The organism is Pseudomonas sp. R1-43-08, from assembly GCF_003852255.1.
GTDB lineage: Bacteria > Pseudomonadota > Gammaproteobacteria > Pseudomonadales > Pseudomonadaceae > Aquipseudomonas.
This window is the reverse complement of the sequence record NZ_CP027734.1, coordinates 2,865,368-2,919,110: the sequence shown is the minus strand read 5'-3', so window position 1 is coordinate 2,919,110 and position 53,743 is coordinate 2,865,368. Positions and strand designations below refer to the sequence as shown.

58 protein-coding genes, 1 tRNA gene and 7 pseudogenes (1 of these 66 only partly in view) are annotated in these 53,743 nt (G+C 59.7%); 33 read left to right on the top strand and 33 right to left on the bottom strand.

Going from position 1 to position 53,743, the window contains the following annotated elements:
• Positions 1–109: 109 nt before the first annotated feature.
• Positions 110–799: a hypothetical protein gene (locus C4J87_RS13310; protein WP_256679868.1), complete on the top strand. Its 690-nt coding sequence runs from the start codon at positions 110–112 to the stop codon at positions 797–799.
• Between the two features lie 68 nt (positions 800–867).
• Here C4J87_RS13310 and C4J87_RS13305 read toward each other — a convergent pair.
• Positions 868–1,241: pseudogene (locus C4J87_RS13305) on the bottom strand (NmrA family NAD(P)-binding protein); the annotation flags it as partial.
• Positions 1,242–1,336: 95 nt separating this feature from the next.
• Between C4J87_RS13305 and C4J87_RS13300 the strand changes: the two are divergent.
• Together C4J87_RS13300 and C4J87_RS13295 are read left to right on the top strand one after the other, a co-directional pair.
• A pseudogene (locus tag C4J87_RS13300) lies at positions 1,337–1,585 on the top strand (winged helix-turn-helix transcriptional regulator); the annotation flags it as partial.
• 150 nt (positions 1,586–1,735) lie between these two features.
• Positions 1,736–2,788 carry a D-isomer specific 2-hydroxyacid dehydrogenase family protein gene (locus tag C4J87_RS13295; RefSeq protein WP_124367160.1) on the top strand — a complete coding sequence of 351 codons (1,053 nt, stop codon included), beginning with the start codon at positions 1,736–1,738 and terminating at the stop codon, positions 2,786–2,788.
• A gap of 98 nt (positions 2,789–2,886) precedes the next feature.
• Here the strand turns inward: C4J87_RS13295 and C4J87_RS13290 are convergent, their stop codons facing one another.
• Both C4J87_RS13290 and C4J87_RS26535 read right to left on the bottom strand, forming a co-directional pair.
• Entirely contained in the window at positions 2,887–3,063 is a 177-nt protein-coding gene (locus C4J87_RS13290) for a DUF3606 domain-containing protein (protein ID WP_124367159.1), read from the bottom strand.
• Positions 3,064–3,421: 358 nt separating this feature from the next.
• Positions 3,422–3,577: pseudogene (locus C4J87_RS26535) on the bottom strand (integrase); the annotation flags it as partial.
• A 43-nt stretch (positions 3,578–3,620) separates the two neighbouring features.
• Here C4J87_RS26535 and C4J87_RS13280 point away from each other — a divergent pair.
• Both C4J87_RS13280 and C4J87_RS26390 read left to right on the top strand, forming a co-directional pair.
• Positions 3,621–3,896, top strand: coding sequence for a hypothetical protein (locus C4J87_RS13280; protein WP_124367158.1), 276 nt, complete (start codon positions 3,621–3,623; stop codon positions 3,894–3,896).
• A gap of 75 nt (positions 3,897–3,971) precedes the next feature.
• Positions 3,972–4,211 (top strand): annotated as a pseudogene (locus C4J87_RS26390) (hypothetical protein); the annotation flags it as partial.
• Between the two features lie 9 nt (positions 4,212–4,220).
• Here C4J87_RS26390 and C4J87_RS13270 read toward each other — a convergent pair.
• Positions 4,221–4,586 carry a hypothetical protein gene (locus C4J87_RS13270; protein ID WP_124367157.1) on the bottom strand — a complete coding sequence of 122 codons (366 nt, stop codon included), beginning with the start codon at positions 4,584–4,586 and terminating at the stop codon, positions 4,221–4,223.
• A gap of 106 nt (positions 4,587–4,692) precedes the next feature.
• Positions 4,693–5,139, bottom strand: coding sequence for a lipoprotein (locus C4J87_RS13265; RefSeq protein ID WP_124367156.1), 447 nt, complete (start codon positions 5,137–5,139; stop codon positions 4,693–4,695).
• A 118-nt stretch (positions 5,140–5,257) separates the two neighbouring features.
• Here C4J87_RS13265 and C4J87_RS13260 point away from each other — a divergent pair, with 118 nt between their 5' ends.
• Complete coding sequence (locus C4J87_RS13260; RefSeq protein ID WP_124362994.1) at positions 5,258–5,512, top strand: hypothetical protein; 255 nt, start codon at positions 5,258–5,260, stop codon at positions 5,510–5,512.
• Between the two features lie 26 nt (positions 5,513–5,538).
• Here the strand turns inward: C4J87_RS13260 and C4J87_RS13255 are convergent, their stop codons facing one another.
• Positions 5,539–5,940 (bottom strand): hypothetical protein, encoded by a 402-nt coding sequence (locus tag C4J87_RS13255; RefSeq protein WP_124367155.1) that lies wholly within the window; start codon positions 5,938–5,940, stop codon positions 5,539–5,541.
• A gap of 80 nt (positions 5,941–6,020) precedes the next feature.
• Here C4J87_RS13255 and C4J87_RS13250 point away from each other — a divergent pair.
• A pseudogene (locus C4J87_RS13250) lies at positions 6,021–6,260 on the top strand (hypothetical protein); the annotation flags it as partial.
• Between the two features lie 341 nt (positions 6,261–6,601).
• Here C4J87_RS13250 and C4J87_RS13245 read toward each other — a convergent pair.
• Together C4J87_RS13245 and C4J87_RS13240 are read right to left on the bottom strand one after the other, a co-directional pair.
• Positions 6,602–6,688: transfer RNA gene (locus C4J87_RS13245), tRNA-Leu, on the bottom strand.
• 151 nt (positions 6,689–6,839) lie between these two features.
• Positions 6,840–7,367, bottom strand: coding sequence for a DinB family protein (locus C4J87_RS13240; protein WP_124367154.1), 528 nt, complete (start codon positions 7,365–7,367; stop codon positions 6,840–6,842).
• A gap of 125 nt (positions 7,368–7,492) precedes the next feature.
• Between C4J87_RS13240 and C4J87_RS13235 the strand changes: the two genes are divergently transcribed.
• A complete protein-coding gene (locus C4J87_RS13235; RefSeq protein ID WP_124367153.1) occupies positions 7,493–8,191 on the top strand; it encodes a tellurite resistance TerB family protein in 699 nt (232 codons plus the stop codon).
• A gap of 25 nt (positions 8,192–8,216) precedes the next feature.
• On the opposite strand, the gene C4J87_RS13230 is transcribed toward C4J87_RS13235, so the two are convergent.
• Positions 8,217–8,828, bottom strand: a complete 612-nt coding sequence (locus C4J87_RS13230; protein WP_124367152.1) for a LysE family transporter — start codon at positions 8,826–8,828, stop codon at positions 8,217–8,219.
• 67 nt (positions 8,829–8,895) lie between these two features.
• Positions 8,896–10,179, bottom strand: a complete 1,284-nt coding sequence (locus C4J87_RS13225) for an arsenic transporter (protein WP_124367151.1) — start codon at positions 10,177–10,179, stop codon at positions 8,896–8,898.
• Positions 10,180–10,570: 391 nt separating this feature from the next.
• Between C4J87_RS13225 and C4J87_RS13215 the strand changes: the two genes are divergently transcribed.
• The 4 genes from C4J87_RS13215 (at position 10,571) to C4J87_RS13200 (ending at position 12,387) form a co-directional block, all read left to right on the top strand.
• Positions 10,571–10,786: a hypothetical protein gene (locus tag C4J87_RS13215; protein ID WP_046068240.1), complete on the top strand. Its 216-nt coding sequence runs from the start codon at positions 10,571–10,573 to the stop codon at positions 10,784–10,786.
• Between the two features lie 71 nt (positions 10,787–10,857).
• Entirely contained in the window at positions 10,858–11,553 is a 696-nt protein-coding gene (locus C4J87_RS13210; RefSeq protein WP_124367150.1) for an AzlC family ABC transporter permease, read from the top strand.
• Entirely contained in the window at positions 11,550–11,861 is a 312-nt protein-coding gene (locus C4J87_RS13205) for an AzlD domain-containing protein (RefSeq protein ID WP_124362985.1), read from the top strand. The genes C4J87_RS13210 and C4J87_RS13205 overlap by 4 nt, the downstream gene beginning before the upstream one ends.
• A gap of 172 nt (positions 11,862–12,033) precedes the next feature.
• Entirely contained in the window at positions 12,034–12,387 is a 354-nt protein-coding gene (locus C4J87_RS13200) for a hypothetical protein (RefSeq protein ID WP_124367149.1), read from the top strand.
• 121 nt (positions 12,388–12,508) lie between these two features.
• On the opposite strand, the gene C4J87_RS13195 is transcribed toward C4J87_RS13200, so the two are convergent.
• The 10 genes and pseudogenes from C4J87_RS13195 to C4J87_RS13155 all read right to left on the bottom strand — a co-directional run bounded on the left by C4J87_RS13195 (position 12,509) and on the right by C4J87_RS13155 (position 21,141).
• Positions 12,509–13,213 carry a YoaK family protein gene (locus tag C4J87_RS13195; protein WP_124367148.1) on the bottom strand — a complete coding sequence of 235 codons (705 nt, stop codon included), beginning with the start codon at positions 13,211–13,213 and terminating at the stop codon, positions 12,509–12,511.
• Between the two features lie 64 nt (positions 13,214–13,277).
• On the bottom strand, positions 13,278–14,912 hold the full coding sequence (locus C4J87_RS13190; protein ID WP_124367147.1) for an ATP-binding cassette domain-containing protein: 1,635 nt from the start codon (positions 14,910–14,912) through the stop codon (positions 13,278–13,280).
• Positions 14,913–15,037: 125 nt separating this feature from the next.
• Entirely contained in the window at positions 15,038–16,087 is a 1,050-nt protein-coding gene (locus C4J87_RS13185; protein ID WP_124367146.1) for a DNA topoisomerase IB, read from the bottom strand.
• Between the two features lie 75 nt (positions 16,088–16,162).
• Positions 16,163–17,242: a molybdenum ABC transporter ATP-binding protein gene (gene modC / locus C4J87_RS13180; protein ID WP_124367145.1), complete on the bottom strand. Its 1,080-nt coding sequence runs from the start codon at positions 17,240–17,242 to the stop codon at positions 16,163–16,165.
• Positions 17,243–17,247: 5 nt separating this feature from the next.
• Positions 17,248–17,928, bottom strand: coding sequence for a molybdate ABC transporter permease subunit (gene modB / locus C4J87_RS13175; RefSeq protein WP_124367144.1), 681 nt, complete (start codon positions 17,926–17,928; stop codon positions 17,248–17,250).
• Positions 17,929–18,681, bottom strand: a complete 753-nt coding sequence (modA, locus tag C4J87_RS13170; protein WP_124367143.1) for a molybdate ABC transporter substrate-binding protein — start codon at positions 18,679–18,681, stop codon at positions 17,929–17,931. It abuts the gene before it with no gap.
• 104 nt (positions 18,682–18,785) lie between these two features.
• Positions 18,786–19,844 carry a nitronate monooxygenase family protein gene (locus C4J87_RS13165; RefSeq protein WP_124367142.1) on the bottom strand — a complete coding sequence of 353 codons (1,059 nt, stop codon included), beginning with the start codon at positions 19,842–19,844 and terminating at the stop codon, positions 18,786–18,788.
• A gap of 133 nt (positions 19,845–19,977) precedes the next feature.
• A pseudogene (gene alkB, locus C4J87_RS13160) lies at positions 19,978–20,642 on the bottom strand (DNA oxidative demethylase AlkB).
• Between the two features lie 3 nt (positions 20,643–20,645).
• The gene (locus C4J87_RS26130) at positions 20,646–20,813 is read right to left on the bottom strand and encodes a hypothetical protein (protein ID WP_164487660.1); all 168 of its coding nucleotides are present in this window, start codon (positions 20,811–20,813) and stop codon (positions 20,646–20,648) included.
• Positions 20,814–20,838: 25 nt separating this feature from the next.
• The gene (locus tag C4J87_RS13155) at positions 20,839–21,141 is read right to left on the bottom strand and encodes a DUF1883 domain-containing protein (RefSeq protein WP_124362975.1); all 303 of its coding nucleotides are present in this window, start codon (positions 21,139–21,141) and stop codon (positions 20,839–20,841) included.
• Positions 21,142–21,354: 213 nt separating this feature from the next.
• On the opposite strand from C4J87_RS13155, the gene C4J87_RS13150 reads away from it, so the two are divergent.
• The 4 genes from C4J87_RS13150 to C4J87_RS13135 all read left to right on the top strand — a co-directional run bounded on the left by C4J87_RS13150 (position 21,355) and on the right by C4J87_RS13135 (position 23,755).
• Complete coding sequence (locus C4J87_RS13150) at positions 21,355–21,705, top strand: hypothetical protein (RefSeq protein WP_034119649.1); 351 nt, start codon at positions 21,355–21,357, stop codon at positions 21,703–21,705.
• A 188-nt stretch (positions 21,706–21,893) separates the two neighbouring features.
• The gene (locus C4J87_RS13145; RefSeq protein ID WP_124367141.1) at positions 21,894–22,541 is read left to right on the top strand and encodes a c-type cytochrome; all 648 of its coding nucleotides are present in this window, start codon (positions 21,894–21,896) and stop codon (positions 22,539–22,541) included.
• Positions 22,538–23,449, top strand: coding sequence for a c-type cytochrome (locus tag C4J87_RS13140; protein ID WP_124367140.1), 912 nt, complete (start codon positions 22,538–22,540; stop codon positions 23,447–23,449). Before C4J87_RS13145 ends, C4J87_RS13140 begins: the two co-directional genes overlap by 4 nt.
• 75 nt (positions 23,450–23,524) lie before the next feature.
• Complete coding sequence (locus C4J87_RS13135; protein WP_124367139.1) at positions 23,525–23,755, top strand: hypothetical protein; 231 nt, start codon at positions 23,525–23,527, stop codon at positions 23,753–23,755.
• Positions 23,756–23,764: 9 nt separating this feature from the next.
• On the opposite strand, the gene C4J87_RS13130 is transcribed toward C4J87_RS13135, so the two are convergent.
• Together C4J87_RS13130 and C4J87_RS13125 are read right to left on the bottom strand one after the other, a co-directional pair.
• Complete coding sequence (locus tag C4J87_RS13130; protein ID WP_124362970.1) at positions 23,765–24,046, bottom strand: hypothetical protein; 282 nt, start codon at positions 24,044–24,046, stop codon at positions 23,765–23,767.
• Between the two features lie 143 nt (positions 24,047–24,189).
• Positions 24,190–24,375 carry a hypothetical protein gene (locus C4J87_RS13125; protein ID WP_124367138.1) on the bottom strand — a complete coding sequence of 62 codons (186 nt, stop codon included), beginning with the start codon at positions 24,373–24,375 and terminating at the stop codon, positions 24,190–24,192.
• Positions 24,376–24,674: 299 nt separating this feature from the next.
• On the opposite strand from C4J87_RS13125, the gene galU reads away from it, so the two are divergent.
• A complete protein-coding gene (gene galU / locus C4J87_RS13120) occupies positions 24,675–25,514 on the top strand; it encodes a UTP--glucose-1-phosphate uridylyltransferase GalU (RefSeq protein ID WP_003173830.1) in 840 nt (279 codons plus the stop codon).
• A gap of 106 nt (positions 25,515–25,620) precedes the next feature.
• The gene (gene gorA / locus C4J87_RS13115) at positions 25,621–26,979 is read left to right on the top strand and encodes a glutathione-disulfide reductase (protein ID WP_124367137.1); all 1,359 of its coding nucleotides are present in this window, start codon (positions 25,621–25,623) and stop codon (positions 26,977–26,979) included.
• Here the strand turns inward: gorA and C4J87_RS13110 are convergent, their stop codons facing one another.
• Positions 26,980–27,987: a DNA-binding protein gene (locus C4J87_RS13110; RefSeq protein ID WP_124367136.1), complete on the bottom strand. Its 1,008-nt coding sequence runs from the start codon at positions 27,985–27,987 to the stop codon at positions 26,980–26,982.
• A 171-nt stretch (positions 27,988–28,158) separates the two neighbouring features.
• On the opposite strand from C4J87_RS13110, the gene C4J87_RS13105 reads away from it, so the two are divergent.
• The 3 genes from C4J87_RS13105 (at position 28,159) to ahpF (ending at position 31,479) form a co-directional block, all read left to right on the top strand.
• Positions 28,159–29,091, top strand: coding sequence for a site-specific integrase (locus C4J87_RS13105; protein ID WP_124367135.1), 933 nt, complete (start codon positions 28,159–28,161; stop codon positions 29,089–29,091).
• Positions 29,092–29,224: 133 nt separating this feature from the next.
• Positions 29,225–29,788, top strand: coding sequence for an alkyl hydroperoxide reductase subunit C (ahpC, locus tag C4J87_RS13100; RefSeq protein ID WP_003191303.1), 564 nt, complete (start codon positions 29,225–29,227; stop codon positions 29,786–29,788).
• 125 nt (positions 29,789–29,913) lie between these two features.
• The gene (ahpF, locus tag C4J87_RS13095; protein ID WP_124367134.1) at positions 29,914–31,479 is read left to right on the top strand and encodes an alkyl hydroperoxide reductase subunit F; all 1,566 of its coding nucleotides are present in this window, start codon (positions 29,914–29,916) and stop codon (positions 31,477–31,479) included.
• A 49-nt stretch (positions 31,480–31,528) separates the two neighbouring features.
• On the opposite strand, the gene gloA is transcribed toward ahpF, so the two are convergent.
• The gene (gene gloA / locus C4J87_RS13090) at positions 31,529–32,050 is read right to left on the bottom strand and encodes a lactoylglutathione lyase (RefSeq protein WP_124362964.1); all 522 of its coding nucleotides are present in this window, start codon (positions 32,048–32,050) and stop codon (positions 31,529–31,531) included.
• A gap of 178 nt (positions 32,051–32,228) precedes the next feature.
• Between gloA and C4J87_RS13085 the strand changes: the two genes are divergently transcribed.
• Complete coding sequence (locus tag C4J87_RS13085; protein WP_124368968.1) at positions 32,229–32,765, top strand: DUF4946 domain-containing protein; 537 nt, start codon at positions 32,229–32,231, stop codon at positions 32,763–32,765.
• 100 nt (positions 32,766–32,865) lie between these two features.
• Here the strand turns inward: C4J87_RS13085 and C4J87_RS13080 are convergent, their stop codons facing one another.
• Together C4J87_RS13080 and C4J87_RS13075 are read right to left on the bottom strand one after the other, a co-directional pair.
• On the bottom strand, positions 32,866–33,231 hold the full coding sequence (locus C4J87_RS13080; protein WP_124367133.1) for a histone-like nucleoid-structuring protein, MvaT/MvaU family: 366 nt from the start codon (positions 33,229–33,231) through the stop codon (positions 32,866–32,868).
• Between the two features lie 192 nt (positions 33,232–33,423).
• Positions 33,424–34,965 (bottom strand): EAL domain-containing protein, encoded by a 1,542-nt coding sequence (locus C4J87_RS13075; protein WP_124367132.1) that lies wholly within the window; start codon positions 34,963–34,965, stop codon positions 33,424–33,426.
• A 394-nt stretch (positions 34,966–35,359) separates the two neighbouring features.
• Between C4J87_RS13075 and hppD the strand changes: the two genes are divergently transcribed.
• On the top strand, positions 35,360–36,436 hold the full coding sequence (gene hppD / locus C4J87_RS13070) for a 4-hydroxyphenylpyruvate dioxygenase (RefSeq protein ID WP_124367131.1): 1,077 nt from the start codon (positions 35,360–35,362) through the stop codon (positions 36,434–36,436).
• Between the two features lie 53 nt (positions 36,437–36,489).
• On the opposite strand, the gene rarD is transcribed toward hppD, so the two are convergent.
• From rarD to C4J87_RS13055, 3 genes are all read right to left on the bottom strand, one after another.
• On the bottom strand, positions 36,490–37,371 hold the full coding sequence (gene rarD, locus C4J87_RS13065) for an EamA family transporter RarD (protein ID WP_124367130.1): 882 nt from the start codon (positions 37,369–37,371) through the stop codon (positions 36,490–36,492).
• Between the two features lie 159 nt (positions 37,372–37,530).
• Positions 37,531–38,538 carry an aldo/keto reductase gene (locus tag C4J87_RS13060; RefSeq protein ID WP_124367129.1) on the bottom strand — a complete coding sequence of 336 codons (1,008 nt, stop codon included), beginning with the start codon at positions 38,536–38,538 and terminating at the stop codon, positions 37,531–37,533.
• Between the two features lie 81 nt (positions 38,539–38,619).
• Positions 38,620–39,522, bottom strand: coding sequence for a LysR family transcriptional regulator (locus C4J87_RS13055; RefSeq protein ID WP_124367128.1), 903 nt, complete (start codon positions 39,520–39,522; stop codon positions 38,620–38,622).
• A 99-nt stretch (positions 39,523–39,621) separates the two neighbouring features.
• Here C4J87_RS13055 and C4J87_RS13050 point away from each other — a divergent pair, with 99 nt between their 5' ends.
• Positions 39,622–40,326, top strand: a complete 705-nt coding sequence (locus C4J87_RS13050) for an SDR family oxidoreductase (RefSeq protein ID WP_124367127.1) — start codon at positions 39,622–39,624, stop codon at positions 40,324–40,326.
• A 21-nt stretch (positions 40,327–40,347) separates the two neighbouring features.
• On the opposite strand, the gene C4J87_RS13045 is transcribed toward C4J87_RS13050, so the two are convergent.
• Positions 40,348–41,658, bottom strand: coding sequence for an MFS transporter (locus C4J87_RS13045; protein ID WP_124367126.1), 1,311 nt, complete (start codon positions 41,656–41,658; stop codon positions 40,348–40,350).
• Positions 41,659–41,819: 161 nt separating this feature from the next.
• Here C4J87_RS13045 and C4J87_RS13040 point away from each other — a divergent pair, with 161 nt between their 5' ends.
• From C4J87_RS13040 to C4J87_RS13030, 3 genes and pseudogenes are all read left to right on the top strand, one after another.
• On the top strand, positions 41,820–42,920 hold the full coding sequence (locus tag C4J87_RS13040; RefSeq protein ID WP_124367125.1) for a sugar diacid recognition domain-containing protein: 1,101 nt from the start codon (positions 41,820–41,822) through the stop codon (positions 42,918–42,920).
• A gap of 97 nt (positions 42,921–43,017) precedes the next feature.
• Positions 43,018–44,160 carry a glycerate kinase gene (locus C4J87_RS13035; RefSeq protein WP_124367124.1) on the top strand — a complete coding sequence of 381 codons (1,143 nt, stop codon included), beginning with the start codon at positions 43,018–43,020 and terminating at the stop codon, positions 44,158–44,160.
• A 242-nt stretch (positions 44,161–44,402) separates the two neighbouring features.
• Positions 44,403–44,911, top strand: a pseudogene (locus C4J87_RS13030) (GNAT family N-acetyltransferase).
• Here the strand turns inward: C4J87_RS13030 and C4J87_RS13025 are convergent.
• Positions 44,908–45,600 (bottom strand): aspartate/glutamate racemase family protein, encoded by a 693-nt coding sequence (locus C4J87_RS13025; RefSeq protein ID WP_124367123.1) that lies wholly within the window; start codon positions 45,598–45,600, stop codon positions 44,908–44,910. The pseudogene C4J87_RS13030 and the gene C4J87_RS13025 sit on opposite strands and share 4 nt — an antisense overlap.
• Before the next feature lie 255 nt (positions 45,601–45,855).
• Here C4J87_RS13025 and C4J87_RS13020 point away from each other — a divergent pair, with 255 nt between their 5' ends.
• The 5 genes from C4J87_RS13020 (at position 45,856) to C4J87_RS13000 (ending at position 51,295) form a co-directional block, all read left to right on the top strand.
• On the top strand, positions 45,856–48,078 hold the full coding sequence (locus C4J87_RS13020) for a cytochrome P450 (protein ID WP_124367122.1): 2,223 nt from the start codon (positions 45,856–45,858) through the stop codon (positions 48,076–48,078).
• A complete protein-coding gene (locus C4J87_RS13015) occupies positions 48,075–48,872 on the top strand; it encodes a trans-aconitate 2-methyltransferase (RefSeq protein ID WP_124367121.1) in 798 nt (265 codons plus the stop codon). The genes C4J87_RS13020 and C4J87_RS13015 overlap by 4 nt, the downstream gene beginning before the upstream one ends.
• A 40-nt stretch (positions 48,873–48,912) precedes the next feature.
• Positions 48,913–49,455, top strand: coding sequence for an isopentenyl-diphosphate Delta-isomerase (idi, locus tag C4J87_RS13010; RefSeq protein ID WP_124367120.1), 543 nt, complete (start codon positions 48,913–48,915; stop codon positions 49,453–49,455).
• Between the two features lie 112 nt (positions 49,456–49,567).
• Positions 49,568–50,062, top strand: a complete 495-nt coding sequence (locus tag C4J87_RS13005) for a hypothetical protein (protein ID WP_124367119.1) — start codon at positions 49,568–49,570, stop codon at positions 50,060–50,062.
• Positions 50,063–50,623: 561 nt separating this feature from the next.
• Positions 50,624–51,295, top strand: a complete 672-nt coding sequence (locus C4J87_RS13000) for a DUF3313 domain-containing protein (RefSeq protein ID WP_124367118.1) — start codon at positions 50,624–50,626, stop codon at positions 51,293–51,295.
• Positions 51,296–51,349: 54 nt separating this feature from the next.
• On the opposite strand, the gene C4J87_RS12995 is transcribed toward C4J87_RS13000, so the two are convergent.
• Together C4J87_RS12995 and C4J87_RS12990 are read right to left on the bottom strand one after the other, a co-directional pair.
• The gene (locus C4J87_RS12995) at positions 51,350–52,744 is read right to left on the bottom strand and encodes a DUF1254 domain-containing protein (RefSeq protein WP_124367117.1); all 1,395 of its coding nucleotides are present in this window, start codon (positions 52,742–52,744) and stop codon (positions 51,350–51,352) included.
• A gap of 107 nt (positions 52,745–52,851) precedes the next feature.
• Positions 52,852–53,208 (bottom strand): response regulator, encoded by a 357-nt coding sequence (locus tag C4J87_RS12990; RefSeq protein ID WP_124367116.1) that lies wholly within the window; start codon positions 53,206–53,208, stop codon positions 52,852–52,854.
• Positions 53,209–53,444: 236 nt separating this feature from the next.
• On the opposite strand from C4J87_RS12990, the gene C4J87_RS12985 reads away from it, so the two are divergent.
• Positions 53,445–53,743: the start of a response regulator gene (locus tag C4J87_RS12985; protein ID WP_124367115.1), read on the top strand. Its footprint extends 3,199 nt past the window's final position; the window shows 299 of its 3,498 coding nt (coding positions 1–299); it begins with the start codon at positions 53,445–53,447; its stop codon lies beyond the right edge, outside the window.

The following is a 53,743-nucleotide window of genomic DNA, read 5'->3' as shown; positions in this document are numbered from 1 at the left end:
TGGAAGTGCCTATTCACAGACTCTTGGCCTGAATTGGTTGGCGGGCATGAAGCGCGGTAGCTGTAAAAAGTTTGATTTTCGAAAGGGTCACCCGCCAAGATGAGTATAAATGCACATGACAGCTACCGGGCAGCAGCCAAGAATGCGAATCTGCACCACGCTTTGCGATATTGAACTAAACGTTTTGAGCACTTCTGATATTTCAGTTCGCAACGAAGTAATTAATCTCGGTTATGCTCAGGAGCATCCACATGGAATACTTTCGGCGGCGAGTTTTTTGGTTTCAGGATCATCACGCGATTCGTTAGTCTGTGTACTGAATTTTATCTATGAAATTTTCGAACGACGAATGCCCAAATATAATTTGTGGTTGTTTTTAGGTAATTCCGCTTGGCAGCCAGATACAAGAATTGTTCGACACCGAAAGCTATGGGGGGCGTTAAAAGCCCGGGGAGTCGAAATTACAGACGGCTGCCGTGTGCAAGAAGTGGTGATAGATTCTGACAGTAGGCTGAAATTTTTTGGAGCTGTGTGCTTGTCAAAATTGTCTGTGGAACCCGCAGTCGATGCGCTTTTGGATGAGCGCTGTTCATATATTATTGCGTTGCCTGAGGACTTTGACGTTCAACGGATTCTTAACGTTGGATGGTCTGGAGAATTATCAGAAGACTTGAGTCTCTTCGGTTATTTTATTCAAGCTGGGGGGCTTGTTTTTAAACGGGTTGGTGAGTTCGATGATAGTGAAAGGGGCTTTGTCTCTATTGGCTCCCCTACGTCGGTGAGGAATTTGCTGGACTAAACAGCATTCATCTTCGGTAGGCCACAGGTAGCACCCAGTTTGTACAGGAACGGGTGGACCATTGGTGATTGCCAGGGGAAGTAGCGCTTCAAGCCGGACTTGAGTGCTGCGCTAGCCAGTTTCATCGGCGTTTCTCGGCCCGCGACCATGCCTGCGCAGCCTATCAGCGCGTCGAAGCGTACGAACACTTCAGCAAGCTGCTCGATTGAATCCTTCACCAGGTCCGCAGCGACCATTTGGACTCCCAGGCGACGAAGCTCATCGGTTTCCCGCTCTTTCTCCGGCGCCTGAGTATTGATGGTCGACTCCTCAGCAGGACGCTGACGGTGGAACCAGGCGCGCGCGATGCCACCCGCGCGAGGTTGCTCAACACTGGAAGGCCAAGTTCACCGGCGCCTAGAACGAGAATAGATCGGGGAGGTAGCGGGTTCACTTCGGTCATGGTGTCTCCTGAGATTGATGCCTGTACGATGAGCAAATGCTTGCACGATTTGGCAGCGCTTATAAGAAGGCACACGTGTGATACCAGGGAAAGAAATGACCGATCAGAAGGCGCTGAGGCAGGCCGAGGCTATCTGCCGGACGCTTAGAGAGGAGGATGATGGCGTCAGGCGGGAAGTCCTCGCTCACGCGGGCAGCCGCTGGTCATTGGGCATCCTGCATGCCTTGGGTGTGTACGGTAAGTTGCGCCACGCTGAGATAAAAAGGCAGATGGTCGGCGTGACTCAGCGGATGTTGACGAAGACGCTACGTTCCCTTGAGCGCGATGGTCTGCACTTACGAAAGTCAGGACGGTAAAAAAACTTCATGGCAAATCCCCACGCCGATTCCGGCCGATTCAAACATGCCTGAGTAATTGAATGAGTAGTTTGGAGATGTTCAGGTTGACATTCGATTTGACCGAAGAGGGCACGCCCCTCCGAGAGGATCAACTGTATGGCATTTACCACCCTGATACTGGATGCCCCCGGCCCGCCGCTACTGTTTGAGGAAGTCGATCGCTTTCTTGAGCTGGGCCTGGCCGTCACCCTCAACCTGCACTATTTCGCGGACAAAGACCGCATCCGGCAGCACTACAACACGCGCATTCAATACGCCGAGATCAACTGCCATGACGAGCCTGCGTTTATTGCTGCCGTGAGTCGGGCCGGGGGTTACGACGTGTTCAAGACGCGCCTGAACATCCCTTTCGGCGCCAGTCTGATCCGCGCCGCCACCTCGCCTGAGCTGGCCACACCACTGCGCGCCATCGCCCAGGCCGGTACGGGAGTCAATCACATTGATCGGCTTGAGTGCGAGCAGTGCGGCGTGGCGATACTCAACACGCCGGGCTCCAACGCGGCCGCCGTTGCCGAATACGTCGTGGCCCAGACGCTGTTTCTGTCTCGCGAGCTGGATTACTACAACGCCGAAACGCACAACGCTCACTGGGCAAAAGGCACCTTGGCACCCACCCCCGAATACGCCGAACTTACGCTTGGGCTGGTGGGCACCGGCAACATTGCCCGGCAAGTGGCACGCAAGGCTGCAGCGCTGGGCATCAAGGTGATCGCCACTGGGTCCCAGCGATTTACCGAAGCGGTGGCGCGCAGTCTTGAGCTTGATCGACGGGCAGGCCTTGCGCAGTTACTGGCCGAGGCGGACATCGTCTCGATCCACGTACCGCTCACCACGTTGACCCGAGGCTTGTTCGGCACTGCCGAGTTCCGGCAGATGCGCCAAGGTTCAATCCTCATCAATACCGCTCGCGGCGGAATCGTCGACGAACATCAGTTGGCGGCCTTCATGAGTCAGTTTCCCAGGCATATCAAGGCGGTCGCCATCGATACCTTTGCCCTGGAAAAAGACCGGTTCGACTCGCCCTTGATCGGTATTCCCAACGCGCAACTGACGCCGCATATCGCCGGCAATACCACCACGGCAATCAGAATGGCATCACGCCAGATCGTCGACAAGATCCACGCATTCAGTGTTGCAAACACGGGTTAACCGACAGGCCACAAGGAAGGCCACATCATGCAAAGGCCAACGACTGGAGCCGCAACAGGTGCGGCTTCAGTTGATGCAGCAGATGGGCGTCACCACTCTCACTTGCCGAGCTTTTTACGCACGTCCTCAACCATTGGACCAACAGCTTTCACTGCCTCCTTGAGCTGTTGCTCAGTCACACCAAATTCTTTCGTCCAATGTTTCAACTCCCAAGCTTCGGAGGTGTTCACTCGAGCACGGTCTTGCGGGCCACGGTTTTTCAGGTCGTCAGACATGTTCAACTCCATGCGGGTTGGCCTGGAAATGTCCAGGCGTCTCCTGATAGAGCCTTGGGATGCGTGCGTAGTTCGGTTGATTTTTGGTAGGAGTCAATTGATCGGCAGAACGCCGGAGAAGGGTAATTGCGTAGCAGAAAAGATAAGGGCCTGCCCAGGTTTCCCCGGCAAGCCCTTGATATCTATGGTGCCCGAACCCGGAATTGAACCGGGACGCCCTTACGAGCGGGGTTTTTAAGTCCGCAATGTAATCGTTTAAAACAATGACATAGCGTCAATTCTGCACCGCTATGCGTTCTCTTAATACCCCTTGCAGTTCTTTGTTTTCAAGGGGGAGAAAATGATTGCGGTGCAGAACTCACCTCGTCGGCGTGACCTTTTTGCCGATCCTTTTGCGAATGTAGTTCTCGGCCATGACCACGGTGGTGTGCCCGAGCTGATCACGAGCTTGCAAAATGTCACCGCTCGACTCTGCCTTGTCGGTACCTGCCTTAGCGCGCGAGTCGCGCATCTGATTTACTATTGGTCCGCCAACAATCAATGGAAGGAACCAGCCTATGAATTTCAACGAGTCGCTAAGAAGTGCCGCCCACAGTGGTGCTTTGTTAACTCAACGCTCCATCGCTTTCGCGCGATCTGAAATGAAGGCGTTTTTAGGGTGTGCTCTAGGCTGTTATCTTGGCTTCATCGTATTATTTCTCCTGAAAGCTGATCCGGAGACGGCGACCTTCGGTGATTTTCTCAATATGATTCATTCCTCTTCGAAAATTGCTGCCTCCTTCTTAGCGGCGGCTCTTGCGGTTGCTCTAAGACGTCTATTTCCAAGGAAATGACGAAGGCTTCAGGATGGCGTCCTCTACAGCCATGAATTCGGCCCCTCAGATGGAGGCGTAGGCGAACCAAAGGGTGGCGATCTTGGGAAGCTGATCTACACCACGATCGCCATCACCGGTTTCGTTGTGTCGGTGCGTAGCCAGAATATCTTCTTCGGCCCGACCGCCGCCGGCATGACGCTACACGTATCCCTGGCTATGGCCGGTGCCCGGCACATCTTCATGGTCACGTACTGGCAGCGGGTGAAGGTCTGGCTATGTCGGACGCTGAGCTGCGAACTCGCGCATGATGGTGTCGAGCGGCGGACCAAATAATACAAGCGCCTACCATGCCCCTGGAAACCACTGGCGGGCGAGGCTTACCGTCACGCGCAGTGCATGCTGACTTTGATCGCACTCCAAATGCTGATCTTCGGGCGTCGCTGGTTTGCGCCACCTAAGATCTGCCGCTAAGCCTTTGACGAAAGTTCGCTCAAATTCGGGGTTGGCTTCTTTGGTAAGGCGCATCGCTTTCGCATAGTCCGCTTCAAGGTCATCAGGCAGCGATTCACAAGCCAGCTTGGCCTGTTTATACCTAACGGCGTACATGTAGCCGTCAGTAGGGGCTTCGTCGTAGCTGTAGCGGGATGGCTCCGATGCCAGTGCGGGGCCAGCGAGAAGTAACGCGATGAGATACAAGCGTCCGTGCATGGTGTTGAAGTCTCATAAAATCAAATTCAGCGGAGTAGACCCGGCTCATCCGCGCCACGTTTTCGAATGCGCTAAATCGTGGCGCGAGATTGGGTGTCATGCTCGGCTATGGAAATGTGATATCAGCCCTGATCAAAGGAAGATTGCTTGCATCGTAGGAGCAATGATAAGAGCGCCCTTCATCGGTGTCTTTTTTCGGGATTTCTTCGCACTTGAATGAAGCAGTGACGCCGTATTTTGTAGCTCTGAACCCTTTGACCGCTTCCTCAGGGGTAAGCACCGTAACGAGCTCACGATTGAAGCTCAGGGTGATATCTGGGCCGCCGAAGACTTCATATTTCTGCGATCGGATACATAGGCTGGCTCCAATCAATTTGCCATTCAGAGTATTTGTGCCACTCGTACACGCTTTTGGTGAAATGAAGTTGCCAACGCTCATTTTGGTAGTCGGTACTTCAGTTTTAGGCTCCGGCGGGGTGTATGGCCCACTCTGACAGGCTGCAATAAGAGTCGTCGCAGATATTAGCGCTGCAGCGGTGAGCATTGACTTCATTAGGTCAGTATCCTTTGACTGGTGTAGTGCCAGGCAGTCTGGTCACGTTTTTTACGGATCGGAACGTTAGATCATGCTGGCGCGCAGCTTGTAGATCAACAAATTCATCGTGGCCCGAATGACCGTCAAATTGCTGGAGTTCAAGCGGGAAGACTGTCGCGACGCCGCCAAGACCCTGCGCAAGATCGCCGACGACCTCGATGCGGGTGAGCATCCCGAATGCACCGTGGGTGCGCTGACCATGATCGGCGCCAAGGGAGAGGTGACGGTGTTCGGCCTCGGTCCTAAGTGCGACGACCTGCAATGTCTCGGTGCGATGCGCCTGGGCGAGCAGAAGCTGATTGATGTGCTGCTGGAAAATTCAGAAGGGTAAATTGCTGAACCAACTCGTCGCTCGCCTCAAGCCTTCGCTCTTTTCAATGTAAGGGCGAGCATGAAGCTCGAGACTATTCCTGGCATAAGAAATATGTATGTGAGTTCGGGCAGATCGCGCGTGCAGTACGCGAGGACCATACCCCAAATCATCGCAATCACCGCTCCCGATGCCAGCAAGTGTGAGTTGCGCACAACGGGTGCCGCTGACATTGAAAGTGCATAGATCTTCCATGCAGACCATATCGCGAATGTCGAGACGATTGCTGCGCCTATAAGTGCTAGCGTCCCAAGCGGAGGACTCTTGGCGACAAAAATGAGCGGAATAAAGAACGCCACTACGCCGACCGCGAAGAGAATGGTGATTGGTACTAGCCCGACAACCGCCGCAATTGTCAGTCCGATACGCAGCTTTATCAGGTTATCCATTTCCTACACCTTGAACTCTGTAGCGTTATCGGGCGACTTATAACCGGCAAGTCGCGACTATTACAAGCTCAAGGTGCCCCATGGATAGGCCATTCCCTCCGCCCTCAATACTTGAGCTGTCTGACCAAGCCGACTTCGGCATGCGCCTGACACCAGCCTCTGAGGTGTGGGAATGGCTCCAGGCCGAGATCCTCGCCGACACAGGCAGCATTCACAACGAAGACCATGCCCACCTACTGGATGCAGACATTCGCATCATGTGGGCGTCGTCGAGCTTCAACAAGCAGCTCGGCGTCAAGATCGACTCGGCCGATGCAATTCGGGCAAAAACGAGCCTGGATGAAATGGCGAAGGCTGGCGGCCGGGTCGAGCAGTCCGACCATGTCGGCAGAACCTTGCCGGGCAACCCAATTCGACAGCTCCAAAATGGCGGCTTCGCTGGCGAGTTGATTCTCGTAGAGTTTGAAAAGCAGGGAAGGGAGTAGATCTGTGCTCGGCATCAGTGTTCCTCCGTGGAGTGAACAAAGTAGTAGGCAAATTATGAATAGGGAGATAGGTCGGCAGGACGCCGAAGGAAGGGAATTGCGGAGCGGACTCTAAAATTGCGCAGCACAAAAGATAAGGGCCTGCTCAGGTTTCCCTGGCAAGCCCTTGATATCTATGGTGCCCGAACCCGGAATCGAACCGGGACGCCCTTACGAGCGGGGGATTTTAAGTCCCATGCGTCTACCAGTTTCGCCATTCGGGCGGTAGCGCGGTGCAGCAGGGTTGCGAATATATAGATCCAGCGGCTTCGACGCAACCTCGATGCACGCTTTCCTGCACAAACAGTTATCCGAAAAAACCTGCCAGATCAGTGATCTACAAGAAAAACACGATGGGCAAGATCAATGCCGCTCTCAGTCGAACAACGCCAGTAGATCAGTATCGCCCACATCCACCCCGGCCTGGCTCAACAGCGTGGTCACCTGGCCACGATGATGTGTCTGGTGATTGAAAAAATGCACCAGCAGACCGAAGAACGGTTTCTCAGCCGCTGCCCCGCGCATGGTGTGGTAGCGCAAACGCTGGTCCAGGTCGGTTTCCTGCAGGCTGTCGGCCCAATTGAGGATCAATTGATCCAGCCAGGCACGCTGGGCCGAGAGTTCGCGTATGTCTGCGAACGCCAACTGCCTCAGGTCGACGGGTGTGGCGATGGCGCTCAGGGGTAGCAGCGCGGAAAAGCCTGCCGGGTGCTCGGCAAAGCGCTTGAGCCAGACCGTATCGCCCAGCACCAGGTGATTCAGGGTGCCGAGGATCGAGCCGAAAAACGCTTGTCGGTCCGCAACCAACGCCACGTCTGTCAGCTTGCCGGCGGCTTCGTAGACCTTGCGATTCATCCATTGGTTGTAGTTGGCCATCAACCCAATGTGCTCAATGCGGTTCACCGATGCGTCCTCTCGAATGGCGGAGTGGCGCCATCATAAAGCTTGCCCGCCCGGCGGTCATGGTGTTCCATCAGCGGCGGACTAAGGTTGATTTAACGCCACTATGCGCCTTGGAGGGCGACACCATGAATACCAGCGATCTACTGGAACAACTGTTGCGCGGCGCGGGGCAGGGCGGTGCGTCTTCGGGCGGCGGGTTGGGCGGGCTGCTTGGCGGGCTGCTCAAAGGCACCAGCGCCGGCAATGCTTCGGCCGGTGGCGGCCTGGGTGGACTATTGGGTGGGCTGGGGGGCATGTTGGGCGGTGGCGCGGCAACGCGCCCGGCGCAAGGGCGCGCCGGTGGTATGAACTATGCTGCGTTGGCTTCTCTCGGGATGATGGCCTACAAGGCGTATCAGGCCTGGCAGAGCCAACAGGCGAGCCAGCCGCAGCAGGCCTTTCAGACGGCCGATCAGCTGTCGGGCGCGCAAATCGAAGCGCACAGCCACGCCGTGTTGCGCGCACTGATCGCTGCCGCCAAGGCCGATGGCCGGATCGATGATAAAGAACAGCAGCTGATTTCTACTGAGCTGGGCAAGCATACCGACGACCCGCAATTGCAGGAGTGGCTCGGCGCTGAAGTCGCCAAGCCTCTGGATGCGGCGGATTTCGCCGAGTTCGCCAGCGACCCGGCGCTTGCGGCCGAGATGTATCTGGCCAGCGTCATGTTGGTGGATGATCAGCAGGACGCGGAGCGCAATTACCTGGACGATTTAGCCGCCCAGTTGCAAATCGATGCGCAGTTGCAAGTGCAACTGGAGCGCCAGGCCAAGGCCAAGGCCTGAAACCTCACCGTCGCGCCCCGGCCTGTTAAATACCCTGCGCCGCGAGAATGGCCAGATAAATCAATACCAGGCCACAGGCGCCATAGCTGATGCGTTGCCAAGTTGGCGAAGCATTCTTGCGCAGCACGTTGACCAGCGCGGCAGTCAGAAAGCATGACAGCACCGACGCCAGCATGAAGCCGGCAAAAAACATCAGGGTTTGCCCATGGCTCGGGGTGGTGCCGACGATGCCCGACAACGCGCTGCCCAGGGCGCCCCAGTAAACGATGTTCTTCGGATTGGCCAGGGAGATCGCTGCGCCCACTGCCAGGGCGTTTTTCCCGGAGCTGGTGGGTGCACTTTCGACTTGCGGTAGCTGCCACGCATCCATCAGGCTGCGGATGCCCAGCCAGGCCAGGTAGAGCGCGCAGACCACCGTCAGCGGCACGCGCACCGCGTCATGCTGGATCAGCAGCGCGATGCCGGTCAGCCCGATCACCGCCCAGACCGCATCGCCCACCAACGAGCCAATCTGCACCAACAGGGCCGGTGTGAAACCGTAGAGCAAGCCTCGGCGCAGGGTTTCAGCGAGCACCGCGCCGGGAGACAGACAAAACACAAAACCGAAAACCAGCGCATAGAAAAAGATCGTCAGCATGCCCGCGTCCTTTCGAGAAAGTGCGAGAGCATACGTCAGTGTCGAGATGAATGAACACCGCGTCCCTTTACAAACTCAGGCGCAAGGCCAGGGCGGCAAGGGTGATCAACAGCACCGGCACGGTCAGCACAATCCCGACCTTGAAGTAGTAACCCCAGGTGATGGTGATGCCCTTGCGTGCCAGGATATGCAGCCACAGCAAGGTCGCCAGGCTGCCGATAGGAGTGATTTTCGGGCCCAGGTCGCTGCCGATCACGTTGGCGTAGATCATCGCGTCCTTGACCACGCCCACGGCATGGCTCGACTCGATGGACAGCGCGCCGATCAACACCGTTGGCAGGTTGTTCATCGCCGAGGACAACAGCGCGGTGAGCACGCCGGTGCCCATGGCCGCGCCCCACACGCCGTAGCTGGCGAAGGTGTCGAGCCAGGTGGCCAGGTAGTCGGTCAGGCCGGCGTTACGCAAGCCATAGACCACCAGGTACATCCCCAGGGAAAAGACCACGATCTGCCACGGTGCGTCTTTCAGCACCTTGCGTGTAGAGATCCTGTGGCCCTTGGCCGCAATCACCAGCAACAGCACGGCGCATACTGCGGAGATCGCACTGATGGGAATGCCAAGCGGTTCCAGCGCGAAGCAGCCCACCAGCAAAATACCCAGCACCCACCAGCCGGCACGAAAGGTCGCACGGTCGTGGATGGCACTGGCGGGTTGTTCCAGGTCGGCGGGGTCGTAAGACTGCGGAATATCGCGACGGAAAAACCATAGCAGCACCGCCAGGGTCGCGGCGACGCTGACCAGGTTCACCGGCACCATCACGGCAGCATATTCGTTGAAGCCGATCTTGAAATAGTCCGCCGAGACGATATTCACCAGGTTCGACACCACCAGCGGCAGGCTTGCCGTGTCGGCGATAAAGCCCGCACCCATAACGAATGCCAGCGTCGCCGCCGGCGAAAAACGCAGGGCCAACAGCATCGACATCACAATCGGGGTGAGGATCAACGCCGCGCCGTCATTGGCGAACAATGCCGACACCAGTGCGCCCAGCAGCACCATATAGGCAAACAATCGCCGGCCCCGGCCACGCCCCCAGCGCGCCACATGCAGCGCGGTCCAGGCAAAGAACCCGGCTTCATCCAGCAACAGGCTGATGATGATCAACGCGACAAAGGTGCCGGTGGCATTCCAGATGATGTGCCACACCACCGGAATATCCGCCAGGCTGATCACCCCGCAGGCCAGGGCCAGGATCGCGCCCAGGGAGGCGCTCCAGCCGACGCCCAGGCCCCTGGGCTGCCAGATGACCAGCACGATGGTGATGATGAAAATAGCAATTGCAACAAGCATGAATAAACGCTCCGATGGCTCAGCAGGTGCTGGCCTGTTGTGATCTGTCGCCCCTTGCATCCAGACGCCGCGCGTCGTTTTGCAACCCTGGCGGGCTGTCATCCAAGGCATGGATCAGTTCGTCCACGTAAAGTTCGCGTTTGCGCAGGATCAATCGCATCAGCTGTGCTCGGGTGGCGTTGGCCAGGCATTTAAACAGGGTAGGGACCGACCTATCCATGGCGTTTGCCTGTCTGCGACTTCGCACAGGAGGATAAGCCTCAATGTAAGCCAAATCCTGATTTCGTTTGACGTGGATCAACTGCCTCCTAATCAGCCACAAGTGATTGAAATTAAACTGAAACACGAATGTCCTAAAGTGCCGCCCATTGCTGATGAAGGAAGAGACCGCGTGACCCGAGCCACTCGTAACCTGCGCAAGACCCTGGATTCCGTTGCGGAAAATAACGAAACCGCCGCGTTCGACCTGATGCGTGCCGTCGAAAAACTCGGCGATGAGGTGCTGCGCCAGCGCCTGCTCAACACCATTCACCGGTTGAACCAGGATGCCTACGAACTGCGCGAAGCGCGCGACTCGGTGGAGCTGGTGTCGGTAAAGCTCGCCTGAGCAAGATCGTTCAAGACAAGTGCCTGGGCGCGCTGGCATGCTTGCCGACTGTCTGTCGATGAGCCCCTCCCATGCCTACTGCCCTCCCTCATGACGCGTTCACGCGTGGCGCAATCGCCGTTATTCCGTTATCCCTGGCCTGTGCCCCCTGGGGCTTGCTCGCCGGCTCAATGGCAATCGATGCGCAGTTCACCCCGCTGCAAGCCCAAGGGTTGTCCGCCATCGTGTTCGCCGGTGCCGCTCAGTTGGTGGCGATCGGCATGGTCAAAAGCGGCGCGAGCCTGATCTCCATCGTGCTGACCACCTTGCTGCTGACCTCCCAGCACTTGCTCTACGGCATGCACATGCGCCCGACGCTGTCCTCGCTCAACACCCGCTGGCGCATGAGCCTGGGCTTTCTGTTGACCGACGAGTTCTTTGCCCTGGTCAACCACTATGACCGCCAGACCTTCAATCGCTGGCATGCCCTGGGTGTCGGCCTGACGTTCTATATCATCTGGAACCTGTTCACTTTGGCCGGCATCGTCCTGGGCAAAAGCATTCCCGGCCTCGACCAGTTGGGGCTGGAGTTTTCGATTGCCGCAACCTTTATCGCCCTGATCACGCCGGTCGTGCGCGACGTGCCGACAGTGGTCTGTGTTGCCGTCTCGCTGTTGTGCTCGGTGTGGCTGAGTTACCTGCACTGGGAATCGGCGGTGGTGGTCTCCGGGGTGCTGGGGATGAGCGCCGGGTTCGTCTGCAAGCGCCTGGGAGTCGGCCAGCAATGATCTACCTGATGATTGTGGCGATGGGGTTGGTGGTGTTTTTCAATCGCTACCTGTTTATCGAACCGCGCCTGCCGGTGCGGCTGAACCGGGGGGCGCGTGAGTTCCTCGGGTTCGCCGTGCCGGGCATGCTCACCGCGATTTGCGGGCCGATTATTTTCATCAAAGACCACCAGCTCAACCTGAGCCCGAGCAACCCCTATTTGCTGGCTGGGATCTGCGCCGTGGCGCTGATGATTTGGACGCGCAGCGTGCTGATCACGGTGTTGTCGAGCATGGTGTTGTTCTATCTGTTGCGCTGGTGGTTGTGAGCCGCAGGCGAAAAAAAGCCCGCGGGAGGGCGGGCAGAAGGAGGACTTCTTGAAAATGAGCCTGGTCACTATAAGCGGCCGGTTTTGCCTGCACAGTGAAACAAAATTCATGGGCGCGTCAGTTGGCGGCGGCGCAATGGTAGAGTCACGGTTTTTCCAGGGAAGCACGAGCATGCAAAAAGCGGTGATAGGCGCATTGGTACTGGCAGCACTGGCCGGTTGCGCGGGTTCGAAGATGAAAGAGGCGCGCGCGGGCAGCCCTTACAAGACCATGGCCTCGGACAAGGCCACCCTGGTGGTCGCCCAATGCATCCAGTACGGCTGGCAGGACGAAAGCGTGTTTGGCGTCGACGCCGGCGGTTTCAAGGAAGCCACCGAGGCCGGGGGTTTCACGGTGTACACCACCGGCGGAGACTATTTTGTGGATGTGCTGAGCACGGGCGCAGGTTCTACCGTCAAGTATTACGCCGCAGAAGACACGATGCCCGCCAAACGCCGTTTGGCCGCACTCGCCACTTGTCTTTAATACCTTGCCTTGGTCATATTTGGCCTATTATTCACCCGCTCGCCCGACGTAATGGCTCTTTACCGGTACACGGATGTCGAGGCTTAAACGTCGGGCGGGCACCTCCTTCCGGGGCCACTGTTCAGCGTGGCATGAAGCCCAACTGCCAGCGTCGCGGAATCGCCAGGGTCGCCAGGCCCAATAGCCCCGCCAACGCACCGCTGACCCACAGGGCGCGCAGGCCGATCTGCTGCTCCAGCAGCGCGCCGATCACGGCGCCGATAAACATCCCCGCCCAAGGTATCAGCTGCATGCGCCAGCCATTGCGGCGCTCGCCCAACAACCAGCGGCCCAGCCCGCGACCGAAACGCGACAGCGCCCCCGTGACATAGGTGAGCCCTACCGGCACCCCGTTCACTTGCTCGACGGCCGCATTGAGCATGCCCATGGCGATGATCGCCGCTAACAGGGCGGGCAGGGTCTCGGCCCATGGCAGCAGCGCCGCACCGCAGAGCAGCGCGCCGATGCTCAGTAACAAGGGCAGCGCGCGACGTTTGCTTACGCGGCTGACAACCACGCCCAAGGCATTGCCTACGATGAAGGTGGCAACCAGCAACAGCAACCGCCCGGTAAGGCCAAGGTCACCCGCACTGATCGCAACCGCCAGGCGCGTGGTGTTGCCGCTCATGAACGAGACAAAGTCGCCGCTGGCCATGAAACCAATGGCATCGGTCATGCCTGCCAGTACCGACAGACCGGCCACCAGCATCAAGCCCACACGCCCGCGCCAGCGCTGTCGATGGGCAAGCGCGGCATTGGCGTAAGGCTTGGCGGGCGAAGGCAGCATAGGGCTTTCCAGTGAAGTTATTCGGCCACTACCCTAGGGCGCTTTGTGTGTGCGCGCAATCACCTCACACCGACTCCAGGCGCCAGCCCGTGCTATGCCAGCTCAAGTAATGGCTGGGCTCGGTCGCCTGCAGGAAGGCTTCATCGTGGGACACCACCAGCAATGCCCCGGTAAAACCTTTCAAGGCCTGTTCAAAGGCAATCACCGTCTCCAGGTCGAGGTGGTTGGTCGGCTCATCCAACAGCAACAGTTGCGCCGGCACCCCGCGCCACAAAGCGATCGCCATCGCCGCTTTCAACCGCTCGCCACCGCTGAGTCGGCCTGCCGGCTGGGTCACCCGCGAGGCATCCAGTTGCAGCAAGGCCAGGCGCGTGCGCAGTTCGGCTTCGACCAGCGGCGTATCGAGCAGGTTGAGCTGTTCGACGACAGTGCGCCGGTCATCCAGTAGCGTCAGGTGCTGGTCGATATACGCGCAGGGCAGCGCCACCGTGCACGTTCCACTGAGCGCTTGCCATTGCCCGGCAAGCAGCTTGAGCAGGGTGGATTTGCCGCAACCGTTGGGCCCGCGCACGGCCACCCGCATGGGGCCGGTCAGGTCAAGCGTCAGAAAGGTGGAAGGAGCCTGCGGATCCAGCCAAGGCAACTGTGCCTGTTGCAGGCTCAGAACCTGGCGGCCGTTGGGCACCGCCGCACCCGGCAAGGCCAGTAAGGTCGGCGTCTCATCCACCACGCGCTCATAGGCGTGGCGCACCTGCGCGTCGAGGGTGTGTTTGTGATCATGATGGGCGCCGCCCAGGGTGCTGACGATTTGCGTGGCCGCGCTTTTCCATCGCGCCTTGGTAAACCGGTCGACGTTGGCGGTCACTGCATATTGGCGTGCACGCGCCGCATTGCGCTGCAGGTTGTCATGGTCTTTTTGCAAGCGTCGGCGTTCGCGGCTGCGCTGTTCGCGGGCGTGTTCCCACGCCGCGTTAGCCGCCTGCCGTTGTGTGTCGCGTTGCTGAAGATAGGCATCGTAGTTGCCGCCATACACCTGCGCACCCAGGGGCGACAGTTCGATGATCCGGCCCATGGTGTTGAGCAGTTGGCGATCATGGCTGACCACCACCAGGCCACCGCGCCATTGCGCTAATTGCTGCAGCAGCCAAACGCGCCCAAGGCTGTCGAGGTGGTTGCTGGGTTCGTCGAGGATCAGTAACGGCGGCGCCGCTAACAATGCGCCGATCAGCGCCACCTTGGCCAATTGGCCACCACTGAGCCGGTCGGCCCGGGAAGTCGCGCTGAGCGAGGGCAGCCCCGCCGTATGCAGGGCCACGCGCAGGCGTTCGGCGAGGTCCCAGCGATCATCGATCCGTTCCAGGTCACCGGCCACGCCTGTGCCCTGGGCCATGCGTGCAAGGGCGGCCAGGCACTGGGCGGTGCCGGTGATATCGGCGACGGTCGCACCCGGTCGCACCACCACGGTCTGGGGCACGTAAGCCACCTGGGCCGGTGCGTTCAGCGTACCGGAGGAGGGTTGCAGGATGCCGGCGATCAGTTGCGCGAGGATACTTTTACCGCGCCCGTTGCGGCCGACAATGCCGGTCGGCGTGTGGTCGATGGACAAGGTGAGGTCTTCCAGCAAGGTTTCGCCATTGGCGAACTGGAAAGACAGATGTTGCAGGGAAACCAGTACGGGCAGCCGGTTGACGTGAGTCATCAGCACCTCCAGGAAAATGTCGAACAGGCCAACAAGCGCGCCAGGCGGGCTTGTTGCAGATACATTTTGGAAGGCTTAGTTGTTCACGTCGGCGATCGTCCCGCGAGTCAGAAGGGAGGCAGAGGCTAACCCGCCTTGGCTTGCCCGGGCAAGTCGGCGGCCAGTTGCTCAAGGAACATGGCCAGGGCGACTTCTTCGGCTTTCAGCCCCTTGCGCACCCGTGGCTTGGGCAGTTTCGACAACTCACCCAGGCTGAAATGCTCCAGCACCGCCGGGTGGATATAGCACTTGCGACACACCGCCGGCGTATTCCCCAACTGCCGGGCGACGTCCTTGACCATGGTCACCACGTGCCGTTTGGCATCGGACTCCGGTTGCCACGCCAACTCGCGCAACACCGCCAGCGCCATGGCCGTGCCGGCCCAGGTGCGGTAGTCCTTGGCGGTGAAATCTTCGCCGGTCAGGCTATGCAGGTAAGCATTGACGTCCTGGGAGCTGACGGTATGGCGCTGACCGTCCTCGTCCAGGTATTGGAACAGGTTCTGCCCCGGCAACTCCATGCACCGCTTGACCACGCTGGCCAGGCGCCGGTCCTTGACGCTGATCTGATGCTCCACGCCGCTTTTGCCGCGAAACTGGAATTTTATCTCGCTGCCCTTGATGTCCACATGGCGGTTGCGCAGGGTGGTCAGGCCGTAGGATTTATTGTCACGGGCGTACTGAGTATTGCCGACACGGATCAGCGTGGCATCGAGCAACATCACCACCGTGGCCAGCACCTTTTCGCGGGTGAAACCGGGTTCGGCGATCTGGGCTTCCAACTGTTTGCGCAACTTGGGCAGGGCGTTGCCGAATGCCTGCAGCCGCGCGTACTTGTCGCTGTCGCGCACTTCGCGCCAACGCGTGTGGTAACGGTACTGCTTGCGGCCACGGGCGTCGCGGCCGGTGGCTTGCAGGTGCCCCTGCGGGTCGGCGCAGATCCACACATCGGTGTAGGCGGGCGGTACCGCCAGGGCATTCAGGCGCTTGATCTCATCGGCATCGGTGATGCGCTCGCCGTCGGGGCCGAAATACTGAAACTTGCCGCGCAGTTTTTTGCGGCGGATGCCGGGTTGGGTGTCGTCAACGTAATGCAGGTCGCGAGGCAGAGCGACGGGCGGCGAAGAGTCGGGCATGGTGCAGGTTCCTTGGCAATGGATCAGGCCGGTATGTCTGATTGACCGCGTCGCCTTGCGGTCGTGCCAAATGGTTTAGGCCAGCACCGCCACCGCCTTGATTTGCGCCCACAGCGCCTGGCCCTGCTGCACTTGTAGCTGATCCCGCGAGAACCGCGTGATGCGCGCCAGCAACGGCGTGCCACCGGCATCCAGGCGTACCAGTACATGGGCGCTGTTATCCGCGGCGACGTCCTGGATGACCGTCACCGGCAGGCGATTGAGGATGCTGCTGTGTGCCTGCGCCTGGTGGCTGAGGCTGACGTCCCGCGCCTGAATTTTTACCCGCAGCTGTTTACCCACGGCCATCGGCGTGTGGGCCACGCGTATCTGCAGCCGGCAATCGGGCAATTGCAGGGTGAGCAACTGATAGTGATCGTCGTAGGCAATCACGCTGCCCGTGACCACCACACCGGCATCGTCGCCCCGTGCCAGGGGCAGATCGAGCCGCGCCAGGGTTTCGCCGATGGGCCCGCTGGCCAGGACCTTGCCGTCGCCGAGCAGGACAAGGTGGTCGGCCAGCCGCGCCACTTCGTCCTGGGCATGGCTGACGTACAGCACCGGGATATGCAGTTCGTCGTGCAGGCGTTCGAGATAGGGCAGGATTTCATTTTTGCGCTGGCTGTCGAGGGCCGCCAGGGGCTCATCCATCAGCAGCAATCGGGGGCTGGTGAGCAACGCACGGGCGATGCCGACGCGCTGGCGCTCACCGCCGGACAGATGCTGCGGATTGCGCTCAAGCAGGTGCGCGATGCCCAGCAACTCAGTGGCGTGGGCCATCTCCACACGCCGCTGCAAACGCGGGATGCGCTTGAGGCCGAACGCCAGGTTGGCCCGCACCGAAAGATGAGGGAACAGGCTCGCCTCCTGGAAGACATAACCCAAGGCGCGTTTATGCGGCGCCACGAACCGCCCGCTACGGCTGTCTTGCCAGACCTCATCGTTGATCTGCACAAATCCGTCTTCGGCGCGCTCCAGGCCAGCGATACAGCGCAGGCAGGTGGTTTTGCCGGAGCCCGATGGGCCGTAGAGGGCGGTCACGCCACGGCCGGGCAGTTGCAGCTCCACGTCCAGTGCGAAACCGGAGTATTTCAAGTGCAGGCGTACTTCAATCATCGCGCTCAACTCCAGCCCATGTTGCTTTTACGGCTGGAGTAGAGCGCCAGCAGCACGAGGAACGCGAACACCACCATCGCGCCGGCCAGCCAATGGGCCTGGGCATATTCCATGGCTTCGACGTGGTCGTAGATCTGCACCGAAACCACCCGGGTCTTGTCCGGGATATTGCCGCCGATCATCAGCACCACGCCGAACTCGCCGACGGTGTGGGCGAAGCCGAGAATCGACGCCGTAATGAAGCCCGGGCGCGCCAGCGGCAGGATCACTGTGAAAAAAGTGTCCCAAGGACCGGCGCGCAAGGTCGCGGCCACTTCCAGCGGGCGCGTGCCGACGGCTGAGAAGGCGTTCTGCAGCGGTTGCACGACGAAGGGCATGGAGTAGATCACCGACCCTATCACCAGCCCGGCGAAGCTGAAAGTCAGGGTGCCCAGGCCGAGCCATTGGGTGAACTGGCCGAAGTAGCCATGGGGCCCCATGGACAACAGCAGGTAAAAACCGATGACCGTCGGCGGCAACACCAATGGCAACGCCACCACGGCCCCCACCGGGCCGCGCCACCAGGAACGGGTGCGCGACAGCCACAGGGCAATCGGCGTACCGATCACCAACAGGATCACAGTGGTCAGCGACGCCAGTTTGACCGTCAACCAGATCGCGGAAAAATCGGCGCTCGTCAGCGGCATTTACAGCTCGTAGCCGTAGGACTTGATCACCGCAGCCGCCTTCGGCCCTTTCAGGTAGTCAACCAGTGCCTTGGCGGCAGCACTGTCCTTGCCTTTATTGAGAATTACGGCGTCTTGTTTGATCGGGTCATGCAAGGACGACGGCACGATCCACGCCGAGCCGCTGGACACCTTGCCGTCCTTATAGATCTGCGACAACGCCACAAAGCCCAACTCGGCGTTACCCGTGGAGACGAATTGATAGGCCTGGGTGATGTTCTGGCCTTCGACGAGCTTGTCCTTGACCTTGTCGGTCAAGCCTTCCCTGGCCAGCACCTGGGTGGCTGCCAGGCCGTAGGGCGCGGCTTTAGGGTTGGCAATGGACAGGTGCTTGAATGCATTCTGTTTGAGCACGTCGCCATTGGCATTCACGTAGCCTTCTTTGGCCGACCACAGGGCCAAGGTGCCGACCGCGTAGGTAAAGCGCGAACCCTTGACGGTATCGCCTTCGGCCTCGAGTTTTTGCGGGGTAGTGTCGTCGGCACTGAGGAACACTTCGAACGGCGCGCCGTTCTTGATCTGGGTATAGAACTGCCCGGTCGCCCCGTAGGCCGCGATCAGCGTGTGACCGGTGTCTTTTTCGAAGTCGGCGGCAATGGCCTGGATCGGCGCGGTAAAGTTGGCGGCCACGGCGACTTGCACCTCATCGGCATGGGCCGAGCCCAAGGCAAAGGCGGCAAGCAGGGGGGCCAGGCGTGAGGCGCGGAACATCATGAAGCAACTCCTTGAGGGATACGGGCGATTAACGCTATGTAGGGGAATATATAGCGGTTGCCTGCTGCCGGTACAGTGCCGCGTTGCTCAAGGCGCCAAGGTTGCTATTGCAGTTTGGCCAAGGTGTGCTCTGCCAGATGGCGGGTCAGGTCATAGGTGGAGCGCTCATTACCCAGACGCAAGGCCTGGCCTGCCCACAGGTTGCTGAAGCCGGCTTCGTCCTTGGCCTTGAGCGGCATCAACGCGCCACCGGCCCGTGGAAACGCCGGCGCAGCGGGGTTGATCGCACCCAGCTCACGCATCACCCGATTGACAATGCCCCGCGCCGGACGCCCGGTGAACAAATTGGTGAGGGCTGTTTCGCTGGCCTGGGCGTGTCGCAACGCATGGTGATGGGCAGCGCTGACGCTGGCTTCTGGGGTGAACAGATACGCCGTGCCGACCTGCACCGCCGAGGCGCCCAAGGCAAAGGCCGCGACTATCCCGCGCGAGTCGGCGATACCACCGGCCGCGATCACCGGCACGCTGACGGCGTCGACGATTTGCGGCAGCAGCGCCATCAAGCCGATCTGGCTGTTGAGGTCGTCGCTGAGAAACATCCCACGGTGCCCACCGGCTTCAATGCCCATTGCAATCACGGCGTCACAACCGTTTTCTTCCAGCCAGACCGCTTCCTCCACCGTTGTAGCCGATGACAACACCTTGGCGCCGGTGGCTTTTACCCGGGCCAGCAAGGATTTTTCCGGCAGACCAAAATGAAAACTGACGACTTCAGGGCGGAAGGTTTCAATCACTTCACATGCCGCTTCGTTGAAGGGCGCACGATTGGATACCGGAGTCGGCGCATCAAAATCGGCGCCCAGTTCGTGGTAGTAGGGTTCCAGCAATGCTTTCCAGCGTTGGTCGCGCGCTTCATCCGCCTCAGGCGCCTGATGGCAGAAAAAGTTGACATTGAGAGGGCGGGTGCCGGCCTGGCGAATGACGGTCAATGCTTCGCGCAGTTGCTCGATGCTCAGTGCCGCCGCAGGCATGGACCCCAGCGCACCGGCCTGACAGGCGGCGATCACCATGGCGGTAGTGGTTGCTCCCGCCATCGGGGCCTGGATGATGGGCAGCTCGATGCCCAGCAGATCGATAATGCGCGTGTCTGGCCAGGTGCTCATGGGGTGCGTCTCCAGCTTCAGTAAGGCGTTGCGCTGTTTTAGCAGGCCCCCTGGCGCCCGGCCAGTCTGTTTTATTCACTGGACGGGGGCGGTGCGTTGTGCAGCGGGTTAACGGGCGAAGCTTGCGGTCAAATCAGCCGGCGGTGCGAAAGGTCAGGTTGATGCGTTGCGACCCCATGATCGGGTGCACGCCTTCTCGGACCGGCATCACCCCGTGGTAGCGCAGGCGATCCACGCCGCCCCAGACCACCACATCACCGTGGAACAGCGAAATCTTTTGCGCCTTGTCGCTGCGCTGGTGACCACCGAACAGAAAAATCGCTGGCAGACCGAGGGACACCGAGACCACCGGTGCATCGTAGCGCCGCTCGTTCTTGTCCTGGTGCAGGGACATTTTTGCGCCGGGCACATAACGGTTGATCAGGCAGGCATCCGGTGAGAAATCGGCGAAGCCCGCCGCGTTTGCCGCCGATATCGCCAGTTCGCGCAATGCGTCGGGCATCGCCGGCCAAGGTTGCTGGCTACGCGGATCGAGCGGGCTGTAGCGATAGCCGGACGTGTCGGTGGTCCAGCCCAGCTCGCCGCAACTGCTCAGCGCGGCCGACATGGTAAAGCCGCCGGGCGTGACCATTTGCCGAAACGGCGATTGGGCCAGGACACGCCGCAGCTCAGGCAGTAAACGCTCAATCCAGGGCAGGGCGTAGCCCCCAGAACGTAAGACGCTTCGCCAATCTGTTCGCGCCTTGCGGGTTGTTGCAAGGCGTCATCGGCGAACAGGTCAGCAGTAGGGCCCGGCATGGCTTACAGCGCCTTGCTCACGTTTATGTCAGTAATTTCGTCGCTTGCCTCGTGGATTTTCGCCAGGGCTTGTTTGGCTTCCCCAACGCTATTGCTGGTCAATTGGGCAAATTCGAAGCGACGTTCGCCGTTGAGCTTGTACTTGATGACGTATTTGGTCGTGGTGGTCACAGCTTTTTTCCTTGCGGTGTTCGGGTCAGCTCAGCTTGGTGCCGGTGCGACGAACGATGCGAATCTTGTGGGATAACGCGGGCTTGCGGGTAACGCTGATGGCGCGGCGCGTCACCACATCAAGGGTAATGTTCCAGAAACCGGTGCTGGGCGCAGTGATTTTTGCCGGGAATGTGTCGAATGCCCCACCGTGGTAGGTATGGCGGCCGCCGTTCTTGAAGCTGCGAAAATTCGCGTCGCTCATGAGACGAATATTACAGGTCTGCGAGCATTCGATGACGACAATGTCTCCCTCGTTGAGGTGCTCACGCTGATGGATAAATTTCATGGGGTGTCTCCAGAAGGGCTTTTTCTGAAAAATCAGAACGATACGTAGGATAAGATGGAGTTTATCAGCCCCAGCGCGTTTATTATCGGGTCGTCGTCGACGACTTCGACAATTTAAAACAGTTATTTACCGAGTTTTCAGAGATAAATCCTACATCGGCGGGAGAAATCTCCTGCGCCCGCTGTCGTAGGGTCTTTATCGGAGGTTTTTAGTATGAAGTGGAGTGTGTTGGTGCTGGCCTTGGCGATAGGTGGCTGTGCTTCGGTTGCAGATATCAAGCAGACCCCACCTACGTTGGTGGTCATTTCCGGGAAAAAGCCGCAGGAATATGCTGCGTGTGTAGTGCGCAAATTGGAGGCGACACGTCGTCCACCGCAGATCGAACCCCATAAAGATGGTTTTCAAGTGATCGTGCCGCAGAAGTTCTCGGCCGATCCATCGGCGATCTTCGAAATCGAAGACCGCTCCAGCGGCAGCAGCATTAAACTCTACGAAAGCATGTCCAACGTGCCGATTCGGCCGGGCGATGTGAAGAAAGCCGGGGAAGATTGCATTTCCGGTTAAGCCAAGGCGTATCCCCACGCACTGAACCCGATAAAAGCCCCACCCTGTAGGCACGAGCACCTTCGCTCCTACAGGGTGGGGCTTTTTTTTGGCTGTTTCAGGGTGTTGTGACGCCGGATCAATTCCCATACCATCTGTATGGTTATGAAGTTTATGCCTAAGCTTATAACCATAAAGATGGAGCTGTGATGATGTCTCTGGAACGAGCACTGGTGGGAAGCGCGTTATGGCTGCTGTTGGGTAATGCCTACGCGCTCGACGGCAACACAATTTATACCGAGGGCGGTTCGCAGCCCGGCGCGATGCCCTGTGTGGCGTGTCATGGCGCCGATGGGCTGGGGCTTGCGGCGGCAGGTTTCCCCAGGTTGGCGGGATTGCCCGCACAATACGTGCGCAGGCAATTGTCGGACTTTGCCAGTGGGGCGCGAAGTAATCCGGTGATGCAGCCGTTGGCAAAGGCGCTCACTGACGCCGAAATCGCCGCGCTAAGCGAGGCTGTGGCCGCGATGCCAGCCCCTTTGACCGCCAGGATGCCCCGCAGCGAAATGCCTGCCAACCCGATACAGAAACTGGCCCTGCAAGGGGCATGGGAGCGGCAGATTCCCGCGTGCGTCAGTTGTCACGGCCCTTCCGGTGTCGGTGTGGGAGACGCATTCCCGCCGTTGGCTGGCCAGCCGGCGGCGTACCTGGCCGCGCAATTGAGCGCCTGGCAGAACGGTACACGGCGCGACGATCCCAATGATTTGATGGGGCACATCGCTAAATCCCTGACCCCGGATGAGGTGCAGGGCGTGGCCCAGTACTTCGCCTCATTACCGCTGGAGGCCAAGCCATGAAGGCGCTCATGTTGATGGGGATGTTGATGGCAGTGCCCGCCCATGCCACGCCGATCGCCATGGAAGACCAATCCCAATTGCAGGCCGCTGCGCACCCCAATGCCCCTGCCTTTCTACCCCCTCAGGAAAGCGAACTGCCGGACAATGCCTACGGCAAGCTGGTCAGGCAGGGGTATGGTTTGTTCGTCGACACCAAGCGCCTGGCACCACAGTTTGTAGGAAACGGGCTCAACTGCAGCAACTGCCATCTGCATCAAGGCCGCATGGCCAACTCGGCGCCATTGTGGGGTGCGTACCCGATGTACCCGGCTTATCGCAAGAAGAATGACAAGGTCAATACCTTTGCCGAACGCTTGCAGGGCTGCTTCCAGTTCAGCATGAACGGCGGTACTCCGCCGGCGGCGGACAGTCCCGAAATCACCGCGCTGTCGGTGTATGCCTACTGGCTCTCCAGCAAAGCGCCCTTGGGGGTTGAATTACCCGGGCGCGGCTATCCCGAGGTGGCGCAACCGGCTAAAGGCTACGACCTGGCCCAGGGCGCGCAGGTGTACAACGGGCAATGCGCGGTGTGCCATGGCGCTGAAGGGCAGGGGCAGAAGGTGGGCGAGGGTTATGTCATGCCGCCGTTATGGGGTAAGGATTCCTACAATTGGGGCGCCGGCATGCACCGGATCAACACGGCAGCGTCCTTCATCAAGCACAACATGCCGCTGGGCAAGATCGGCAGCTTGAGCGATCAGCAGGCATGGGATGTCGCGGCGTACATCAACAGCCACGAGCGCCCCCAGGATCCGAGGCTGGTCGAGGGATCGATAGAGAAGACTCGCATCAAGTTTCACGCCAATGATGGCGTCAATCTCTATGGCCAGACGGTAGACGGCGTGTTGATCGGGCAAGGCATCCGGTAAACTGTCGGTCACCGCCTACAAAAATGCCGCTCAAACCCTGGGTCTGAGCGGCATGCCCTGCCTGGAACGCCCATTATGAAGCGAGAACACGTCAAAGCCCGCCATGCTGAAGGTCAGATCACGGCGACCCACGTCATCCAGAACCCCGCCGACCTGGGCGAGTGGATCGTCTTTTTCAAGAAGAATGACGGCCGCAGTTACTTCCTGGTGGACGATCAGGATGAGGTCGAGTCATTTCCGCGCCTGGATGACTTGATCGACATCTTGCGCAGCCTGGGGATCAAGTTCGCCGAGGTTCACCTGTAGCGCTACGGCTTACTTGCACACCACCACTACGCTGCGACTTTTGAAATTGCCCACGTCCTTGCCCAGGGTCTGTTCGCTTTCCTTGAGTGATGGGGTGCCGTCTGTGCCGACGATACGGTAGCCGGTGCCCGCGCAGGAGGCGTCGGCTTTCTCATAGCAGCTGGCCCATGAGTTGGCTTCGCCCGAGCAGTCGATGGTCAGGCCTTGTTCACCATTTTTCAGATAAGTGTCCGACGTGGTGGTGCAGCCGGCCAGCGCCAATACCGCAGTGAGTGCCAGGATTTTGTTCATAGAGAGTCGTCTTCGAAGGTGTTGAGGGGAGCGCTGACACTATTGTGGGGCGTTGGCGGAAGATTATAGCGAACTGCCATCTAGGTACAGCCAAACACAAAAAAGCCCCGCTTGGCGGGGCTTTTGATGCAAGGCAGCGCGGCTTATTTGCCTTTTGGCCGCTTGCTCGACGCATGACCTGCTTCATCGACGAACACTTCGGCAACCGCAATCGCCATGCTTTCGGTCTCGAAAACGCCTGCGACGCTGTCGCCATGGAAGTTGATCAGGTGCCAGCCGTCCGCACGTTGGGTGATCAGGTAGCCGTTTACGCCTTTTGATTCTGACATCTAATTAGCAATCTCGTAAGCTGATTCAAGGGTGCAATGATAGCCGCAAATACGCGGGGTTTGCCCAAGTAATTCAAGCCCGGTGCCCGGTGCCGAAAAGCGTGCTACAAAGGGTGCAGCCTCTGGAAACATCAACACCCAGGCGCCGGTCCGTCTGCCTGTTGAAAGATCAGCGGAACTTACGCCGACATATTTTCTCTATGATGACATCGCGGCGCCAGCAGGACCCATTGTAAGGTGACTGCGGCCTGATTAGACTGCGCCGAATTCCGTACGCACAGCCCTCTGTAAGGACTCATATGATCAAGAAATGCTTGTTCCCAGCAGCCGGTTACGGCACTCGCTTCCTGCCAGCGACCAAAGCCATGCCCAAAGAGATGCTGCCGGTGGTGAACAAGCCACTGATTCAGTACGGCGTCGAAGAGGCACTGGATGCCGGCTTGAATGAAATCTCCATCGTGACCGGCCGTGGCAAGCGCGCGCTGGAAGACCACTTCGACATCAGCTATGAGCTGGAAAACCAGATCAAGGGCACCGACAAAGAAAAATACCTGGTCGGTATCCGCAAGCTGCTCGACGAATGCTCGTTCTCCTACACCCGTCAGACCCAGATGAAAGGCCTCGGCCACGCCATTCTCACCGGTCGCCCGCTGATCGGTGATGAACCGTTCGCCGTGGTACTGGCCGATGACCTGTGCGTGAACCTGGAAGGCGACGGCGTGCTGACCCAAATGGTCAAGCTCTACCAGAAATACCGCTGCACCATCGTCGCGGTGATGGAAGTCAACCCGACAGAAACCAACAAGTACGGCGTGATCGCCGGTGACGACATTGGTGATGGCCTGATCCGCGTGCGTGACATGGTCGAAAAACCTGCGCCGGAAGATGCACCGTCGAACCTGGCGATCATCGGCCGTTACATCCTGACCCCGGACATCTTCAAGCTGATCGAAGAAACCGAGCCAGGCAAAGGCGGCGAGATCCAGATCACCGACGCCCTGCTCAAGCAAGCCAAAGACGGTTGCGTGATTGCCTACAAGTTCAAAGGCCAGCGTTTCGACTGCGGCGGCGCTGAAGGCTACATCGAAGCCACCAACTTCTGCTACGAGCACTTCTACAAGACTGGCAAGGCTTACTGATTTTAGCGTTGCTCATCTGTTTCAAGTGAAAGCCACCTTCGGGTGGCTTTTTCGTTTTTCAGTCCCATGTAAGTCGGTATGCTGATGGCCTGCCGAGGAGAATGAAATGGCCTACGATTTTGACCTGTATGTAATTGGCGCCGGTTCCGGCGGTGTTCGCGCGGCGCGCTTTGCCGCCGGCTTCGGCGCCAAGGTGGCCGTGGCGGAAAGTCGCTACCTGGGCGGTACCTGTGTGAATGTGGGCTGCGTGCCGAAGAAGCTGTTGGTGTACGGCGCGCACTTTGCCGAAGACTTCGAACAGGCCAGCGGTTTTGGCTGGTCGTTGGGTGAGGCGAACTTTGACTGGGCGACCCTGATCGCCAACAAAGATCGCGAGATCAACCGTCTCAACGGCATCTACCGCAATTTACTCGTCAACAGCGGCGTGACCCTGCACGAAGGGCATGCGCGTCTGGTTGATCCCCATCAGGTGGAAATAAACGGCGAGCGCTTCAGCGCCAAACATATCCTGATCGCCACCGGCGGCTGGCCGCAGATCCCTGAGATTCCAGGGCGTGAGCACGCCATCGGTTCTAACGAAGCATTCTTCCTGAAAGAACTGCCAAAGCGTGTACTGGTGGTGGGCGGTGGTTATATCGCCGTTGAGTTCGCAGGCATTTTCCATGGCTTGGGCGCACGGACCTCGTTGCTGTACCGCGGCGACCTGTTCCTGCGCGGGTTCGATGGCGCGGTGCGCAAGCATTTGCAGGAAGAGCTGACCAAGCGCGGCCTCGACCTGCAATTCAATGCCGATATCGAGCGCATCGACAAGCAAGCCGATGGCAGTCTCAAGGCCACCTTGAAAGACGGTCGCGTGCTTGAAGCCGATTGCGTGTTCTACGCCACCGGCCGCCGGCCGATGCTGGACAACCTGGGCCTGGAGAACACCGGTGTCACACTCGATGAGCGTGGCTTTGTCAGTGTGGACGATCTGTATCAGACCGCCGAGCCGTCGATCCTGGCCATCGGTGATGTGATCGGCCGCGTGCAGTTGACCCCGGTCGCCCTGGCCGAAGGCATGGCGGTGGCGCGTCGCCTGTTCAAGCCCGAGCAATACCGCGCGGTGGATTACGCGATGATCCCGACGGCCGTTTTCAGCCTGCCGAATATCGGTACGGTGGGCCTCACGGAAGAGGAGGCGAAGAAGAACGGCCACAAGGTGCAGATCTTCGAAAGCCGTTTCCGGCCCATGAAGCTGACCCTGACGGACTGCCAGGAAAAGACCCTGATGAAGCTGGTGGTCGACGCCGACACCGACAAAGTGCTGGGCTGCCACATGGTCGGGCCCGACGCTGGCGAAATCGTCCAGGGCCTGGCGATTGCGCTCAAGGCTGGCGCGACCAAGCAGCATTTCGACGAGACCATTGGCGTGCATCCGACGGCGGCGGAAGAGTTCGTCACCATGCGCACGCCTGTGGCGGGCTGATCAGGTCTCGGGCGTTGCCTCTGGCGTCGTTGCAACGACGGCGGCCAGGCGCAACGCTTCAATGCTGGCCTGGGCCTTGATCAGGTCCAGTTCCAGCGCCTTGTTGGCCTGTTGATGTTCAGTCAGCGCGTCCTTTCGTGACTGGCTTTCCAGCAGCGCAACCCGCAAGCGCTCCTGAAGCAGCGTGCGCTCGCTGTCGACCTGGTTGATCCTCTCGTTCAATTCGAGCCGCAACGCCTGGTCTTTGCGTACCTGCTCCTGCAGTGCGCTCAGCTCCTTGGCAGTCACCCGATGCTCGATCAACAAGCGCTCGTTGTCTCGATGCAACTGGGTGATTTCATCCTGACGCACCAGTGCACTCTGCTGGGCCTGGCGCAGTTCGGCCTGTATCTGCTGCAACTGGCCTTCATGGCGACGCTGCTCCTGCTCACGCTGCTCCTTGACGGCATTGCGGTAGTGCTCAAGCGCATCGCGGGCGTGGAGATGCTTGTCTTCCAGGGAGCGAATCTGCTCGTCCTTGTCGTTGATCCTCAGTTCGTAATCGCTGCATGCCTGGCTTAGCCCGGCGTTACGCGTTTGCTCGGCTTGCAGGCTGGTGCTGGCGGTGTGCAGGGCGGCGCTTTCCTCGGCGAGGGCGACGGCCTGGATATCAAACTGCTGTTGCAGTTGGTGATGGGCTTCCTGCAGCGTTTCAAGCTGAGTGAGGAGGGCGCTTTTCTGCTGTTCGAACTGCGCCAGGGCGAGGTCGATGGGTTCCTGAGCCTTCTCCTTCAGGCGCTGTGCGAGCCGCGCCACCAATTCACCCAGCTCGTCGTCGATGGGGGCTTCGATGATGGTTTGCCGGGTTTCGCTTTCGTCCAGCTCCTTCAAATAACGATGGATCGTGGTTTTCGAGCCGGTATTGCCCATCTCGATGCGTACAGCATCGATGCTGGGGTTTTCACCGCGGGCGAGGATTGCCAGGCGTGCCGTTTGAACTACTGCTTTGTTTATGCCGCCGCGTGCCATGGGGTCTCCGTCGATTTTGTACTGTGGTACATGATATGTATATACATACTTTATCACGACTGAAAAACTCTTTAAATTCATTATTTAACAGATGGGATATTGGCGTATTATCCCGTGTCATTAGCGTTTCCAGCGTCGATCCAGGCGTTCGCAGTACGAATGGGCCCTGCCATGAGTGATCTCGACCGTTACCTCAATGCCGCTACCCGCGATAACACCCGCCGTAGCTACCGCGCGGCCATCGAGCATTTCGAAGTCAGTTGGGGTGGGTTCCTGCCGGCCACCAGCGACAGCGTGGCGCGCTATCTGGTGGCGCATGCGGGCGTGCTGGCCGTGAACACCTTGAAGTTGCGGCTCTCGGCTTTGGCGCAATGGCATACCAGCCAGGGGTTTGCCGACCCGACCAAAGCGCCAGTGGTGCGCAAGGTGCTCAAGGGCATCCGCGCCGTGCACCCGGCGCAGGAGCGGCAAGCGCAGCCATTGCAGCTCACGCATCTGGAGCAGGTGGTTGCATCGCTTGAAAATGAGGCCAGGCAATCCGCTGAAAACCAGGATCAGCCCGGATTACTGCGCGCCAAGCGCGACACGGCGCTGATCCTGTTGGGGTTCTGGCGCGGCTTTCGCAGCGATGAGTTGTGTCGCTTGAGCATCGAGCATGTCCAGGCAGTGCCTGGGGCCGGCATCAGCCTGTACTTGCCGCGCAGCAAAAGTGACCGCGATAACCTCGGCAAGACCTACCACACCCCCGCGCTGTTGCGCTTGTGCCCGGTACAGGCCTATAGCGAATGGCTCAGTGCCTCGGCATTGGTACGTGGCCCGGTGTTTCGCGGGATCGATCGCTGGGGCAATCTGGGGGAGGAGGGGCTGCACCCCAACAGCGTGATCCCCTTATTGCGTCAAGCCCTGGAGCGCGCAGGCATCCCCGCCGAGCAGTACACCAGCCACTCCCTGCGACGTGGCTTCGCTACCTGGGCCCACCGCAGCGGCTGGGACTTGAAGTCATTGATGAGCTACGTCGGCTGGAGCGACATGAAATCGGCCATGCGCTATGTTGAAGCGACGCCCTTTCTCGGCATGACCCTGGCGACTCAACCGCTGCTGTGAGATTTCTTCTATTAATACAGTCGCCTGATAGGAAAAACCAATCGTCAGCATCAGGTTTGCCAATGAGCCATCGTCGGCCGGAGTGGGTAGGATTCACCTCATCAACTTCTTAACCCCTGACGGAGAGTCAACGATGCCTATCATCAACAGCCAAGTAAAACCGTTTAAAGCCACCGCTTTCAAAAACGGCAGCTTCGTCGATGTGACCGACGCTGACCTGAAAGGCAAGTGGTCCGTAGTGTTCTTCTACCCAGCCGACTTCACCTTCGTTTGCCCGACTGAACTGGAGGACCTGGCTGACAACTACGCCGAATTCCAGAAACTGGGCGTGGAAATCTACAGCGTGTCCACCGACACCCACTTTGCCCACGCTGCCTGGCACAACACCTCGCCAGCCATCGGCAAGATCCAGTACACCATGATCGGCGACCCAACCCTGACCATCTCCCGCAACTTCGACGTGCTGATCGAAGAAGCTGGCCTGGCAGACCGCGGTACCTTCGTGATCAACCCGGAAGGCCAGATCAAGATCGTTGAACTGAACGACGGCGGTGTTGGCCGTGACGCTTCCGAGCTGCTGCGCAAGATCAAGGCCGCTCAGTATGTCGCTGCCCACCCAGGCGAAGTGTGCCCAGCCAAGTGGAAAGAAGGCGAGGCCACCCTGGCTCCGTCCCTGGACCTGGTCGGCAAGATCTAAGTCTGTGAAGTCCCAAGGGCGGGTATCCGCACCTACCCAGTAAGCTGCAACCGCCCTCAAAAAACGCCCGGGCGAGATTCGTTCGGGCGTTTTTTTTATACCCGCAATTAAAGGAAATCGCCCGTATGTTGGACGCCAATCTTAAAGCTCAGTTGAAATCTTACCTGGAGCGGGTCACCCAGCCGATCGAGATCGTCGCCTCCCTCGACGACGGTGCGAAATCCCAGGAAATGCTCGCTCTTTTGCAGGACGTAGCCAGCCTCACTACGCTGATTACCCTGAACACCGATGGCAACGATGCGCGCAAGCCGTCGTTTTCCATCAACCGCCCGGGTGCCGATATCAGCCTGCGTTTCGCCGGCATCCCCATGGGCCATGAATTCACGTCCTTGGTGTTGGCCCTGTTGCAAGTCGGTGGCCACCCGTCGAAGGCCAGTGTCGAGGTGATCGAACAGATCCGCGCGCTGAAAGGCGAGTTCAGCTTCGAGACGTACTTCTCGCTGTCGTGCCAGAACTGCCCGGACGTGGTCCAGGCGCTGAACCTGATGGCCGTGCTTAATCCCAACATCCGCCACGTGGCCATCGACGGCGCGCTGTTCCAGGCCGAAGTCGATGAGCGTCAGATCATGGCAGTGCCCAGTGTCTACCTCAACGGTGTGAACTTCGGCCAGGGCCGTATGGGCCTGGAAGAAATCCTCGCCAAGCTCGACACCAGCGGTATTGAAAAAGCGGCCGAGAAAATCAGTGCCAAGGATGCTTTTGATGTACTGGTCGTCGGCGGTGGCCCGGCGGGCTCGTCGGCCGCGATCTACGCTGCACGCAAAGGCATCCGTACCGGCGTGGCCGCCGAGCGTTTTGGTGGCCAGGTGCTGGACACCATGTCCATTGAGAACTTTATCTCGGTCCAGGAAACCGAAGGCCCGAAGCTGGCCAGTGCCTTGGAAGCCCACGTGCGTCAGTACGACGTCGACATCATGAACCTGCAGCGTGCCAGCAGCCTGGTACCCGCGAAGAATGCCGGTGAGTTGCACGAAATTCGCTTCGAAAGCGGCGCGACGCTCAAGTCCAAGACGGTGATCCTGGCCACCGGTGCGCGCTGGCGTGAAATGGGTGTGCCGGGCGAGCAGGAATACAAGGCCAAGGGCGTGTGCTTCTGCCCGCACTGCGATGGCCCGCTGTTCAAGGGCAAACGCGTGGCGGTGATCGGTGGCGGTAACTCCGGCGTCGAAGCGGCCATCGACCTGGCCGGCATTGTCAGCCACGTCACGTTGCTCGAGTTCGATAGCAAGCTGCGCGCTGACGCTGTGTTGCAGCGCAAGCTGTACAGCCTGCCAAACGTCGATGTGATCACCAGCGCGCTGACCAGTGAAGTCAAGGGCGATGGCCAGAAAGTCACTGGTCTTGCCTACAAGGACCGCGACAGCGGCGAGTTCAAGACCATCGACCTGGAAGGCATTTTCGTGCAGATCGGTTTGCTGCCTAACACCGACTGGCTCAAAGGCACCGTGGAACTGACGCCTCGCGGCGAGATCATCGTCGATGCGCGTGGCGAGACTTCATTGCCGGGTGTATTCGCCGCCGGTGATGTGACGACCGTGCCGTATAAGCAGATCGTCATCGCGGTAGGTGAGGGCGCCAAGGCTTCCCTTAGCGCATTCGACCATCTGATCCGCACATCCGCGCCGGCGTAAAAACGGCGCGCAAATAAAAAACCCCATGAGCGATCATGGGGTTTTTGTTTTACAGCGGTGCTGGCTGAATGATCTCAACCCAGTAAGCGTCCGGGTCCTTGATGAAGGCCAGGCTTTTCATGCGGCCATCGCTCAGGCGCTTCTGGAAATCGCAGCCCAGGGCTTCGAAGCGTTCGCAGGCCGCGACGATATCCGGCACCGAGATGCAAATATGGCCAAAGCCACGCGGGTCGGTGTTGCCGTTATGGTAGGCGAAGTCGGCGTCGTTTTCGGTGCCGTGGTTGTGGGTCAGTTCCAGAATGCCTGGGATCGACTTCATCCACTGGGTGCGCTCGGCAGCGTCAGCCGGGATCTGTGCCTTGTCCACCAGGGCCAGGAAATACAGGCTGAATTCGGCCTCCGGGAAATCGCGTTTTTCAACCAGGGAAAACCCCAGGACGCGGGTGTAGAAATCCAGCGACTTGGTGATGTCCTTGACCCGCAACATGGTGTGGTTGAACACGAAGTTCGTGGTGGCGGTATCCGGTTGGGCAGTGACGCCGGGGAAGGTGTTCAGTTCGTGCAGGCTCATGGGCCCTCCAGAAAAAATGGGGCAAAGCGGTCCCTTGGCTTGCGGCAAGCATCCGTGCAGCCGAGCCATGATACGCAAGGCCTGCCGATCGCGCCAAATGAAAAAGCTCACGCGGCCCTTGCGAGGGGCGGGGCTCGGGCCGCAAACTTTGGTGCTGGAACCTTGGATGCTTTTGGCAATGATCGAGTTTCGTAAACCGTTATTGGCTACGTTGTGCTTAGTGTTGGGCAGCCCGTTCGTACTGGCGGCCGAGCCGGAAATTCATTGGCCCAGCGGCTGGCAGGTCGAGGAAGTTGAACCCGATGGCAACGCAGCCGAGGGGACCCAGGCCGTGTCGCGACAGCGCGCGATCAAAAATGATGAAAATGGCAAGACCTTGATGGTGATGGAGTTGACCGGTACGCCGATCGAGGTTGGGCATAACGTCAATCTTCAAGGCGTTTTGCTGGAAATGCGTAAATCCATCCAGAAAGATTTTGCCCAGGGCGGTTATCAAAGCGTGTGCACCAAAATGCACCCCGCTACATTGAGCCGTCTTGAGGCGCTGGAAACTACCTGTGTGATTACCGAGAACGGTCGACATGTGCTGTCGCAAACACTAGTGGGGGCAGTGGATGCCGATAAAGCCTACGTATTTTCATATGCGGGCCAGGCGCAAGCGTACGAGGCCAGCAAAGATGAGGTCAGTTCGGTGCGTGATAGCCTCAAACTTTGAATGGTTCCAGGCGAACGAATGTGAACTTAAGTTAGTTTCGTTTGTGAACCTATAAACGAAAAGCCCCGCGTAAGCGGGGCTTTCTGTTAGTGCATGTTAATCAACCGCGAAGCCAAGAGTCTACAGTGGCTGCGCCGTGCTCTTCTTTCCAGGCTTTAAGGCCGCGATGGTTGCCGCCTTTGGTCTCGATCAGCTCGCCGGTATGCGGGTTCTGGTAAACCTTGACCACACGTGCGCGGCGCTGTTTCGGCGCACGAACGGCTGCTGCAGTCGATTTGCCCGGGTTTGGATCAAGGATGGCGATCACATCGCGCAGGCTCTTGTCATAACTGCTCATCAGCTTTGTAAGTTTTTCTTCGAATTCGATTTCTTTCTTCAGCCCGGCGTCGTTCTTCAGCGATTCCAGCTGGGCGAGCTGCTCTTGAAGGGCTTTTTCTGCTGCGCGAAATTCGGCGAGTCTGGACAAAATCTGTACTCCAATAGTGTAGTTAGCTGATAGCTACTGCGAAGAAAGCCTTAAGCCAAGAGGATTAAGCTAACTCAACGAAAACACCTGCGTGAGTGTATCGCCGGCACGAAAAATTGTAGTGGTTAATTCACTTCGAGTAAATCATGTCTTTGTCTAAATAAGATTGTTTCATCTAAAGTCGATGGCTATTCAATGGCGGGTCAACGCCTTAATGAATTCATCGCAAGGTACCGGGCGGCCGAACAGGTAACCTTGCAAAAAGTCCACGCCTTTTGCAACAAGGTAATCACACTGCTGCGCTGTTTCCACACCCTCGGCCACTATACCCAGGTCCAGCTTGGCGGACAGTTCTATGATGCTGTCGAGAATATGCCGGGAGAGCGCATCCGCTCCGATCATGGCTACGAAGCTTTGATCGATCTTCAAGTAATCCACATTGAAGTTGCGCAAGTAGCCCAGGCTGGAATGCCCGGTGCCGAAGTCGTCGATTGCGATCATCACGCCCAACTGGTGCAGAGCGTCGAACAGGCGGCGCGTGATGTCGGTGGGTTCGATCAGCTCGCGCTCGGTCAATTCCAGGACCAGGGTGACCTGGCCGGGCGGGAAGGCCGCGAGGAACTCCCGGCAATCATCCACCAGATCCAGATCGTGGCAATGGCGTGCGGTGATGTTCACGCCGATATGGAAACCCGGGCTGAAGTGCTCGGCATGCGGCGCCAATTGCGCGGCGGTCTGGCGGAGCAGGGCGCGGGTCATGGGCACGATCAGTCCGCAGTGTTCGGCCAGGGGGATAAACAGGTCCGGCCGGACCAGCCCCTCTTTAGGATGCTTCCAGCGCATCAGCACTTCGCAGCCGGCCCATTGGCGCGTGTCGCCGCGCACCACCGGCTGGAAATACGCAATGAATTCATTGGCGCCCAGGGCCCGTTGCAACTCGTGGGTAGGCGCCGAAGAGCGCTTCTGCAGCCAATGGGCCAGGACGCCGGCCAGCACCCCAAAAAATACCACCAAACTGAACACCGCCGGGTAACGCGCCTGCATATAACGCCACACCTCGCCCTCGGGCATGCCCACGTCAACGCTGTACGGATAGCGGTTGGAGGCCAAAAAGTGCTGGGCCACGGCAAACCTCGGCGGTGTGCTGGTATGCACCTTGCCCTCGGCGTCCAGCCAATGGGGGCCTACTTTCAGCACCAGGAAGGCATAGCGGCTGATCAGGCGCAGGGCATTGGTGAGGTGATAGCCGTCAATCGAGGCGAACGCGGCTCGATCGCCATCGACCAGCCGGTAAACCAGCAGCGCGGTATCCGGCGTGACGGGGTTGCCGTTCATCAACCACAAACTGCCGTCAACGTAGTCGTCCGGGTTGACCGGCGACTCATAACCGCTGCCAAACAACGAACTGCAATAAATGTTTCTCTGCCAGGACAGGGTGGTGGCGCGCACGAACGGCCGACGAGTGACCTGCTCACGCAGTGCCAGCTTCGCGGCCTTATCACACGGCAAGCCGGCCAGTGGTAACAGCGCTTGGGCGGCGGCGGCGGTGTTGTCGAGCATCAAGTCGAACTGACGCACGGCTTCCTGCGCCGTTTGAGCGGTGCTTTGCTCAAGCGTGCGTTCGGCCTGCCAATAAAGAATCACCACCCCAAGCAAAACGGGAAGCAGGCCGCAGACTGCGCTGAACACATAGCGGGCGACTCGGTTTCGTGGGCCTTGGGAGGTCAGGGGCATACAGAGGCAGCCATGCAGAAAAGGGGAGACTATGCCGATGATAGATGGCATTGCCACAAGGTGCTCGGCAAAACGTAACGCCTTATCTGCGCAATAAACTCCTTGCGCACAGCAGGGCAATGGAGATTTGATAAGAGTACGGACAAACACTGTTACGCTGTGTAGAATCGATTTACGCATACAAGAATATGGACTTGCGCTCACGCAAGCCTCGCCGTCAGAGACTGATGACACCATGAAGCAACTCGGTTCGCCCCTCATCTTTGGTGACTTCCTCGCCCGCAGCGTGCGAGGCCTTTCCTGTGCGCCACCCGCTGACCTCATCCTTGCCCGCAAATAACCATATAGCTAGTAAATAACTAGCTGTTACCCCAAGCATGATGAGGCACCGAACATGACCGACCAATACGAAAACCCGATGGGCCTGATGGGCTTTGAGTTCATTGAATTCGCCTCGCCGACCCCGGGCACCCTGGAGCCGATCTTCGAGATCATGGGCTTCACCAAGGTGGCGACGCACCGTTCCAAGAACGTGCACCTGTACCGCCAGGGCGAGATCAACCTGATCCTCAATAATGAGCCCAACAGCCTTGCCTCGTACTTCGCCGCCGAGCATGGGCCGTCGGTGTGCGGCATGGCGTTTCGCGTGAAGAACTCGCAGGAAGCCTACAAGCGCGCCCTGGAACTCGGGGCCCAGCCGATTCATATCGACACCGGCCCGATGGAATTGAACCTGCCAGCGATCAAAGGTATCGGCGGGGCGCCGCTGTACCTGATCGACCGTTTCGGCGAAGGCAGCTCTATCTATGACATCGACTTCGTCTACCTCGAAGGCGTAGACCGCAACCCGCAGGGCGCCGGCCTGAAGGTCATCGATCACCTGACCCACAACGTCTACCGCGGCCGCATGGCGTACTGGGCCAACTTCTACGAGAAGCTGTTCAACTTCCGTGAAGCGCGCTACTTCGATATCAAGGGCGAATACACTGGCCTGACCTCCAAGGCCATGAGCGCGCCGGATGGCATGATCCGCATCCCGTTGAACGAAGAGTCCTCCAAGGGCGCCGGCCAGATCGAAGAGTTCCTGATGCAGTTCAACGGCGAGGGCATCCAGCACGTGGCGTTCCTCACCGACGACCTGGTCAAGACCTGGGACGCGCTGAAGAAGATCGGCATGCGCTTCATGACCGCGCCACCGGACACCTACTACGAGATGCTCGAAGGCCGCCTGCCGAACCACGGCGAACCGGTGGACCAACTGCAGGCGCGCGGCATTTTGCTCGATGGCTCCTCGATCGAGGGCGACAAGCGCCTGCTGCTGCAGATCTTCTCGGAAACCCTGATGGGCCCGGTGTTCTTCGAATTCATTCAGCGTAAAGGCGACGATGGCTTCGGCGAGGGCAACTTCAAGGCGTTGTTCGAGTCCATCGAGCGTGATCAGGTACGTCGCGGTGTGTTGACCGCTGACTAAGCAACCAGGCAAAAGAAAGCCCGGCTTCGGCCGGGCTTCTTTTTGTTTGCGATTCAGGCTTTGCGCTGACGCACCAAGTGCTTGAATCCTTCATACACCAGCACCATCACCGCCAGCCAGATCGGGATATAAGTCAGCCATTGCCCGCCCTTGATGCCTTCACCCAGCAGTAGCGCGACTGCCAGCAACAACACCGGCTCCACATAACTGAGCAGGCCGAACAGGCTGAAGGCCAGCAAACGGCTGGCGATGATATAGCTCACCAGCGCCGAAGCACTGATCACGCCGAGCATGGGAATCAACGCGTAGAGCTTGGGCTGTGCATCCAGTACCGCAAAGCCCTGTTCGCCGCTTTGCACGAACCACCAGGCCACCGGTAGCATCAACGCCATGTCCAGCCACAGGCCGCCCAGATGGTCGGTGGTCAGGTATTTACGCACCACGAAATACACGGGGTAACCGATGATCACTACCAGGGTCGCCCAGGAAAAACCGCCGGCCTGGTACAGCTCGTTGAGCACACCCAATGCGGCAAATACCACGGCGATCTGCTGCAAGCGCGACAACTGTTCGCCGTAGACCAGGCGCCCGGTCAACACCATGGTCAGCGGCAACAGGAAATACCCCACCGACACATCCAGGCTGCGGCCATTGAGCGGCGCCCACATGAACAGCCATAACTGCACGCCGAGCAACGCGGACGACACCAGCACGCCGCCGATCACGCGCGGATTGGCCGCCAGCATCCGCAGCAACTCCCACACCCGCCGCCATTCGCCGCTGACTACCATGAATACGGTCATGCAGGGCACGGTCAGCAACATGCGCCAGCCGAAAATTTCCAGGCCACTCAACGGTGTGAGCAGGGACGTGAAGTAATACATCACGGCGAACAACACCGAGGCCAATACCGATAACGCAACACCTTTAGACACGCTGTCCTCGCGAAAGCCGATTCAGATCCAATTCCAGCAGAGGATTATGGTGCCTTTAGCGTCAAAGCGCTGCGCTGTTTCGGGGCGGGCTTGCGTAAATTTTCGTGTAATGCGCGGTTTGAACGCGTTTTCGTGGTCAGCGAGAACGCGTCATCGCAACTAACGCGTCACTCGGCCCGACACGAAATGCCCGACGTCATTGAAGCCCGGCGTGGACGAATGCCCCGGCGTCACCAGTGAGTCGACAAACGCCTCATCCTGCGCCGTGATCTCTACCGCTAATGCCCCGGTATATGCATCCCACTGCGCCTCGGTGCGCGGGCCGACAATCGCCGAACTCACTGCCGCGTTGTTCAGCACCCAGGCAATCGCGAACTCAACCATCCCCACGCCACGGCCCTGGGTGTATTGCTGGATTTGCTGGGCGATGCGCAGCGATTCCACGCGCCATTCGGTTTCCAGGATGCGTTTGTCCTGGCGTGCCGCGCGGCTGCCCGGTTCAGGCGCCAGGTCGGGGGCGTACTTACCGCTGAGCACGCCACGCGCCAATGGGCTGTAGGGCACCACGCCCAGTCCATAGGCAGCCGCGGCGGTGATCTGCTCGACCTCGGCCTGGCGATTGACGATGTTGTACAACGGCTGACTGATGATGGGCCTGTCAACGCCAAGGCGCTCGGCCACGCGGATGACCTCGGCAATACGCCAGCCACGGTAGTTGGATAACCCCCAGTAGCGCACTTTGCCTTGGCGAATCAGGTCGCCGATCGCCGATACCGTGACTTCCAGCGGCGTGTCCTGGTCCTCGCGGTGCAGGTAGTAGATGTCCAGGTAATCGATGTCCAAGCGCGCCAGGCTGGCCTCCAACGCGTTGAACAGGCGTTTGCGGCTCAGCCCATTGCGGTTGGGCACACCATCCGCCGGGCCGAAACCGACCTTCGACGCCACCACCCAGTCCTGGCGGTTGCGCGCGATGGCCTCGCCGACGATCTCCTCGGAGCGCCCGCCGGTGTAGACGTCGGCGGTGTCGATAAAGTTGATGCCTTGATCCCAGGCCTTATCGATGATGCGCAACGAGTCTTCGGTGCTGGTCTGTTCGCCAAACATCATAGTGCCCAGTGTCAGTGCGCTGACCTTCAACCCGGACTGGCCCAACGTGCGGTAAATCATGCAAAGCTCCTCATGGCAGGCAAACGTGGGTAATGCAATACCAGACACCAACGCTCTGGAACAAGCCCTGTGTGTGTTTCTTCACGCGCTCAGCAACGTCTGGCAGCGCACCTGTAGAAAACGCTGCAGCACTTTCACCCGTTCCGATACCTGCAGGCGATGGGGGCACATCAGGTTGAAGGGCGCAGGTTCGCCTTGCCATCCATCAAACAATGCCACCAGCCGGCCGGCGGCAAGGTCGCCCACTACATCCAGCCGGGCTTTATAGGCGATGCCGTGGCCGGCCAGCGCCCAACGGCGCACGACCTCGCCGTCGTCGCTGAGAAAGTCGCCGCTGACCTCGACCTCTTCCACTTGCGTGCCCTGGCGAAAGCGCCAGGTCTTGCTGACTTGACCTTGGCGCATGTAACGCAACGCGCTGTGCCCTGACAGTTGCGTTGGATGTTGCGGTGCGCCATGGCTCGCCAGGTAGGCCGGGCTTGCACAGGCAACGCGATGGTGGTCGGGGACGATGGGCAGGGCGACCAGGCTGGAGTCCTGCGGCACGCCAAAACGCAGGGCGATGTCGACGGTTTCGCGAAACAGATCGGCGTTGCTGTCGTTGAGCATCAGTTGCAGACGGATGTTCGGGTGTTCGGCCTTGAAGGCGTCCAGCCAACCCAGCACCACATTGCGCCCGAAATCCGACGGTGCCGCCACTTGCAGCAAACCGGTCAGGCCCTGGCTTTGCTGCTTGAGCGCCTGTTCACCCTCGCTCAATGCGGCCAGCGCAACGCGTACGCTGTCCAGATAGCGCCGGCCTTCCTCGGTCAGCCGCATGCTGCGGGTGGAACGGGCGAACAAGCGCAGGCCCAGGCGGGTTTCCAGGCGTTTGAGGGCGATACTGGCCGCTGCCGGGGTCAGGCCAAGCCCGCGTGCCGCAGCAGACAGGCTGCCCGCATCGGCGGTGCGCACGAACACTTCAAGGTCCAGGATCGAGCTCATTTGTAAAATTCCTTTAAAGATCTTGTCGTTTTACCGGGATTTTTCTCCGATTACCAAGCGTGGAAGATGAACGCTCACTTCCTCAACCGGACATTTCCCATGACAACGTCTCTTCGCGGCAAAACCATTATCGTGATCGGCGGCAGCAGCGGCATCGGTGCAGCCGTCGCCAAAGCGGCGGCCGAGCGGGGTGCGCAGGTAGTGGTGGCGGGGCGCCGCTTGACCTCGGCGCAGCACGACGGCATGCGCAGCGAGCCGGTGGATGTCAGCGACAGCGCGTCATTGCAACGCCTGTTCGAACGCGTCGGGCGCTTCGATCATCTGGTCTACACCTCGGGCCCTTCGGTCAAGGCCAAAACCCTGGTCGACACCGACCTGGACGAAGCCCAGGCCAACTTCAATGTGAAACTCTGGGGCGCGTTGCGTGCGATTCAACAGGCACTGCCGTTTCTGCATGAGCACGGCAGCATCAGCCTGACCTCCGGCCAGTTGGGGCGCAAATTGGTTGCGGGACAGTTCATCAAGGTCGGCATCAATGCCGCCACCGAAGCGCTGGGCAAGCAGCTGGCCAAGGAACTGGCGCCGCGCCGCGTCAACGTGATCAGCCCCGGCGTGATCGATACGCCGGCGTACGCCGGGCTTGGCGAAGAGCAGCGTCTGGCGATGTTTGCCAAGGCGGGTGGGGCCTTGCCGGTTGGGCGCGTCGGGCAGGCGCAGGAAGTGGCGGCAGGGTATGTGCTGGCCATGGAGAACGGCTTCATGACCGGCGCCGTGATCGATATCAACGGCGGCGGTTTGCTGTAACAGCGTCCAGTGTGGGGCGCTTTACGCCTTCAAGGTGCGTGTCATACGCAACGCCAACACACTGCCGGCGACGATGACCGCCGCCAGCAAGTACAGCGCCACATCCGTGGACCCCGTCGCATCCTTCACGAACCCGACGATGTAGGGGCTGAGAAACCCGGCCATCTGGCCCATGGAATTGATCAAGGCCAGTCCGCCAGCCGCTGCGCCCGCGCTGAGCATGGCGGTGGGCACCGGCCAGAACATCGGCAGGCCGGTGAGGGCGCCCATGGTGGCGATGGTCAGGCCGAGAATGGCGATCGCCGGGGTGGCAGCGAAATTCACCGCGATCACCAGGCCAATCGCGCCCATCAGCATCGGCACCACCAAATGCCAACGACGTTCCTTGCGCAAGTCTGCGGAGCGGCCCACCAGCAACATGAATACTGCGGCCAGCAGGTACGGGATCGCACTGAGCCAGCCGATCACCAAGTTATCGCTGAACCCCAGGTTCTTGATGATCGATGGCAGCCAGAAGTTGATCGCGTAGACGCCGCTCTGGATGCAGAAGTAGATCAGGCCGAACGCCCAGATCGCCGGGTTCTTGAACACCTCGGCCAGGGAGTCAGTGCTGGTTTTCGGTTTGTTCGCAAGATCGGTGGCCTGGTCGGCTTCCAGTACCGCGCGTTCGTGGGGCTTGAGCCACTTGGCGTGGGCGAAGCTGTCGCTGAGCAGGAAGTAGGCGAGGGCGCCGAGGATCACGGTGGGAATGCCTTGCAACAGGAACATCCACTGCCAACCGGCGAGGCCGCCTTGACCTGCCGCAAAGTGGTTGAGAATCCAGCCGGAGAACGGGCTGCCGAGCAGGCCGGAGACCGGAATCGCGGACATGAACAGCGCCATGATCCGGCCCCGGCGAAACGTCGGAAACCACTGCGAGAGGTACAGCACCACACCGGGAAAGAACCCCGCCTCGGCGGCGCCAGTGAACAGGCGCAAGGTGTAGAAATGCGTCGGGGTGGTCACGAACAGCAGGCAGGTGGACAAGGTGCCCCACACGATCATCATCAGCGCTATCCAGCGCCTTGGCCCGAACCGGGTCAGCGCCAGGTTGCTCGGCACGCCACACAGCACGTAGCCGATAAAGAAGATCCCGGCACCCAGGCCGTACACGGTTTCACTGAATTTCAACGCGTCGAGCATCTGCAACTTGGCAAAGCCAACGTTCACCCGGTCAAGGTAGTTGAACAGGTAGCAGATAAAGATGAAGGGAATCAGGCGCAGGGTAACGCGCTTGTAGATGGCGTTTTTATCGTCATCGGTGGCCAGTGCTGCTGCGGCGCTCTGTGACATGGCGAGTCTCTCTTTATTATGATTTTTAGCGATGCGAGGGTAACGTTGATCGCCCAGACAGTCTCGGCGACGCGATGGGCAACTGTCTTTGTGCTTGCGCACAGCCAGGCCCGCTTTGCGCTGTGCCGGTGACCAACCCGCTTTGGAAGGAAAATTGCCCCATGTTCGAGCTGGATCATGAGCTGGCACAGGATATCGTCGATCGCACCATGGCGATCCTGCCCTACAACGTCAACGTTATGGACAACCAGGGCCTGATCCTCGGCAGCGGCGAACCGGAACGCATCAACACCCGACATGAAGGCGCCCAACTGGTGCTGGCGAACGGGCGCGTGGTGGAAATCGATGGGCAGACCGCCAAGCACCTCAAGGGTGTGCTGCCTGGCATCAACTTGCCGCTGATGCATGATCAGCGCTTGATCGGTGTGCTGGGTATCACCGGTGAACCGCAAGGCCTGCGCACCTACGCCGAACTGGTGCGCATGACCGCCGAGATGCTGGTCAGCCACCGGCACCAGCAGGCCGAGCAGCAGTGGCGGCGCCAGCGCTGTGATGACCTGCTGGCATTGCTGCTGGCCGATACCGGTGACTCGCCGCGCCTGGTCGACGAAGCGCTACAATTGGGCCTCAAGCCGCAACTGGCGCGTACGCCTTACCTGTTCGAACTGGGCGCGGGGCAGTCGGCCGAAGCCTTGAGTGCCTGGCTGACGTCGCGTTATCCGGACAGTTGGTGCGTCAGTTCAGCGCCGTTGTCGCTGTTGTGGTGTCGACCCGCGTCAGTGCAGATCGATAACCCGCGCCTGCTGGAAAAGCTCGACGGCCTGGGCTGGGCTGTCCTGCGGGTCGCCGTAGGCGGGCAGGCGCAGGATTTGGCCGGGTTGCGCCGGTGCTATCGCCGTGTCAGTGATTTGCTGGCCTACGGTCGCGATATCCTGCCGCATTCGCGCCTGTTGATCCTCAACCGCTATCGTCTGCCGGTCATGCTCTGGCGCCATCGTAACGACGATGCCCTGGATGAATTGCTCAACCCGCTGCGCAAAGTCCTCGCCAAGGACAACAATGGTCAACTGCTGGCCACGCTGCGCGCATGGTGCGACCACGACGGACAAAGCCAGGCCTGTGCCGATGCCCTGGGGATTCACCGCAATAGCCTGCGCTACCGCATGGAACGGATTGCCGAACTGAGCGGCGTCGACCCGCTGACTCTGGATGGCATGCTTGCGCTGTACCTGGGCGTGCAACTGTTGCCCCAGGCTTTGTAAAAATGAACAACAAACCTCAGCCGCACTTGTGCATTGGACCGGCGTCATTGGCGGTGCCAACTGGCAGCATGGGCGTTATAAAAACCGGAGAACGCCCATGAAAATCATCATCGCCCCTGACTCGTTCAAGGACAGCCTGAGTGCCGAAGGGGTCGCCCAGGCGATTGCGCAAGGGTTGGCTCAGGTCTGGCCTGACGCACAGCTGGTGCAATGCCCGATGGCGGACGGCGGTGAGGGGACGGTCGAAGCAGTGCTCGCCGCGTGTAACGGCCAATTGCGCAGCCAGGCCGTGCGCGGGCCAATGGGCGATACGGTGCAGGCGCATTGGGGCTGGTTGGCCGACAGCCACACTGCGATCATCGAAATGGCTGAGGCCAGTGGCCTTCAGTTGGTCGCACCGGGCCAGCGCGATGCCTGCGCCAGCAGCACGTATGGCACCGGCGAGCTGATTCGCGCCGCGCTCGACCTGGGCGCCCGGCGCATTATCCTGGCGATCGGCGGCAGTGCTACCAACGATGGCGGCGCAGGCGCGATGCAAGCGCTCGGCGTGCAGTTGCTCGACGCCCAGGACCAGCCCTTGGCACCCGGTGGCTTGGCGTTGAGCGGCCTGGCGCGTATCAGCCTGGAAAACCTCGACCCACGCCTGGCGCGGGTCTGCTTCGAAATCGCGGCGGATGTGAACAACCCGCTGTGCGGTCCCCATGGCGCCTCGGCGATTTTCGGCCCGCAAAAGGGCGCCAACCCCGAACAGGTGCAGCAGTTGGATGCCGCCCTTGGTCATTTTGCCGACCACTGCGCCAGGGTGCTGGCCCAGGACGTGCGTGACGAACCCGGCAGCGGCGCGGCAGGCGGCTTGGGGTTCGCCGCCAAGGCATTCCTCGGCGCGCAATTTCGCGCCGGCGTTGAAGTGGTGGCCGATCTGGTTGGCCTCGACGCCGTGGTGCGTGGCGCCGACCTGGTCATCACCGGCGAAGGCCGCTTCGACGCCCAGACCCTGCGCGGGAAAACCCCGTTTGGCGTGGCGCGTATTGCCCGGCAACACAATGTCCCGGTGATCGTGATCGCCGGAACCCTGGGCGATGGCTACGAGCAGATGTACGCCCACGGCGTGGATGCCGCCTTTGCGCTGCCCTCGGGGCCGATGAGTCTTGCCCAGGCATGCAGCGAGGCGCCGCACTTGTTGCGTGAGCGAGCCTCGGATATTGCGCGGGTGTGGCGCCTGGCACGGCCTGTCGTTTAGGCTCGGGAGCCGAAGTCGCTCTAACTGACGCCACGCGTTCCAAATGTGGGAGGGGGCTTGCCCCCGATGGCGGCCTGACAGCCAACCAGAATGCCGGATCAGAGGCATCCCTGCCGTTTACCCCCCCCCAAAAAATCACTATCGAATTGCGGCCAGCGTGTTTACCGTAGGCTGCTACAACGTCGCGTAGATGCCTATGCCCTACACTAGACGGCCACTTGTCTTTCAAAGGATGAAATACGATGCACACCCCCGAGCCCCATATCGTGATCCAGCGTTTCACCGAGGCCCATCTTGAGGGTGTCGCTGCGCTCTATAACGAACCGGCGGTATGCCGTCAGATGCTGCAAATGCCTTTTCAGTCAGTGGAAGCGTGGCGCAAGCGCCTGGTAATGGATAACGAACGCCGTTTGCAACTGGTGGCGGTGCACGGCGGCGAAGTGATTGGTCAATTGGGGTTGGAACAATACCTGCGCGTGCGCCAGGCGCATGTGGGGTCGCTCGGCATGGGGGTGGCGCCTGGCAGGGTAAGGGCGTGGGTTCGAAGTTGCTGGCGGCCGCGCTGGATGTGGCTGACAACTGGATGAACCTGCATCGCGTAGAACTCACGGTGTACGCCGACAACGAGGCGGCGCACAACCTGTACCGCAAATTCGGCTTCGAGGTCGAAGGCTGTTTGCGCGATTACGCCCTGCGTGACGGGGTGTTCGTCGACACCTTGAGCATGGCGCGCCTGCGCACGCCGGTTTAGTCCTCCAGTGCAAACGCCACCGCAGCCCGCGCATGCAGCTCGGTGGTGTCCAGCAGCGGCAGGTCGCAGTGCTCGGGCTTGATCAGCAGGCTGATTTCCGTACAGCCAAGAATCACCGCCTGGGCACCGCGCGCGGCCAGGGATTCGATCACCCGCTGGTAGACGGCGCGTGATTCGGCGCTGATCATCCCCACACACAACTCTTCATAGATGATCCGATGCACCGCCTTGCGTTCGTCCGCATCCGGCACCAGCACGGTCAGGCCCTGTGCGGCCAGGCGGGACTTGAGGAAGTCCTGTTCCATGGTGAATGCAGTGCCGAGCAATCCCACGGTCAAGGTGCCCGCCTGTACGGCGGCAGCGCCCGCCGCATCGGCGATATGCAGGAAGGGAATCGACACCGCCGCCTCGATACGCGGCGCCACCCGGTGCATGGTGTTGGTACACAGCACCACACACTCGGCGCCCCCGGCCTGCAAACGGCGCGCGGCGTCTTCCAGGATCAGCGCGGTATCGTCCCAGCGCCCGGCGTGCTGGGCCTGTTCCACCGGGCCGAAGTCCACGCTGTACATCAACACTTGCGCCGAACGCAGCGGGCCGAGCCGGTCGCGTACTTGCTGGTTGATGATGCGGTAATACTCGGCGCTGGACTCCCAGCTCATGCCGCCGATAAGGCCGATGGTGCGCATGCGATGCTCCGGGCAGGGAATGTGGATTCCACCATACTCACCGAAGGCGCATTAGTCATGTGCAGTTGCCGGCCAATCCACCAGTGCAGTTCATGCAATGTTGATGACCGGTCACTGCTTACGATGGCGATAGACCTTTTCCTACGCTCCAGAGCTGCCTTTACTAGGTGAATAGTCAGACTGTCCTCACACGCTGATGGGGTTGGTTTTCTGTAAGGTCGTTCTTACTGAAAGTTCATTCAAGAGGAGTTCATCATGGCACCGCCACACTGCGAGGACGACCCCGGCCCCAGCTACAGAGATCACCCAACGCCGCCCCTCATCATCCCCGAGATTCAGTTTCCTTTCGCCGGTCCGCCGCCACGCTCCGACAGCGAGCAGTTGCGCGCGCATGCCCTCGCCTGGGCGCAGCGATACGGCTTGATCGGCCGCCGTGGTGCGCATCGATTGAGTACCACGGCGCTGCTCGACCTGGGGCTGGCATTATGCGGCAGGGCGCCCACGGACCGGGCCGAGATCCTGGTGTGCTGGTACCTGTGGGCGCTCACGCTGGATGACCGTATCGACGATGGGCCCTGGGCGGAAAACGGAGCATTGGAAGGTTTCATCGCCTCGGTGCAGGCGCTGACCGAAAGCAGCGGCGCTGCTTCCTCAGGCCAAGGCAGCCGGTTCGAGGACCCGATGCTCGCCGTTCTGGTCGATGATCTTTGGCCGCGGACCCGGAGCTGGGGCGGCGAACGTTGGCGGGCCCGGCTGGTGCGACATCTGATCCAGCATTTGCGTGCGCAGGCAACGCTGGTGCGCGTGCGGGAAACCGACACGGCGCTCACATTGGCCGCCTATCTGCCGTTGCGCCGGGATTCGTTCGGCGCACTGTTCTTCTTTGATCTCATCGATGGGGCCGAAACGCTCGATCCGTATGCGTCCCCAGAGGATGTTCAAGCGTGGAGCACGATGCGAGAGCACGCTGCCGATATCATCGCCTGGACCAACGATATCCACTCGATTGCCAAGGATGTGGTGTGTGGTGAGCGCTTCAACCTGGTGTCGATACTCGCGACCTCTGCTGGTATGGACTGGCCCGCCGCAATCGAATCCGCCCATCAGATGATAAACACGGCAGTCGCGCAGTTCACGGCGGTTGCTGCCGAGCCGGCGCGCCACCCGCCGAGCGCGGCAACCGACCCGGACCGGCTGCGTCAGGTTGTGCGGGCGGCAGGCGACTGGCACCGCAGCGTCTCTCGTTATCTGCTGCATGCCGCCGACTCTGCGGCCCGGAACAATCAGCAAGTGGACCTGAAACTTATCCCTCCGACGCTCAAATCCCGGCAGTTCGAAATCGATCCATACCCGTTGTATGAGCAATTGCGTACCACGCTGCCGATCGCTTACGACGAGCCCACCGATGTGTGGCTGGTCAGCCGGCATGTGGACGTCAAAGCCGCCCTGACTCATCCGGGTGCAAGCAACAATAACTACAGTTGGCAGATCGGACCGCTGCTGGGCCACACCATCGTCACGATGGACGGATGTGAACACGCCCAGCACCGCGCATTGCTCAGCCCTGCGTTTCGTGGCAAGGCCCTCGCGGCGCTTGAAGCTTCCATCATCGCGGTGACCACAGACTTGCTGGCGCACATGCACGGTCGCCCCCAGGTTGACCTGATCGCCGATTTCACCGCTGCGCTGCCGGTACGGGTGATGGCGCATGCACTGGGGCTGCCGGCGCAAACCTGCGCAGAGGTGGAGCGGCTGAAGCGGTGGTGCGCCATCGGCTTCGCGTATATGGGCAACTATCGACAGGACCCGGCGCTGCTGACCGGTGGATTATCCAACCGAGACAGTTTCTACGACTTTATTCAGCCCCACATTGACGCTCGACGCGCCGAACCCACGGACGACTTGATCTCGCAGCTCCTGGCGGCACGGATTGACGGCCAGCCATTGTCCGAGACGTTCGTGCGCGCTTACTGCGCGATCCTGATGACGGCGGGTAGCGAAACCAGCCACGGCGCGCTGGCGAACCTGATTGTGAATCTGCTGAGCGAACCGGGCGTCAAAGACGCGGTGATCGCTGATCCAGAGCTGATGGATAACGCCCTCGCCGAAACCCTGCGGCGCAACCCGCCGTTGCAGCTCGTGCTCCGCGAAGCCCGTGAACCGCTGCAACTGCCTTCGGGCACGATTCCGGCTGGCGCAACAATGGCCTGCCTGATTGGTTCGGCCAACCGTGATCCGGACCATTTCAGCGACCCGGACACGTTTGATCTGTCGCGCAGCGAACAGGCTACCAGCCATTTCGCCTTCGGCGCAGGCCGCCACTTCTGCCTGGGGTCGATGCTGGCGCGGTTGGAAATCACTCTCGGCGCTCGCTTGCTGCTGCAGACCTTTCCAAACGTGCGCTGGGCTCCGGGTTTCAAGCCCATTGAGCGCGGTTTCCTCAATCGCTGCCCTGATCGACTGGAGGTCGTACTGTGACCCTTACCGTCAACCTCGACGAGCCCGGCTACACCAGCAGCTTTCTCGCTGACCAGCACGCTGGCCAACTGGCACGGCTGCGCACCCTGGAACGTGTCTTTGACCCGTTGAGCCAAGAGGTTTTTAATCAATTGGTGCTTGCCGACAACCCTGCCATCCTTGATCTAGGCGCCGGGGCCGGATCGCTCGCCGGCTGGCTGAGCCAGCGATATCCCCAAGCGAGCGTCACCGCCACGGATATCGACACCCGGTTCCTTACCGATATCCTCGGTATCCGGGTGCTTACCCACAATGCCGCGACCGATGATTTTCCTGTTGCCTCCTTTGACGTGGTACATGCCAGGGCGCTGCTGTGTCACCTCGGCGAGCGTGAGGACCTATTGACGCGAGCCATCACCTGGCTGCGCCCGGGAGGCTGGTTGGTGATCGAGGACGTGAGCCTGCAGCCGAGCCTGAGCGCCGCGAACCCGTTGTTCCGAAAAGTGGCCCAGGCCGGGATTACCCTGCTGGAGCAGACCGTTGGCTCCGACATGCTTTGGGCCGCTACGCTCCCGGATCGGTTGCGTGATCGAGGGCTTGCCAATTTAGGGCATCGCACCCTTGAAGGCCGTATCGGCGATAACAGCCCCGCCGACACCTTTTGGGCCGCAACCACGGCACAGGCCGGGCCAGCGTTGCTCAAACGTGGGCTACTCGAACAGGAAGACCTGGACGGCATGGCCCGGCTACGGGCCGATCCCGCGTTCACTGCCGCAGCGTTGACCCTGGTCAGCGCGTGGGGACAGGTTATCTAACAGGAGCAAGGCGCCGAGCCGGTCAGCGAAGGAACTATGAATGAACAATGATGTGGTGTTAGTAGACGCACACGATGTACCGATCGGCGTGTGTGGCAAACGCGATGCGCACCTGGGAGCGGGGCAGCTTCACCGTGCGTTTTCGGTACATTTGATCGACCGGCGCGGGCGTCATCTGCTTCAGCGTCGTGCCCCAGGGAAAATGCTCTGGTCAGGTTTCTGGTCGAATGCGTGCTGCAGCCATCCGGCGCCTGGCGAGACTGTCCTGGATGCCGCGTCTCGGCGCTTGCGCGAAGAGCTGGGCGTCCGGGCTTCCTGTGGGGCGCTATACAGCTTTGAGTACCATGCCCGCTTTGGGTCGATCGGCGCCGAGCACGAACTGTGTCATGTGCTGGTGGCTCGATCGGACGCTGTGGTTTCACCCGTTCCTGACGAAATCAGCGAAATCAGCTGGCTGACCCGTGCCGAAATATCAGCCCGGCTTGCTGAGCCGCACGCGTCATTTACGCCCTGGTTTCGACTGCAGTGGCGTCGCCTTCTACTGGAGCATCCTTCGTTCGATACACCGTTACCTCAGGCATGACCTGCTTGCCGCCGATTGCCGAACCAGGCGCAATCACCTTTAACCCGTACGCCTGGCACGCGCATCTGCGATGATCAGGCTTCGCAACCTGGCTCACCCAAGGAAATCCGCAATGGACGATGTACAGCAACTGGGCGAGATGCTTCGTCATTACGCCGAGAGCGAAGCGCAGAAAAAACAGCAATTCGAGCTGCAGTCGGCGCGTTGGGCGCAGAAGCTTGGCGAGTTGTTCGAGCAGATCGAACAGTGGCTGGAACCGGTCAAACGCGCCGGTTTGCTGGAGGTGCGTCAGGAAGCCTATGTCGCTAGCAGTCCGAGCGTGCCAGTGGAGGCATCGACCTTCAAGACCGAGAAGTTGAATGTGCTCATCACGGGTAAAAGCGTGGAGTTCGTGCCGGACGTGATGGGCGCGGACGGGTTTATTTCTATTGCGGTAATGGGCCTGACCGCCGCCCGCCACGGCAGCGTGTCGCTGGTGCTGCCGGCGGATAAAAATGATTGGCTCTGGAAGAAGACCAATGGCCTGAAAGACCCGGATACCTTCGGCTTCGACGCCAACTTCCTGGCTACGCAGTTGCAGAGCCTGATCCCCCGCGAACGCGGCTGAGCAATACTGGTCATGAGGGGCGAGGTGGCCGACGACTGCCTGACTGATGCTCCGCGAACTAAATGTGGGAGGGGGCTTGCCCCGATGGCGGCCTGACAGCCGACCAGGATGCTGGATCAGAGCGAGTACATATTCAGATCAAGAGCAGGATCAAGAGCGGCTCGCTTCGCATCGTGGTTACTTAGGCTGCTACGAAGTTGTGTAGATACCTATGGCCATCGGGGGCAAGCCTTAATGCCAGTCAGTTAAGGCTTTTTGTAGGAGCGAGCTTGCTCGCGAAGAACTCACAGGCACCGCGTTTATTCAGGAAGCGCGCGTTATCGTTGACGTTTTTCGCGAGCAAGCTCGCTCCTACAGACGGTGGTGTACGCTTAACTGACTGGCATTAGGGCAAGCCCCTCCCACATTAGGTCGCGGGGCGCCATTTAAGAGGCTTCAGCTCCCGAGCCGTCACCGACAACCTGTGGCTTCGCCCCCCATGGCCCGTGGCTAAAATAAGCAGCCCGTTTTCCCAAGATTGGCTATACCTAGAGCTCAATCTATCGATGGGGAGCTCCAACGATGAAACTCAGGCTAATGGTCAGCGCACTGTGCATCGCCTCGATCGGCATGGCGGGCTGCGCCAGCAAGGTCACGCAACCTGACGAATATTCGGGGTTTCTGTCGGACTACAGCCGACTCAAGGAAGCCAAGTCGCCCTCCGGAGCCGAAGTGATGCGCTGGGTCGATCCCACACTGGACCTGAACCGCTACAGCGCGGTGTACATCGAACCCACGCAGTTCTATCCCAAGCCTCAAGCCACCCCCCGGATTCCAGACAGCACCCTGCGCGGCATCAACGACTATTACAACCAGGCCCTCAAGCGTGAACTGGCCCGTTCAATGCCGTTGGCAAATGGCCCAGGCCCCAAGGTAATCGTCGTGCGCGCGGCGATTACGGCCGTCAGCAGTAAAACCGAAGGGCTCAAGCCTTACGAGTTCATTCCGGTTGCGTTTGTCGCGGCGGCGGTGAGTACCGGCACGGGGATTCGCGACCAGGAAACCACCTTGGGCACCGAGGCGCAGTTCCTTGATGGCGCCAACGGAAAAGTGATCGCCCAGGTGGTGCGCAAAGGCACAGGGGAGCCCTTGGCAAACGACACTCAGGTGATGAAGGCCGGTGATGTGAAAAGTGTCATCGATGGATGGGCATCCGACCTGCATCAGTCTTTTCTGAAGCTCAAACAGCAATGACGCATAAACGCGCGACGGGAGGCCACTGTGAGTCAACTCCCGCCGCGCGTGGTGTTACTTGAGCGGCGTCAACGGCGGCAACGTCCATTGACTGATTTCAGGCTTGGGCAGGTAAATACGCAGCACCGCGAAGAACGGCCCGGTGGGGGCGGGCAGCCAGTTGCTCTGTTCGGCCTTCGGTGGCTCATGATGCTGCAGCGCCAGGGTCAGGCCGCCGTCAGCGTCCCGCTTCAGCTCAGGCAGCATGCGTGAGTTGATCAGGTAACGTTTCTTGTGGTTGGGCACCAGCAACTTGGTCTTGGCGTCGTACATGGTCAGCGACCAGAACGCATCGGCGGGCGGCAGCTGGTCCTTGGCAAAGTGCACGGTATAGCTGCGGCGTGCGCCGTTGGCCGGCTTGCCTTCGCTGTCATCGAAGTAGGTGAAGTAAACAGCTTCGTCGGTAGAGTTGCCGAAGATGCCCAGATTGGCGCCGGCGTAACGGTACAGGTAATTGTTTTTCAGGCGGTCCCGGCTGCCGAACAACTCGCCGCTGGAGACTTGGTGAGTGTCGATCTTGTCTTTCTTGAAGGCGGCGAACTCGGCCTTGCCGTCGGCAATCCCATCCTCCAGCGCTTTACGCTGTTCGGCGGTCAGCTGGTTCAGCTTGAAGGGCGCGCCGGGGGCGATGCCGATGGTGGCAAAACGCGCCAGCAGGTCTTTCTCACTGTCCTGCGGCGCCGCAAAGGCCAGCATGAAGTTCAAGTAGCGGAACAACTGCGGGCTGTCGCTCATGTTCGCCATCGGCTTGGGCCACTCGATCTTCGGCACTTTGGCCGGGGCCGCTTGTTTCACGTAGCTGCTCAGCGGCTGCACTTTGTAGCCGCTCTGGATTTGCTTGACCTTGCTCAAGTCTTTTTCATCGAACAGCTGGGTGCGATACAGCGCATAGGCGATATTGCTTTCACTGTAAACCACGCGGTCGATGTCGACTGGCTGCTGACCCTTCCAGTCGGGCCCCGCGATCATGTAGTGACCGCCGTTGTTGCCGGTGCTGCGCGTGCCCAGGTAGGCAATGTTGTGGGTATAGAGGTCGATCAACTGCACCGAGTAGTAGCGGTTGTCTTCGACCTTGGGCAGGGTCAGCACCAGGGGTTCCTTGCGCAAATCCATCCAGACGAAGGAGTAGGGCGTGTCCGAGTTCGGGGTCACGAACGCGGTGTCCTTGGGGGTGAAAACCTGCGCGGTATTGCCGATGTGATTGAACGCGGCCTTGTAGTTGACACCGCCTTTATCAACGGCCTGGGTGTAGAGCGTCTTGTACATCTGCACCACAGGATAGCCGTACAAATAGGCTTCCTTGGCAATGGCCCGTGCTTCGGTCGGCGTCGCCGTGAAGTCGGCCCAGGCGCTGGTGCTCAGGACTATCGAGAGGCTCGCCAACACCAGGCGCGCAGGTTGTCCAATCATGTTGTTGCGTCCTTCCAGAGTTCGTTCGACTGACAGGGAAATGAAGGCGATGAGTTTCCTGTTTTATTTCCCGGACGTCACGTTAAAACCTGCAAAAGGACAAGGGATTACGCGGGCAACATCGATTTGACTTTATCGCGCAGTTGATCGATCGAGAATGGTTTGCCAATACTCCCCATACCGGCTGGCACGTCGATGCTATCGGCATAGCCGCTAGCGAGCAGGATGGGCAGGTCGGGGCGCAGTTCGCGCACCTTGACCGCCAGTTCCTTACCGTCCATACCCGGCAGGCCGACGTCGGTCATCATCAGGTGGATGACAGTGCCTTTGCCTTCGACGACCTTCAGCGCCTCTTCGGCATCGGCGGCCTCGAGTACCGTGAACTCCAACTCCTCAAGCACATCGACGATCAGCATGCGCACGATAGCGTCATCTTCGACAACAAGGATGGTGGAGTTAGACATAATAAGGCGTTCCCAAAAAAGACGAGGTTTTTACCAGCGGCCGTTCTGACCGGCCTGTTACTTGAGTAAGCGCAGGCTATCGACAAGTTCCGTCGGGCGGTAAAAACGATAGAAAAGACCAGGCAGAATAGCCTGTTCTATCGTAGGAATCTGTACCAAATCACTTCAGAAAAATGGTCTTGATCGTCACTTTGGGGCAAACTCGCGGTTTTTCCGCACTTGGCCAAGGCATGCCCATGACTCCCGCGTCGTCAGTTGATGAAAAGAGCTTCCGTAAACTCCTGAGCCGCAACGTGGCCCTGCCATTGGGCGTGGGTGTGCTCAGTGCGGTGTTTTTCGTTTTCCTGATCACTTACTTGCTGTCGGTGATTCAGTGGGTGGAGCACACCGACCGGGTCATCAACAACCTCAATGAGTCGTCCAAACTGACGGTCGACCTGGAAACCGGCATGCGCGGCTTCCTGATTACCGGTGACGAACATTTCCTCGACCCTTACGAGGTGGCCAAGCCGCGAATCATTGCCGACCTGCGCAA

Excerpts from the sequence above, each read along its gene's own strand:
- C4J87_RS13050 (WP_124367127.1), top strand. The coding sequence starts at position 39,622 with ATGACAACGTCTCTTCGCGGCAAAACCATTATCGTGATCGGCGGCAGC.
- C4J87_RS13020 (WP_124367122.1), top strand. The coding sequence starts at position 45,856 with ATGGCACCGCCACACTGCGAGGACGACCCCGGCCCCAGCTACAGAGAT.
- C4J87_RS13145 (WP_124367141.1), top strand. The coding sequence starts at position 21,894 with ATGATGTCTCTGGAACGAGCACTGGTGGGAAGCGCGTTATGGCTGCTG.
- C4J87_RS13130 (WP_124362970.1), bottom strand. The coding sequence starts at position 24,046 with ATGAACAAAATCCTGGCACTCACTGCGGTATTGGCGCTGGCCGGCTGC.
- C4J87_RS13310 (WP_256679868.1), top strand. The coding sequence starts at position 110 with ATGCACATGACAGCTACCGGGCAGCAGCCAAGAATGCGAATCTGCACC.
- C4J87_RS13190 (WP_124367147.1), bottom strand. The coding sequence starts at position 14,912 with ATGACTCACGTCAACCGGCTGCCCGTACTGGTTTCCCTGCAACATCTG.
- C4J87_RS13295 (WP_124367160.1), top strand. The coding sequence starts at position 1,736 with ATGGCATTTACCACCCTGATACTGGATGCCCCCGGCCCGCCGCTACTG.
- C4J87_RS13235 (WP_124367153.1), top strand. The coding sequence starts at position 7,493 with ATGAATACCAGCGATCTACTGGAACAACTGTTGCGCGGCGCGGGGCAG.
- C4J87_RS13165 (WP_124367142.1), bottom strand. The coding sequence starts at position 19,844 with ATGAGCACCTGGCCAGACACGCGCATTATCGATCTGCTGGGCATCGAG.
- C4J87_RS13230 (WP_124367152.1), bottom strand. The coding sequence starts at position 8,828 with ATGCTGACGATCTTTTTCTATGCGCTGGTTTTCGGTTTTGTGTTTTGT.
- C4J87_RS13290 (WP_124367159.1), bottom strand. The coding sequence starts at position 3,063 with ATGTCTGACGACCTGAAAAACCGTGGCCCGCAAGACCGTGCTCGAGTG.
- C4J87_RS13085 (WP_124368968.1), top strand. The coding sequence starts at position 32,229 with ATGATCGAGTTTCGTAAACCGTTATTGGCTACGTTGTGCTTAGTGTTG.
- C4J87_RS13105 (WP_124367135.1), top strand. The coding sequence starts at position 28,159 with ATGAGTGATCTCGACCGTTACCTCAATGCCGCTACCCGCGATAACACC.
- C4J87_RS13150 (WP_034119649.1), top strand. The coding sequence starts at position 21,355 with ATGAAGTGGAGTGTGTTGGTGCTGGCCTTGGCGATAGGTGGCTGTGCT.
- C4J87_RS13035 (WP_124367124.1), top strand. The coding sequence starts at position 43,018 with ATGAAAATCATCATCGCCCCTGACTCGTTCAAGGACAGCCTGAGTGCC.
- modC (WP_124367145.1), bottom strand. The coding sequence starts at position 17,242 with ATGATTGAAGTACGCCTGCACTTGAAATACTCCGGTTTCGCACTGGAC.
- C4J87_RS13000 (WP_124367118.1), top strand. The coding sequence starts at position 50,624 with ATGAAACTCAGGCTAATGGTCAGCGCACTGTGCATCGCCTCGATCGGC.
- modB (WP_124367144.1), bottom strand. The coding sequence starts at position 17,928 with ATGCCGCTGACGAGCGCCGATTTTTCCGCGATCTGGTTGACGGTCAAA.
- C4J87_RS13185 (WP_124367146.1), bottom strand. The coding sequence starts at position 16,087 with ATGCCCGACTCTTCGCCGCCCGTCGCTCTGCCTCGCGACCTGCATTAC.
- C4J87_RS13210 (WP_124367150.1), top strand. The coding sequence starts at position 10,858 with ATGCCTACTGCCCTCCCTCATGACGCGTTCACGCGTGGCGCAATCGCC.
- C4J87_RS13280 (WP_124367158.1), top strand. The coding sequence starts at position 3,621 with ATGAATTTCAACGAGTCGCTAAGAAGTGCCGCCCACAGTGGTGCTTTG.
- C4J87_RS13125 (WP_124367138.1), bottom strand. The coding sequence starts at position 24,375 with ATGTCAGAATCAAAAGGCGTAAACGGCTACCTGATCACCCAACGTGCG.
- C4J87_RS13135 (WP_124367139.1), top strand. The coding sequence starts at position 23,525 with ATGAAGCGAGAACACGTCAAAGCCCGCCATGCTGAAGGTCAGATCACG.
- C4J87_RS13075 (WP_124367132.1), bottom strand. The coding sequence starts at position 34,965 with ATGCCCCTGACCTCCCAAGGCCCACGAAACCGAGTCGCCCGCTATGTG.
- C4J87_RS13055 (WP_124367128.1), bottom strand. The coding sequence starts at position 39,522 with ATGAGCTCGATCCTGGACCTTGAAGTGTTCGTGCGCACCGCCGATGCG.
- C4J87_RS13195 (WP_124367148.1), bottom strand. The coding sequence starts at position 13,213 with ATGCTGCCTTCGCCCGCCAAGCCTTACGCCAATGCCGCGCTTGCCCAT.
- C4J87_RS13225 (WP_124367151.1), bottom strand. The coding sequence starts at position 10,179 with ATGCTTGTTGCAATTGCTATTTTCATCATCACCATCGTGCTGGTCATC.
- galU (WP_003173830.1), top strand. The coding sequence starts at position 24,675 with ATGATCAAGAAATGCTTGTTCCCAGCAGCCGGTTACGGCACTCGCTTC.
- ahpF (WP_124367134.1), top strand. The coding sequence starts at position 29,914 with ATGTTGGACGCCAATCTTAAAGCTCAGTTGAAATCTTACCTGGAGCGG.
- modA (WP_124367143.1), bottom strand. The coding sequence starts at position 18,681 with ATGATGTTCCGCGCCTCACGCCTGGCCCCCCTGCTTGCCGCCTTTGCC.
- C4J87_RS13045 (WP_124367126.1), bottom strand. The coding sequence starts at position 41,658 with ATGTCACAGAGCGCCGCAGCAGCACTGGCCACCGATGACGATAAAAAC.
- C4J87_RS12990 (WP_124367116.1), bottom strand. The coding sequence starts at position 53,208 with ATGTCTAACTCCACCATCCTTGTTGTCGAAGATGACGCTATCGTGCGC.
- C4J87_RS13200 (WP_124367149.1), top strand. The coding sequence starts at position 12,034 with ATGCAAAAAGCGGTGATAGGCGCATTGGTACTGGCAGCACTGGCCGGT.
- hppD (WP_124367131.1), top strand. The coding sequence starts at position 35,360 with ATGACCGACCAATACGAAAACCCGATGGGCCTGATGGGCTTTGAGTTC.
- gloA (WP_124362964.1), bottom strand. The coding sequence starts at position 32,050 with ATGAGCCTGCACGAACTGAACACCTTCCCCGGCGTCACTGCCCAACCG.
- C4J87_RS13005 (WP_124367119.1), top strand. The coding sequence starts at position 49,568 with ATGGACGATGTACAGCAACTGGGCGAGATGCTTCGTCATTACGCCGAG.
- C4J87_RS13255 (WP_124367155.1), bottom strand. The coding sequence starts at position 5,940 with ATGGATAACCTGATAAAGCTGCGTATCGGACTGACAATTGCGGCGGTT.
- C4J87_RS13265 (WP_124367156.1), bottom strand. The coding sequence starts at position 5,139 with ATGAAGTCAATGCTCACCGCTGCAGCGCTAATATCTGCGACGACTCTT.
- C4J87_RS13270 (WP_124367157.1), bottom strand. The coding sequence starts at position 4,586 with ATGCACGGACGCTTGTATCTCATCGCGTTACTTCTCGCTGGCCCCGCA.
- C4J87_RS13155 (WP_124362975.1), bottom strand. The coding sequence starts at position 21,141 with ATGAAATTTATCCATCAGCGTGAGCACCTCAACGAGGGAGACATTGTC.
- C4J87_RS13260 (WP_124362994.1), top strand. The coding sequence starts at position 5,258 with ATGACCGTCAAATTGCTGGAGTTCAAGCGGGAAGACTGTCGCGACGCC.
- idi (WP_124367120.1), top strand. The coding sequence starts at position 48,913 with ATGAACAATGATGTGGTGTTAGTAGACGCACACGATGTACCGATCGGC.
- C4J87_RS13140 (WP_124367140.1), top strand. The coding sequence starts at position 22,538 with ATGAAGGCGCTCATGTTGATGGGGATGTTGATGGCAGTGCCCGCCCAT.
- C4J87_RS13205 (WP_124362985.1), top strand. The coding sequence starts at position 11,550 with ATGATCTACCTGATGATTGTGGCGATGGGGTTGGTGGTGTTTTTCAAT.
- C4J87_RS13040 (WP_124367125.1), top strand. The coding sequence starts at position 41,820 with ATGTTCGAGCTGGATCATGAGCTGGCACAGGATATCGTCGATCGCACC.
- C4J87_RS13025 (WP_124367123.1), bottom strand. The coding sequence starts at position 45,600 with ATGCGCACCATCGGCCTTATCGGCGGCATGAGCTGGGAGTCCAGCGCC.
- ahpC (WP_003191303.1), top strand. The coding sequence starts at position 29,225 with ATGCCTATCATCAACAGCCAAGTAAAACCGTTTAAAGCCACCGCTTTC.
- C4J87_RS12995 (WP_124367117.1), bottom strand. The coding sequence starts at position 52,744 with ATGATTGGACAACCTGCGCGCCTGGTGTTGGCGAGCCTCTCGATAGTC.
- gorA (WP_124367137.1), top strand. The coding sequence starts at position 25,621 with ATGGCCTACGATTTTGACCTGTATGTAATTGGCGCCGGTTCCGGCGGT.
- C4J87_RS13110 (WP_124367136.1), bottom strand. The coding sequence starts at position 27,987 with ATGGCACGCGGCGGCATAAACAAAGCAGTAGTTCAAACGGCACGCCTG.
- C4J87_RS13060 (WP_124367129.1), bottom strand. The coding sequence starts at position 38,538 with ATGATTTACCGCACGTTGGGCCAGTCCGGGTTGAAGGTCAGCGCACTG.